This is a genomic window from Palleronia sp. THAF1 (assembly GCF_009363795.1).
Taxonomy (GTDB): Bacteria; Pseudomonadota; Alphaproteobacteria; order Rhodobacterales; family Rhodobacteraceae; genus Palleronia.
In genome coordinates, this window is record NZ_CP045420.1 from 666,046 (window position 1) to 722,642 (window position 56,597).

At 64.1% G+C, this 56,597-nt stretch carries 50 protein-coding genes, 1 tRNA gene and 3 pseudogenes (2 of these 54 only partly in view); 31 read left to right on the plus strand and 23 right to left on the minus strand.

The window, feature by feature from the left end; genetic code table 11:
* A protein-coding gene (locus tag FIU81_RS17060; protein WP_216644275.1) for a calcium-binding protein crosses the window boundary here: on the plus strand, positions 1-198 show its final stretch. Its footprint begins 1,944 nt before the window's first position; only the last 198 of its 2,142 coding nucleotides appear in the window; its start codon lies beyond the left edge, outside the window; its stop codon occupies positions 196-198.
* A gap of 12 nt (positions 199-210) precedes the next feature.
* Here the strand turns inward: FIU81_RS17060 and FIU81_RS03305 are convergent, their stop codons facing one another.
* Genes FIU81_RS03305 through FIU81_RS03320 form a run of 4 tightly spaced genes read right to left on the minus strand, consistent with a single transcriptional unit; the run spans position 211 to position 5,667 of the window.
* Entirely contained in the window at positions 211-1,182 is a 972-nt protein-coding gene (locus FIU81_RS03305; RefSeq protein WP_124111518.1) for an aldose epimerase family protein, read from the minus strand.
* 7 nt (positions 1,183-1,189) lie between these two features.
* Positions 1,190-2,041, minus strand: coding sequence for a dimethyl sulfoxide reductase anchor subunit family protein (locus FIU81_RS03310; protein ID WP_124111519.1), 852 nt, complete (start codon positions 2,039-2,041; stop codon positions 1,190-1,192).
* 4 nt (positions 2,042-2,045) lie between these two features.
* Positions 2,046-2,789, minus strand: a complete 744-nt coding sequence (locus FIU81_RS03315) for a 4Fe-4S dicluster domain-containing protein (RefSeq protein ID WP_124111520.1) — start codon at positions 2,787-2,789, stop codon at positions 2,046-2,048.
* A gap of 49 nt (positions 2,790-2,838) precedes the next feature.
* Complete coding sequence (locus FIU81_RS03320; protein ID WP_124111521.1) at positions 2,839-5,667, minus strand: molybdopterin-dependent oxidoreductase; 2,829 nt, start codon at positions 5,665-5,667, stop codon at positions 2,839-2,841.
* A gap of 174 nt (positions 5,668-5,841) precedes the next feature.
* Here FIU81_RS03320 and FIU81_RS03325 point away from each other — a divergent pair, with 174 nt between their 5' ends.
* Entirely contained in the window at positions 5,842-8,373 is a 2,532-nt protein-coding gene (locus FIU81_RS03325) for a GcvT family protein (RefSeq protein WP_124111522.1), read from the plus strand.
* 108 nt (positions 8,374-8,481) lie between these two features.
* Positions 8,482-9,300, plus strand: a complete 819-nt coding sequence (locus FIU81_RS03330; RefSeq protein ID WP_124111523.1) for a hypothetical protein — start codon at positions 8,482-8,484, stop codon at positions 9,298-9,300.
* Here the strand turns inward: FIU81_RS03330 and FIU81_RS03335 are convergent.
* The 3 genes from FIU81_RS03335 to FIU81_RS03345 all read right to left on the minus strand — a co-directional run bounded on the left by FIU81_RS03335 (position 9,245) and on the right by FIU81_RS03345 (position 12,132).
* Entirely contained in the window at positions 9,245-10,033 is a 789-nt protein-coding gene (locus FIU81_RS03335) for a GH25 family lysozyme (protein ID WP_124111524.1), read from the minus strand. The genes FIU81_RS03330 and FIU81_RS03335 overlap by 56 nt on opposite strands.
* Positions 10,034-10,108: 75 nt before the next feature.
* Positions 10,109-11,200, minus strand: coding sequence for an NAD(P)/FAD-dependent oxidoreductase (locus FIU81_RS03340; protein WP_124111525.1), 1,092 nt, complete (start codon positions 11,198-11,200; stop codon positions 10,109-10,111).
* The gene (locus FIU81_RS03345) at positions 11,197-12,132 is read right to left on the minus strand and encodes an aldo/keto reductase (protein WP_124111526.1); all 936 of its coding nucleotides are present in this window, start codon (positions 12,130-12,132) and stop codon (positions 11,197-11,199) included. The genes FIU81_RS03340 and FIU81_RS03345 overlap by 4 nt, the downstream gene beginning before the upstream one ends.
* A gap of 89 nt (positions 12,133-12,221) precedes the next feature.
* On the opposite strand from FIU81_RS03345, the gene FIU81_RS03350 reads away from it, so the two are divergent.
* Positions 12,222-12,896, plus strand: coding sequence for a vWA domain-containing protein (locus FIU81_RS03350; protein WP_254695981.1), 675 nt, complete (start codon positions 12,222-12,224; stop codon positions 12,894-12,896).
* Positions 12,893-13,591 (plus strand): vWA domain-containing protein, encoded by a 699-nt coding sequence (locus tag FIU81_RS03355; protein WP_172971385.1) that lies wholly within the window; start codon positions 12,893-12,895, stop codon positions 13,589-13,591. The genes FIU81_RS03350 and FIU81_RS03355 overlap by 4 nt, the downstream gene beginning before the upstream one ends.
* A gap of 12 nt (positions 13,592-13,603) precedes the next feature.
* Here FIU81_RS03355 and FIU81_RS03360 read toward each other — a convergent pair whose 3' ends face one another.
* From FIU81_RS03360 to xdhA, 10 genes are all read right to left on the minus strand, one after another.
* Positions 13,604-14,083, minus strand: coding sequence for a DUF411 domain-containing protein (locus tag FIU81_RS03360; protein WP_124111528.1), 480 nt, complete (start codon positions 14,081-14,083; stop codon positions 13,604-13,606).
* Positions 14,084-14,244: 161 nt separating this feature from the next.
* Positions 14,245-15,348: a BMP family ABC transporter substrate-binding protein gene (locus FIU81_RS03365; RefSeq protein ID WP_124111529.1), complete on the minus strand. Its 1,104-nt coding sequence runs from the start codon at positions 15,346-15,348 to the stop codon at positions 14,245-14,247.
* Positions 15,349-15,467: 119 nt separating this feature from the next.
* Positions 15,468-16,397: an ABC transporter permease gene (locus tag FIU81_RS03370; protein ID WP_124111530.1), complete on the minus strand. Its 930-nt coding sequence runs from the start codon at positions 16,395-16,397 to the stop codon at positions 15,468-15,470.
* Positions 16,398-16,400: 3 nt separating this feature from the next.
* On the minus strand, positions 16,401-16,676 hold the full coding sequence (locus tag FIU81_RS03375; RefSeq protein ID WP_124111531.1) for a hypothetical protein: 276 nt from the start codon (positions 16,674-16,676) through the stop codon (positions 16,401-16,403).
* Complete coding sequence (locus tag FIU81_RS03380; RefSeq protein ID WP_124111532.1) at positions 16,673-16,963, minus strand: hypothetical protein; 291 nt, start codon at positions 16,961-16,963, stop codon at positions 16,673-16,675. The genes FIU81_RS03375 and FIU81_RS03380 overlap by 4 nt, the downstream gene beginning before the upstream one ends.
* Positions 16,960-18,045: an ABC transporter permease gene (locus FIU81_RS03385; protein ID WP_124111533.1), complete on the minus strand. Its 1,086-nt coding sequence runs from the start codon at positions 18,043-18,045 to the stop codon at positions 16,960-16,962. The genes FIU81_RS03380 and FIU81_RS03385 overlap by 4 nt, the downstream gene beginning before the upstream one ends.
* 6 nt (positions 18,046-18,051) lie before the next feature.
* Positions 18,052-19,566, minus strand: coding sequence for an ABC transporter ATP-binding protein (locus FIU81_RS03390; RefSeq protein ID WP_124111534.1), 1,515 nt, complete (start codon positions 19,564-19,566; stop codon positions 18,052-18,054).
* Positions 19,563-20,432, minus strand: a complete 870-nt coding sequence (xdhC, locus tag FIU81_RS03395) for a xanthine dehydrogenase accessory protein XdhC (RefSeq protein WP_124111535.1) — start codon at positions 20,430-20,432, stop codon at positions 19,563-19,565. Before xdhC ends, FIU81_RS03390 begins: the two co-directional genes overlap by 4 nt.
* The gene (xdhB, locus tag FIU81_RS03400) at positions 20,429-22,843 is read right to left on the minus strand and encodes a xanthine dehydrogenase molybdopterin binding subunit (RefSeq protein ID WP_152460902.1); all 2,415 of its coding nucleotides are present in this window, start codon (positions 22,841-22,843) and stop codon (positions 20,429-20,431) included. Before xdhB ends, xdhC begins: the two co-directional genes overlap by 4 nt.
* Positions 22,840-24,306, minus strand: a complete 1,467-nt coding sequence (gene xdhA / locus FIU81_RS03405) for a xanthine dehydrogenase small subunit (RefSeq protein WP_124111884.1) — start codon at positions 24,304-24,306, stop codon at positions 22,840-22,842. Before xdhA ends, xdhB begins: the two co-directional genes overlap by 4 nt.
* 193 nt (positions 24,307-24,499) lie before the next feature.
* On the opposite strand from xdhA, the gene dnaE reads away from it, so the two are divergent.
* From dnaE to FIU81_RS16635, 3 genes are all read left to right on the plus strand, one after another.
* Positions 24,500-28,021 (plus strand): DNA polymerase III subunit alpha, encoded by a 3,522-nt coding sequence (dnaE, locus tag FIU81_RS03410; RefSeq protein ID WP_124111885.1) that lies wholly within the window; start codon positions 24,500-24,502, stop codon positions 28,019-28,021.
* A 21-nt stretch (positions 28,022-28,042) separates the two neighbouring features.
* On the plus strand, positions 28,043-28,495 hold the full coding sequence (locus FIU81_RS03415; protein ID WP_413816232.1) for an acyl-CoA thioesterase: 453 nt from the start codon (positions 28,043-28,045) through the stop codon (positions 28,493-28,495).
* A gap of 266 nt (positions 28,496-28,761) precedes the next feature.
* Entirely contained in the window at positions 28,762-28,920 is a 159-nt protein-coding gene (locus FIU81_RS16635) for a hypothetical protein (protein ID WP_172971386.1), read from the plus strand.
* 3 nt (positions 28,921-28,923) lie between these two features.
* Here FIU81_RS16635 and FIU81_RS03425 read toward each other — a convergent pair whose 3' ends face one another.
* On the minus strand, positions 28,924-29,115 hold the full coding sequence (locus FIU81_RS03425; protein ID WP_124111887.1) for a SlyX family protein: 192 nt from the start codon (positions 29,113-29,115) through the stop codon (positions 28,924-28,926).
* A 63-nt stretch (positions 29,116-29,178) separates the two neighbouring features.
* Between FIU81_RS03425 and hisS the strand changes: the two genes are divergently transcribed.
* The 3 genes from hisS to hisG are packed head-to-tail and all read left to right on the plus strand — an operon-like array spanning position 29,179 to position 32,398.
* Positions 29,179-30,645 (plus strand): histidine--tRNA ligase, encoded by a 1,467-nt coding sequence (gene hisS, locus FIU81_RS03430; protein ID WP_124111888.1) that lies wholly within the window; start codon positions 29,179-29,181, stop codon positions 30,643-30,645.
* Positions 30,642-31,715 (plus strand): ATP phosphoribosyltransferase regulatory subunit, encoded by a 1,074-nt coding sequence (locus FIU81_RS03435; RefSeq protein ID WP_124111889.1) that lies wholly within the window; start codon positions 30,642-30,644, stop codon positions 31,713-31,715. The genes hisS and FIU81_RS03435 overlap by 4 nt, the downstream gene beginning before the upstream one ends.
* A complete protein-coding gene (hisG, locus tag FIU81_RS03440; protein WP_124111890.1) occupies positions 31,709-32,398 on the plus strand; it encodes an ATP phosphoribosyltransferase in 690 nt (229 codons plus the stop codon). Before FIU81_RS03435 ends, hisG begins: the two co-directional genes overlap by 7 nt.
* Here the strand turns inward: hisG and FIU81_RS03445 are convergent.
* Entirely contained in the window at positions 32,395-32,826 is a 432-nt protein-coding gene (locus tag FIU81_RS03445) for a DUF1489 family protein (RefSeq protein WP_124111891.1), read from the minus strand. The two genes, hisG and FIU81_RS03445, sit on opposite strands and share 4 nt — an antisense overlap.
* A 124-nt stretch (positions 32,827-32,950) precedes the next feature.
* Between FIU81_RS03445 and FIU81_RS03450 the strand changes: the two genes are divergently transcribed.
* A complete protein-coding gene (locus tag FIU81_RS03450) occupies positions 32,951-35,233 on the plus strand; it encodes an adenosylcobalamin-dependent ribonucleoside-diphosphate reductase (RefSeq protein WP_124111892.1) in 2,283 nt (760 codons plus the stop codon).
* Between the two features lie 315 nt (positions 35,234-35,548).
* Here FIU81_RS03450 and FIU81_RS03455 read toward each other — a convergent pair.
* The 3 genes and pseudogenes from FIU81_RS03455 to FIU81_RS17130 form a co-directional block, all read right to left on the minus strand.
* Positions 35,549-36,382, minus strand: a pseudogene (locus FIU81_RS03455) (IS5 family transposase).
* Positions 36,383-36,721: 339 nt separating this feature from the next.
* On the minus strand, positions 36,722-37,516 hold the full coding sequence (locus FIU81_RS03460; RefSeq protein WP_413816233.1) for a substrate-binding domain-containing protein: 795 nt from the start codon (positions 37,514-37,516) through the stop codon (positions 36,722-36,724).
* 120 nt (positions 37,517-37,636) lie between these two features.
* A pseudogene (locus FIU81_RS17130) lies at positions 37,637-37,792 on the minus strand (LacI family DNA-binding transcriptional regulator); the annotation flags it as partial.
* Positions 37,793-37,903: 111 nt separating this feature from the next.
* On the opposite strand from FIU81_RS17130, the gene FIU81_RS03465 reads away from it, so the two are divergent.
* From FIU81_RS03465 to FIU81_RS17135, 12 genes and pseudogenes are all read left to right on the plus strand, one after another.
* Entirely contained in the window at positions 37,904-38,110 is a 207-nt protein-coding gene (locus FIU81_RS03465) for a hypothetical protein (RefSeq protein ID WP_124111893.1), read from the plus strand.
* Positions 38,107-39,252: a TRAP transporter substrate-binding protein gene (locus FIU81_RS03470; protein ID WP_124111894.1), complete on the plus strand. Its 1,146-nt coding sequence runs from the start codon at positions 38,107-38,109 to the stop codon at positions 39,250-39,252. The genes FIU81_RS03465 and FIU81_RS03470 overlap by 4 nt, the downstream gene beginning before the upstream one ends.
* A gap of 116 nt (positions 39,253-39,368) precedes the next feature.
* Positions 39,369-39,881: a TRAP transporter small permease gene (locus FIU81_RS03475; RefSeq protein WP_254695983.1), complete on the plus strand. Its 513-nt coding sequence runs from the start codon at positions 39,369-39,371 to the stop codon at positions 39,879-39,881.
* Positions 39,882-39,891: 10 nt separating this feature from the next.
* On the plus strand, positions 39,892-41,220 hold the full coding sequence (locus tag FIU81_RS03480) for a TRAP transporter large permease (RefSeq protein WP_124111895.1): 1,329 nt from the start codon (positions 39,892-39,894) through the stop codon (positions 41,218-41,220).
* A gap of 12 nt (positions 41,221-41,232) precedes the next feature.
* Positions 41,233-42,540, plus strand: coding sequence for a histidinol dehydrogenase (gene hisD, locus FIU81_RS03485; RefSeq protein WP_124111896.1), 1,308 nt, complete (start codon positions 41,233-41,235; stop codon positions 42,538-42,540).
* Entirely contained in the window at positions 42,533-43,294 is a 762-nt protein-coding gene (locus FIU81_RS03490) for an SDR family NAD(P)-dependent oxidoreductase (protein ID WP_124111897.1), read from the plus strand. Before hisD ends, FIU81_RS03490 begins: the two co-directional genes overlap by 8 nt.
* Positions 43,291-44,253 (plus strand): alcohol dehydrogenase catalytic domain-containing protein, encoded by a 963-nt coding sequence (locus tag FIU81_RS03495; protein WP_124111898.1) that lies wholly within the window; start codon positions 43,291-43,293, stop codon positions 44,251-44,253. The genes FIU81_RS03490 and FIU81_RS03495 overlap by 4 nt, the downstream gene beginning before the upstream one ends.
* Positions 44,254-44,271: 18 nt before the next feature.
* Positions 44,272-44,562 (plus strand): UxaA family hydrolase, encoded by a 291-nt coding sequence (locus tag FIU81_RS03500; RefSeq protein WP_124111899.1) that lies wholly within the window; start codon positions 44,272-44,274, stop codon positions 44,560-44,562.
* A gap of 12 nt (positions 44,563-44,574) precedes the next feature.
* On the plus strand, positions 44,575-45,756 hold the full coding sequence (locus FIU81_RS03505) for a UxaA family hydrolase (RefSeq protein WP_124111900.1): 1,182 nt from the start codon (positions 44,575-44,577) through the stop codon (positions 45,754-45,756).
* A gap of 50 nt (positions 45,757-45,806) precedes the next feature.
* Positions 45,807-46,814 (plus strand): Ldh family oxidoreductase, encoded by a 1,008-nt coding sequence (locus FIU81_RS03510; RefSeq protein ID WP_124111901.1) that lies wholly within the window; start codon positions 45,807-45,809, stop codon positions 46,812-46,814.
* Positions 46,807-47,835 carry a YeiH family protein gene (locus FIU81_RS03515; protein WP_124111902.1) on the plus strand — a complete coding sequence of 343 codons (1,029 nt, stop codon included), beginning with the start codon at positions 46,807-46,809 and terminating at the stop codon, positions 47,833-47,835. The genes FIU81_RS03510 and FIU81_RS03515 overlap by 8 nt, the downstream gene beginning before the upstream one ends.
* Positions 47,836-47,999: 164 nt before the next feature.
* A pseudogene (locus FIU81_RS17135) lies at positions 48,000-49,009 on the plus strand (hypothetical protein).
* 178 nt (positions 49,010-49,187) lie between these two features.
* Here FIU81_RS17135 and FIU81_RS03525 read toward each other — a convergent pair.
* Positions 49,188-49,742: a superoxide dismutase family protein gene (locus FIU81_RS03525; protein WP_124111904.1), complete on the minus strand. Its 555-nt coding sequence runs from the start codon at positions 49,740-49,742 to the stop codon at positions 49,188-49,190.
* A gap of 114 nt (positions 49,743-49,856) precedes the next feature.
* Here FIU81_RS03525 and FIU81_RS03530 point away from each other — a divergent pair.
* From FIU81_RS03530 to FIU81_RS03560, 7 genes are all read left to right on the plus strand, one after another.
* Positions 49,857-49,933 (plus strand) — tRNA-Arg (locus FIU81_RS03530).
* Positions 49,934-50,028: 95 nt separating this feature from the next.
* Positions 50,029-51,051 carry a LacI family DNA-binding transcriptional regulator gene (locus tag FIU81_RS03535; protein ID WP_124111905.1) on the plus strand — a complete coding sequence of 341 codons (1,023 nt, stop codon included), beginning with the start codon at positions 50,029-50,031 and terminating at the stop codon, positions 51,049-51,051.
* Positions 51,052-51,189: 138 nt separating this feature from the next.
* Positions 51,190-52,449, plus strand: a complete 1,260-nt coding sequence (locus FIU81_RS03540; protein WP_124111906.1) for an ABC transporter substrate-binding protein — start codon at positions 51,190-51,192, stop codon at positions 52,447-52,449.
* A gap of 62 nt (positions 52,450-52,511) precedes the next feature.
* A complete protein-coding gene (locus tag FIU81_RS03545) occupies positions 52,512-53,444 on the plus strand; it encodes a carbohydrate ABC transporter permease (RefSeq protein WP_124111907.1) in 933 nt (310 codons plus the stop codon).
* The gene (locus tag FIU81_RS03550) at positions 53,441-54,271 is read left to right on the plus strand and encodes a carbohydrate ABC transporter permease (protein ID WP_124111908.1); all 831 of its coding nucleotides are present in this window, start codon (positions 53,441-53,443) and stop codon (positions 54,269-54,271) included. Before FIU81_RS03545 ends, FIU81_RS03550 begins: the two co-directional genes overlap by 4 nt.
* 3 nt (positions 54,272-54,274) lie before the next feature.
* The gene (locus FIU81_RS03555) at positions 54,275-55,915 is read left to right on the plus strand and encodes a glycoside hydrolase family 43 protein (RefSeq protein ID WP_124111909.1); all 1,641 of its coding nucleotides are present in this window, start codon (positions 54,275-54,277) and stop codon (positions 55,913-55,915) included.
* A protein-coding gene (locus tag FIU81_RS03560) for an ABC transporter ATP-binding protein (protein ID WP_124111910.1) crosses the window boundary here: on the plus strand, positions 55,908-56,597 show its 5' portion. The gene runs 327 nt beyond the window's last position; the window shows 690 of its 1,017 coding nt (coding positions 1-690); it begins with the start codon at positions 55,908-55,910; its stop codon lies beyond the right edge, outside the window. The genes FIU81_RS03555 and FIU81_RS03560 overlap by 8 nt, the downstream gene beginning before the upstream one ends.

The following is a 56,597-nucleotide window of genomic DNA, read 5'->3' on the forward strand; positions in this document are numbered from 1 at the left end:
CTGGATGGCGGCGACGGAGGTGACCTGATCATCGCGGCCGGCGTCGATCCACTGGAGTTGCTGGAGTCGTATGAATTGCTCGGAGGCGATCCGCCAACGTTCGCGCAAGCGTCATCCGTACCGCCGTTGGACTGCACGGATCAGAGTGATGCTTTCGTGTTCGAGCCGAGCACTGCGGAGTCAGATAGCTTCTTTTAGTCTTTGATCGGCCTAGCGCGCCATGCGGCTGAAACGGTACTCCGTGATCTGACGATAGGGGATGTTCGGGCGCGTCACGATGGACGGCCACTCCGCGCGACCGGGCGCGTCGGGCCACATCTGCGGCTCGAACGCCAGAGCAGCCCCTTTCGGATAGGGCGCGCCGTGGACAGTCGGGCCGTCGATCCCGAACTTGTGCATCCCGAAGACCTGTAGGCCCGGCGCGGTGGTGTGCATCTCCATCGCGCGGTCAGCGCCTTCCATCCGCAGGGCGAACCTCAAGGGGCCGGGGGCGTTCGTCAGACAGAAATTGTGGTCCAGCAGGGGAAGCACATCTGCGTCGAGCAGGATGCCACCGCGGAAGTCGAACGGCGTATCCGCGACCGGCGCGATCTGGCCGGTCGGGATCGTGTCGGCGTCGACGGGTAGATAGTGATCCGCCGCGATCGTCAGTCGCTGGCCACTCCAGCCGGTCGGCGCTTGCATCGTCCAGTAACCGTGATGCGCAAGGTTGACCCACGTCGGCGCATCGGTTTCGGCGGTGAGTTCTTGCACCAGAGTGCCGTCATTCAACGCATACCGCGCGCGGAACACTCGGTTGCCGGGCAATCCGCCCTCGCCATCCGGACAGTCCACGCGCAGCGTGACGTGGTCCGTGCCATGGTCCTCAACGCTCCAGTCCTTCAGGTTCAGCCCTGCTGCACCCGAATGCAGGGCGTTACAGCCGTTCTCATTAGCTTCCATCTGCATCGTGCGCCCGTCGATCTGACCGGACGCCCCTGCGATGCGGTTCGCCACCGGCCCCATGACCGCGCCGAAATGGGACATCGGTGGATCGGTATAGTCTTCCAGCGATGGCGCGCCGAGGGTGACCGAAAAATCATCCCCCACCATGCGCACGACCTGCACCACTGCCCCGCGGCGCAGGATATGCACGTGCAGGTCATCGTTGCGCAGTTCGATCATGGTGTTTTCATCGGTCATGGCGGGCCTATCGATAGTAGTGAGAAAGGACGTGCTCGGCCTGTGCGAAGAACAGCCAGCGGATCAGTAGCGTTCCGACGATATGCGTGATCGCGGCCAGCGCGACCGTTACGCCTTCGCCCGGCAGCACAAGACACGCAAGTGGTGCGGCGTAGGCCAAGGCCAGCCCGATTGATCGCAGCCGCAACGCATGTTTGCGGCCCACGAGGAACACCATCTCTCGGGTCAGGTAGCTGTCGCCTGTGTGGGGTGGCTCGAACGGGCGAGTGTCCGGCCCAAGCCCTGTTGCGCTGCCGGTTGTCGTTGGGCTGGCTCTTCGGTCGCCCAACCGCCACGTCGCGAATTGCGCGGCACCCGTTGCGATCAGCAGGACCGCGCCGGGCAAAGCGAGCCCGGCCAGAAGCGTGCCAGCAGTCGCGGCATGCGCCAGGAAGATAGCGGGCGTCGACCAGTGATGCCATCGCGGTACGGTGGCCAGTTGCGCGTAAATCATCGCGGTGGCGGTGACCGTCGCGATGCACAACAGCGCCGCGAGTATCCCAAGGGGTAGCGCCCAGACGCCCGCCAACGCTAGCGCGGCGAAAAGGCCGAAGGTCGCCAAGGTGGCAACGGCCAGCCAAGCCTCGCGGCTCAGCCAAGAGGTGCGCCATTCGCGAAACGCCTTCAGCGCCCGCTCGGGACGGCCCAGATGCAGTGTCGAGGCAGACAGGCCGAGGCCGGCCAGAACAATGGCCAGCGCGATACGCATGAAGCCTGCCCAGCCTTCGACCGGTCCCGCACCAAGACCCAACAACGCCATAAGGCCGAAGCCTGCACCCGACAGGGTGGTGAACGCGATCAGCGATGCGGCGGGATGCATTCGGTCAGCCCATTTTCGTCAAAGCACGGTCCAGCCAGCCCAGAAAGCCGCCGGGCTCTTCGGTGATCGGCTCCAGCAGGGGTGCCAACACGTCGATCTCTTCGTTCGGCACGCGGGCGGGCAGGTACTTGTTCACGGGCCGCGTTCCCGCCTCTGGCATCAGGTCATAGCCGCCGCGCTCGGCCACCATCAACGACACATCGCTGTCGGGATCTCCCAGATCGCCGAAATGGCGCGCTTTGGTGGGGCAGGTGCGGACGCAGGCGGGGATGCGGTCTTCCTCTGGCAGGTTGTGGTTGTCGATCCGGTCCACGCAGAGGGTGCACTTCTTCATCACCTTCTCGGACGGGTCCTGCTCGCGCGCGCCGTATGGGCAGGCCCAAGCGCAAAGACCGCAGCCGATGCACTCGGATTCGTTGACCAGCACGATCCCGTCTTCGCTGCGTTTGTAACTCGCACCGGTAGGGCAGACGGTAACGCAGGGCGCGTCGTCGCAATGCAGGCAGGACTTCGGGAAGTGGACAAGGCGTGGGGGCAGGTCGGGAGCCGTAACCTCATACGAGTGGACGCGGTTCAGGAATGCGCCGGAGGGATTGGCGCCGTGCGCATCCGCGTCGGCCAGCGGGCTGCCGTAGTTCTCGGTGTTCCACGCTTTGCAGGCGATCACGCAGGCATGGCAGCCGACGCAGACGTCCAGGTCGATCACGAGGCCCAACTTGCGCTCGGTGCGTTCCGGAAGGGCCGTCATGCGTCTGCCTTTGCGCGGCGGCCATGAGTATTTATGAAAACAAAGAAGATCATTCGCGGCCACCGGTTGCGCGCGCGACCAAAGCAGGGCCTTTACCCACGGGGCTGTCCTGCCGCGCCAGCGCCGGGTGAGAGACCTTTGAGGGCTTTACCTTTTCCACCTTCACGCGGCAGTCGAACCAGGCGGCCTGACCGGTGATAGGATCGGAGTTCGACCAGCGCAGACCGTCACCCTTTTCGGGGTGCAACTCGTGGATCAGGTGGTTCAGCAGAAAGCCCTTTCGCGCCTCTGGCGCTTTCGGGTCCAGCGCCCACGCCCCGCGCCGTTTGCCGATGGCATTCCAGGTCCAGACGGTGTTGGGGTTCAGCGCCTCCATCAACGCGACCGGCACGGTGATCTCTGCGTGGATCGAGGACACGCGCGCCCAGTCACCATCGCAAAATTTGCACTTTTCCCACAAATTCGGCGGAACATAGAGCGGATTGATCCCGTGAATTTGACGTAACCAGACATTCGGCCCGCCCCATGAGTGGTACATCGCCGCCGGGCGTTGGGTCAGGGCGTAGAAGGGGTATTCCTCTGGATCGGCATGGCCATCTTCCAGCGGCGCGTACCAGATCGGCAGCGGATCGTGGGTCAGGGCCATCCGGGCGCGCAGGTGATCTGGGGGCTGGCGTGTGCCTATCCCCTCGGCCGCCGCCTGGAAACGGCGCAGGGGTTCGGACCACAGTTCGAACAGGTAGGGCTGGGGCGCGTCGGTGAAGCCCATGGTCTGCGACCAGTCCCACCACGCTGTGTTGAACGGCTTGAGGAAGCGCGCCGCTTCTGGAACGGTGAAGGTCTTGAAGCCGCTGTTCGCGATGTAGGCGTCGATCTGGCTGCCGTTCGGTGCGCCGCGACCGTCCGTCAGTCCGGTGTCGCCCACACGCCATCCCGCCAGCGGCCCAACGCCGGGACGGCGTTCGTGGTTGGCCATGTAGTCGGCGTAGTCGGTGTAGAGCGGTTCGCCGTCCTGCACGAACCCGGGCAATTCCAGACGATTGGCAAGGTCCACCAGGACCGATTGGAAGGGCCGCACGTCCCGGTCGGGTTCCACCACGGGCCAGCGAATGGCGTCGGCGGCGTGATCGGGTTCGGATATGGGGCGGTCGAGCAGCGAGATGCAGTCGTGCCGCTCCAGATATGTCGTATCAGGCAGAACGAGGTCGGCGTAGGCAACCATCTCTGACGAATAGGCGTCGGAATAGATGATGAAGGGGATGCGGTAGTTGTCGTCTTCGTCGCGGTCCTCCAGCATCCCCATGACCTGCGCGGTGTTCATGGAAGAGTTCCACGCCATGTTGGCCATATAGAGGAACAGGGTGTCGATCTGGTACGGCTCTCCCGCGTAGGCGTTCGAGATGACCATATGCATAAGGCCGTGGAGCGACAGCGGATTTTCCCAACTGAACGCCTTGTCCAGTCTCAGGGGTTGGCCGTCGTCATCCACCAGTAGGTCGTCGGGCCCCTGCGGCAGGCCCAGATGCGGGCCATCCAACGCGCGCCGATCCGTACCCTTGGCGCAGGGTCTGGGATGGGCGCTGGCGGGCTTGGGGTAGGGCGGCTTGAAGCGCGAGCCGCCCGGCACGTCGACCGAGCCGAGCAGCACCTGAAGCAAGTGGATCGCGCGCGCCGTCTGGAAGCCGTTGGAATGGGCAGAGATCCCGCGCATGGCGTGCATCGCGACGGGGCGGGCGGTGACCGAGGCGTGCGTTTCGCCGCGAAAGTCCGTCCACTCCTGCGGATGCTCCCACGATTTGTCGAACGCCGCGTGGGCGAGGTCTGCGGCGATGCGGTGGATTTGCGCGGGGTCGATCCCACACTTCGGGCCGACGCGCTCGGGCGCGTGGTCGTCTGACAGGTAGCGTTCGGACAGTTCCAAGAAGACGGATCGGTGCGTGGTCCCCGCCTTTCGCATCTTGCCAGCAAGGTCGGGTTTCACTCCCGGCGCGTCCCAAGCGGCCAGCTTGCGGGTGGCGCGGTCCATGACAAGCGGTTTGCCATCGTCGTCGCGCAGGATGAGGCCGTAGGTGTCGGACTTGGGATCGCCATCCAGCAGGCAAGGCGCGTTGGTCCAGCGCGACAGGTAGTCCAGATCGATGCGGCCCGCCTTTAGCAGGCAATGGATCAGCGACAGCACGAACAACCCGTCGGTGCCGGGTGTGATGCCCACCCATTCATCCGCGATGGCGTTGTAGCCCGTGCGGATCGGGTTCACGCCGATGATCTTGGCGCCGCGCTCTTTCAGCTTGGACAGGCCCAGCTTGATCGGGTTGCTGTCGTGGTCTTCCGCTGTGCCGAACAGCAGGAAGACCTCGGCCCGCTCCCAGTCGGGCGACATGAACTCCCAGAACGCACCGCCCAAGGTATACAGGCCGGCGGCGGCCATGTTGACCGAGCAAAAGCCGCCGTGGGCCGCGTAGTTCGGCGTTCCGAACATCTGCGCCCAGTAGCCGGTGAACGACTGCGACTGATCACGCCCGGTGAAGAAGGCCAGCTTCTTCGGGTCGTCCGCGCGGATGCGGCCCAAGCGTTCGGCCACGATGCCAAGCGCCTCGTCCCAGGAAATCTCTTCGAACTTGCCGTCCCCTCGCGCCCCAACACGGCGCAACGGGGCCCGCAACCGTGCCGCCGACTCGTGCTGCATGATGCCCGCAGCGCCCTTGGCGCACAGCACACCCTTGTTGATGGGGTGGTCGCGGTTGCCTTCGATATAGGCGATCTTCTCACCCTTCATATGCACGTCAATCCCGCAACGGCAGGCGCACATGTAGCAGGTGGTCTTGCGGACCTCGTCCCCCGGTGAGGGGTGCGGATCGAAATGCGGTTCACCGTCCATGCCCTATCTCTGGCAGAGCATCGGACCGGCGAAAAGGGGGCGCGCACGGTGCGGCATCGCGCCGCCGGTTGCGCTCATGTCGCAAATCGCAGGCGGACGGTCGGGCGGACGCCTGTGGACGGGCGCGGTGCCGCGTTAAAGGGGCAGCGAAACGTAAGTCGAAGGACGCATGCTATGCAGGATCAGGTCAAGGCGCTGGTGGTCGGCGGCGGCGCGGTGGGAACCTCCATCGCCTATCATCTGGCGCGCGCCGGGTGGGACGACGTCATGCTGCTGGAGCGGGACGAGCTGACCTCCGGCTCGACCTGGCACGCCGCGGGTCTTCTGCCCTACTTCAACATGTCCTACGCGACGACGTGGATCCACGATTACTCGATCAAGTTCTACAAGTCGCTGGAAGAGGAAACCGGCCTGAACGCTGGCTTTTACGTGGTCGGCAACCTGCGCATGGCCCAGTCGAAAGAGCGCATGGACGAGTACATGCTCTACGCCTCCACCGCCGAGTCGGTTGGCGTGCCGTTCGAGTGGATGACGCCGGGCCAGATTGCCGAGCGGTTCCCGCTTGTGCGGACCGAGGATCTGGAAGGCGCGATCTATCACCCGACCGATGGCTACATTAACCCCGCCGATGTGACGATGGCGATGGCCAAGGGCGCGCGTCAGCGCGGCGTCACGATCGAGCGGCGCTGGCAGGTCGATGGCTATGAATGGGCAGGCGATCACTGGAAGGTCACCGTGACCAAGATGGTGGAAAAGGGCGGAAACCTCATCCCCTCTGAGGAGCAGAAGGTCATCCGCGCAGAGCATGTGGTGACCGCAACCGGCAACCACGTTCAGCGCACCGCCCGGATGCTGGGGATCAAGAGCGTCGCGATTCCGGTCGAGCACCAATATATCGTGACCGAACCCGATCCCGCACTTGTGGAGTGGCGCAAGGAGAACGGCGAACACCCCGTTCTGCGCGACGCCGATGCCAAGTGGTATGTGCGTGAAGAGCGTGGCGGCTGGATCTTGGGCCCTTACGAGCGCAACGCGCCCTCGCGCTTCCATTACGGCGTGCCCGACAGCTTCCGCGCCGACCTGTTCCCGCTCGATCTGGACCGGATCGAAGAGGAATACATGTCGATGATCCACCGGATTCCGACCTCGGAAACCGTGGGTCTCAAGGATGATTTCAACGGTCCCATCGTCTATACGCCCGATGGCAATCCGCTGATCGGCCCTGCGCCGGGTCTGCGCAACATGTGGCTGGCCGAAGGCTTCAGCTTTGGCATCACCGCCGCCGGTGGCGCGGGCAAATACCTTGCCGATATGATGGTAGAGGGCGAGGCAGAGATCGACATGGCGTCGCTTGATCCCCGTCGCTTCGGGCAGTGGACCACCACCGAATGGTCCTCGAAGAAAGACGAGGAAGCCTACGAGCACGTCTACATCCTGCACCACCCCGACGAAGAACGCCCTGCCGCGCGCCCCCTGCGCACCGCGCCCTGCTACGACCGCATGAAGGCGCTGGGCGCGCAGTTCGGCTGCGTTAACGGGTTCGAGCGGCCCAACTACTTCGCCATCGACCCCGACACCGGCGACGTGGACCGCAAGGGCCGTTCGGTCGTCGATTTCTCGGACCACGACTCTCGCAGCTTCCGCCGTGGCAAGTGGTGGGAGTATGCGCGCAACGAGGCGCAAGCGATCCGCGAGACCGCGGGCCTGATCGACGCGTCGGCTTTCGCCAAGCACGTCATCAAGGGGCCTGGCGCTGCGGCGTTCTTGGACTGGTACACGACCAACCGCTTGCCGAAAGTGGGTCGCATCAACCTGACCTACGCGCTGACCGACGCCGGAACGATCCGCAGCGAATACACCATCGTGCGGCAGGCAGAAGATCAATTCTACCTCGTCTCTGCCGGTGGCGTGGCCGACTACGACCGCGACAATCTGGCGAAGGCGATCGAGGACAAGTTCGCCGAGTTCGGCCCCATGGTCCTGCAGGACGTCACCACGCAATACGGCTGTTTTGCGCTGGCCGGGCCAAACTCTCGCGCCATTTTGAATGAGCTGGTGCGCGACGCCGATCCCGCGACCGTCCTGTCCAACAAGCGGTTTCCGTGGCTGTCGGCCCGCGAGATCGAGCTGGGCATGGTGCCGCTGACCGCGATCCGCGTGGCTTACACCGGGGAACTGGGCTGGGAGCTGCACCACCCTGTCGAGATGCAGAACCACCTGTTCGACCGGCTGATGGAGGTGGGCGAAAAGCACGGCCTGCAACCGGTTGGCGTGCGCGCCCAGAACTGGCTTCGGCAGGAAAAGAGCTATCGCGCCTTTGGCACTGAATTGGGACGCGATGCGACGCCGTTGGAGGCCGGTCTGGACCGCTTCGTGGATATGTCAAAGGACTTCCGCGGCAAGGCGGCGATGGAGAAAACCGGCATTCGGTCGAAATGCGTCACGCTGCTGGTCGATGGTCCATCGGACGCCGATCCGTGGGGCCGTGAGGCGCTATTGCTCGACGGCGAAAAGGTTGGGCGCATGACGTCGGGCGGGTATTCGGTGGCCTTCGGCAAGTCCATCGGCATGGGCTACGTCCGCCCCGATCTGGCGGAACCCGGCACCAAGCTGAAGGTCCGCATGTTCCGCGAGTTGTGGGACGCCGAAGTGACCGAAGACAGCCCTTACGACCCGAAGAACGAGACAATCCGCGTTGATGGCTGAGGCTGCGGGGGCTCTGCCCCCGCGCCCTTACGGGCGCTCCCCCGAGATATTTCCGGAACGGTGAAGGGCAGGGTTGCGCGCAGGGCGCGTTCGGAAGCAAGTGAGTGTATGCGCCGTGTCCTGACCACCCTTGCCCTTTTGCTTGTTGCCGCCGCGGCTCTGCTTGCGGCACGGCAGAATGATCTGCTGACCGACCGCGCGCAGGGCTACGCGCAATCCATCGCGGTGAATGCGTCGGCCACCTACATCACCCTTCGCACGCTCAACGCATTTCTGTCGGCGGCGCAGGAGATCGAGGTGGGGGTGTCTCTTGTCGGGCAGGGTTCTGCCCAACCCTTGAAGACGCTGGAACCGATCGACGACACCATCGAGCGGATCGCGGATGTGGTGTTCTGGGTCATGCTGGCCTCTGGCACACTGGCCGTGGCACTGGGGCCGGTGTCAACGATCGGGCTTGTGATGCTGTCCGCCGCCGCCGGGCTCTGGGCGGGCGTCGCGGCCTCTGGGCGGGCGAATCCCTTGGGTGGGGTGCCCCGGCAGCTGGCGGTGTACGGCGGGTTCTTGGGCTTGGCTTTGCCGCTTGCCTTCGCGGTCGCCGATCCCCTGTCGGACCGGCTGACCGATGCAACATGGGAGGCACAAACCCGCATCGTGCAGGAGATTACCGCGACGGTGGACACGCTGCCGGTGGACGAGGGACTGCGCGACAAGATCGCCCGTTACACGACGCTTGCCGAAAACCTGTGGAACCGTGCGGACGACTTGATCGCCAGCCTGCTGACACTTTTGGCGGTTTTTATCTTCAAGGTGGTGGTCCTGCCGATCCTGCTGATGGGCGGTCTGCTCGTGATCGCGCGGGGGCTTGCGCGACCTACGCGATCCGTCGTTGCGCCAGCCACGATTGCCACTGACCCGCCGACCCGTTGAAGCAGTTCAGGTCGATATTGCCGCGAATGCCGTCGATCCGACCCGTCCCCGAATACTGCCAGAACCGCCATGGCGTGCCGGGATAGACCTGCTGCACCGGCTCCGCCGTGGCGCGCAGCCACAACTCGGTTCCGACACGGTCGATCTGGGTTTCGCGGAAGAACTCCGGCGTGGCGTAGATGATCGGCTGTTGGCCGTAGTGCCGCCCAACGATGGACAGGAACCGCCGCGCGCGGTCCTGTACCTCTGCCGCCGGTGGGCGGACCGTGCAGGTGGGAGAGAAGGGGGTCCATTCCAGATCCAGCACATGCGGCAGGTCGCCTGACCGACGCGGCACGTTCTGGATGAACCAGCGTGCCTGCTGTTCAATGTCAGAGCACCAGTAGATGAAGTGATAGGCCCCAACCGCCACGCCCGCGCGCGCCGCGTCGTCATGGTGGCGGGAGAACATGTGGTCGACCACATCGATGCCCTCGGTCGCCTTGATCCAGGCGAAGTTCACGCCGGCGGCGCGGATGCGGGGCCAGTCGATCTCTCCCTGCCATTTCGACAGGTCGATGCCGTGGATCGGATAGGCGTCCGGACCGCGCGCGCCCCAATCCACCGGGTCGGCATCACCGAAATCACGCCGGGTCACAGGCGCTCCGATGGCGGCGGGGGCAGAGCGCATAGAGGTCGGCCCGCCGCAGGCGGACAGGGCAAAGGCGGACGACAGAAAGGCACGACGGTACATATGGCAAACCTGCTCGGGGTGTTTTTTCCGCGCAGCCTAGCCATGCGTCGACCTGCGTCCATCAACATCTTCGTGTCAGCCGGAAACCGCCGTCTGCACCAAGCGCTCCGGATCGAGCGCAGTGCTTGCCTGCGCGCCCAAGGCCGGTGCGCGGCCATCGACGCGTTCTGCCAGATGACGGGCGGCGGCAGGGGCGGTCTGGAAGCCGTAACCGCCCTGACCGGCAAGCCACCAGAAGCCGGGTGCACGCGGGTCTGGGCCGATTACCAGCGTCTTGTCGTGGGCAAACGTGCGCAGGCCTGCCCAACTGTGCAGGGGGCGCGTGACCTCTTCGGTGACGGCGTCCTGATACCGGGCCAGCCCCTCGGCCAGCACCATGTCGTCGGCCCATGCGTCGCCGGGGTCGACCGGGTCGGCATCGGCGGGAGAGACCAGCCAGCGGCCCGCATCGGGCTTGGCGTACCACGCCTCGCCAACCTCTTCGACAAAGGGCCAGTCGCTCACATCGTGCCCACCGGGCGCTGCCAATTGCGCAACCGAGCGGCGATGTGGGATCAGTCTCAACGCCTCCAGACCCGCCATCGTGGCGACCGTGTCGGCCCAAGCTCCGGCGGCGTTCACGACGTTTGCCGCACGCGCCGCGCCACTGTTCCACGTGATCTGCCAGCCGCCATCGCCGTGCGCGATGCCAGTCACCCGCGCACCTGTTTCGATCCGTGCCCCCTGAGCCAAGGCGCGGCGTCGGTAGGTCTGGATCAGAAGATCGGTGTCCAGATCCCACGCGGGCAAGGTTGCTGCGTCGGCAAGCCAGTCGGGGTTCAGAATTGGCAGGATGTCCACCGCGTCGTCCGGACCGATCCGCGTCAGCCCAAGCTCCGCAACATCCGCATCGAACGCATCGCGTTTGCTGTCCGGTGCAACCACAAGAAACCGACGCGGCGACAGAACACCCGCCGCCTCATGCGCATCGGCGCTCGCTTCGTTCATCGCCCGCACGACAGCGTTACCATAGCACGGAAGAAACATCGCCGCCGACCGGCCAGAGGCGTGGTAGCCCAGCTGTTGCTCTGCCTCAAACAGCAGCACCGATCCCAAGGCAGACAGTTCCGCCGCCGCTGAGACGCCCGCCACTCCGCCGCCGATGATGGCGAAATCGACGGAACTCACGCTTCTTCCAGACGATCCGTGGCGGGTGCGGGCTGGCGAGACAGGGCAGTCACGCGTGCCTCCAGATCGTCGTCCCAATCCACCTGCAAGGCGTCCAGTGACGGAAGCAGTTGCTCGACCGACCGGGCAGAGGCGATGGGCGCCGTCACGCCGGGCCGGTGCATCGCCCAAGCGACGGCCAGCGTCGCCGGATCGGTACGCATTTGGCGCGCAACGGTAGCCAGATCGGCGGCAGTGTGGTGCATCCAGTCGGGGCCATAGCGCTTGGCGTATATCTCGCTTTCGAGCAGACGGCCCTCTTGCCCGCCCGCGCGGTACTTGCCGGTCAGCAGGCCGCCACCCAGCGGCGAGTAGGGGTAGCAGTCGATTTCCTGATCCACGCACATCGGTAGCAATTCCACCTCGACCTGCCGTTTCACAATGTTCAGCATCGGCTGGATGGCGTCGATGCGAATGTCGAATTTTGTGGCGACCGACTGTGCCTTCATCACCTGCCAGGCGGCGAAGTTGGATACGCCGATATGGCGGATCAGCCCGTCGGACTTCAGAGCGGCCAGCGCTTCGAAGCTTTCTTCCAGCGGGGTCTCGTCGTCGAAACGGTGTAAGTAGAACAGGTCAATCACATCGATCCCTAATCGCGTGCGACTTTCCTCACAGCTTTCGGTAATCGAGGCGGCAGAATTGCCGCGCTTTGAGTCGGCCTTCGTCGCGATGATCAGCCTGTCGCGTTCGGACTGAATCAATTTGCCCAGAATTTCTTCTGATCTGCCCTCGTTGTAGACGTAGGCAGTGTCGAACATGTTCAAACCGCGCTCTCGAGAGGCGCGGAACAAATCGCGGGATGCGGCTTCGTCGGCTTTCCCGCCGAATTGCATGGCGCCGAAAGACAAGGCGGAGGGGGCGGAGCCGTCGGGGGCGGTAATTTTGCTCATGTCGCAGTTTGGGGCGATCCGGGCCTGTCCCGCAAGGTGACGACGCAACGCAGTGGACGCGCAGGCGGTCCGGTGGCAGGGTTCCGCCCATGCGTACTGCCATAGCCATGTTATTGTGCCTGACCCAACCGCTTTCGGCGGCGGAAAACTGCACGGAAGACGCGATGATCGTGTTCGATGGGTCCGGGTCCATGGGTGAGATGGGATTCAACATGCTCTCGACCCCCCGCATATTCGAGGCGCGAGAGGCCATGGCCCGCGCCGTTCCTCCCATCGCCGCGCAACGAAAGCTGGGTTTGATCGTCTACGGCCCCGGCCCGGTCCCCTGCGGCGGTGTCGATTTGCGGTTCGCGCCGATCCCGAATGCCGCGCCGCATGTGCTGGGCGCAATCGAAAGCCTGCAACCGCGTGGCGAGACGCCTCTGACCGAAGCGGTCGTCGCCGCCGCGCGCGTTCTGGGTCATCCTGAAAAACCGGGCACCGTCGTGCTCGTGACCGATGGCAAAGAGACCTGCGGCGGCGCGACCTGTCAGGTCGCCGCCGATCTGGCCGCTGAGGGCGATGGGCTGACCATCCACGTGATCGGCTTCCGCGTGCAGGGCGAGCACTTCCAATATGACGAAGGCTACGGCACCGGCACCAGCGTTGCCGACTGCATGGCCGAAGCGACCGGTGGCCAGTATATCGCCGCCGCCAATGCTGACGATCTGGCGGCTGCCATGGCGATCACGTTGGGATGTCCCATCTACGGTGCGCTGGAATGAGGGCGCTGGCCGGGGCGCTTGCCTTGGCCACTTTGCCCGGCCTTGCGCTGGGCAGGTGCATCGACGACGCGATGATCGTGCTGGACGGCTCGGGCTCTATGGCGCGGTCGGGCTACGCGCTGAATGCCGCTCCCCGCATCGATCAGGCCCGCGATGCGTTGGAGCGCGCGCTGCCGCTTGTGCTGCCCTCGCGCCCACTTGGCCTGCTGACCTACGGAGCCGGGCAGGGCGGTCCGTGCGACAGCATACGCGTGCGCGTTCCGCCCGCGCCGGGCACCGCCGAGACAATCTTGTCCGAGACGCGTAGCATTGCGCCCCAAGGGGACACGCCGCTTGCGGATGCCGTGGCAACGGCGGCGGCGGTTCTGGAACACACCAAGCAGCCCGCGACCATCGTTGTCGTCACCGATGGTCTGGACACCTGCAGCGGATCGGTCTGCACCACCGCGCGCATCTTGGCGAACGAGGGGCAGGACACAGCGATCCATGTCGTCTATTTCCGCACGCCCGGAGACATCTTGGCCAGCGACGAACAACTGTGGCGCACGCCGCCGGGCTGCTTGGCCTACTACACCGGCGCAGAGTTCATCCGCGTGACGGACGTGGACGAGCTGACCCGCGCGCTGTCGCTGACGCTGGCGTGTCCTCTGTTCAGCAAGACCCAACCGGCGATATCATCCCGCCGGAAGGGCTGACGTCTAGCAGCCTCAGGCCGCGGCATAGCTGTTGAAGACCTCTGTCGTGCCATCGGGCAGGATCAGGTGAACGTCATAGGCGTCGCGCTGGCTCTCGGGGCCCATTCCAGGCGACCCGTAGGGCATTCCGGGCACGGTCAGTCCGATCGCATCTGGACGGTCTACCAGTAGCGTCCGAATGTCGGCCACCGGCACGTGACCTTCGACGACGTATCTGTCCACCGTGGCGGTGTGGCACGATGTCATGCCCGCAGGTAGGCCACTGTCGATCTTGTGCTGGCGCAGGGTGGCGTGATCGGCGTTCGTGACCTCGACGGTAAAACCTTCTGCGCGGAGTATCTCTATCCAGTCAGCGCAACAGCCGCAGCTAGGATCCTTCATCACGTGGACGGTAGTGGTTTGGGCCATGGCGCGGACCGGCAACCACGCTGTCATCACGGCAGCGCCACCAAGGGCCAAGACATTGCGGCGGGTCATCGTGGAGCGGCTCATGGGACGTTTCCTTGGGTGCGGTTCATTCATCGACCATATAGTCGGTGACCGCGCCACCGGAACCCCGCGCGCGGAACCCCGCCTGCACCTATCGCCGCATGGTCTGGAACGGCAAGGGGCCACCCGCATGGATGGCCCCTCGATAATCAGACAGCGGTCGATCAGTTCGGGATATCGCCCGTCAGACCCTCGACATAAAAGTCCATGCCCAGAAGCGTGCCGTCGTCGGCGGTCTCACCCTCGGCCAACCAGACAGAGCCGTCCTGCTTGTTGATCGGGCCGGTGAAGGGGTGCAGTTCTCCGGCGGCGATGGCGTCACGCATTTCCAGCGCTTCGGCCTTCACGTCCTCTGGCACCGCGTCAGAGATCTCGCCGATGCCGACCATGCCTTCGTCGATCCCGTGCCAGATCGACTGGCTTTCCCACGTTCCGTCCATCACGGCCTGCACGCGGTCGATGTAGTAGGGCGACCAGTTGTCGATGATCGAGCTGACGCGCGGCAGTGGGGCGTATTCGCCCATGTCGGACGCCTGACCGAAGGTGATGATGTTCGCGCCGTTCTCGTTTGCGGCCTGCGCGGCGGCTTGCGGAGCGGTGGAATCGGTGTGCTGCAGGATCACGTCGGCACCCTGCTCAATGAGCGCGGTGGCGGCGTCGGCTTCCTTGGCGGGATCGAACCAGGTGAAGGCCCAGACCACGTTGAACTCGACGTCGGGGTTCACGGCCTTGGCGGCAAGGTAGGCGGCGTTGATGCCGCGAATGACCTCGGGGATCGGGAAGGAGGCGATGTAGCCGATCTTGTTCGACTCCGTCATCTTGCCCGCGATGTGCCCTTGGATCATGCGGCCTTCGTAGAAGCGGGCAGAGTAGTTCGACACGTTGTCAGAGGTCTTGTAGCCCGTCGCGTGCTCGAACTTCACGTCCGGGAACTTGGCGGCGACGTTCATCGTCGGGTCCATATAGCCGAAGGAGGTCGTGAAGATCAGATCGGCACCGGACAGCGCCATCTGGGTCATCACACGCTCTGCGTCGGCGCCTTCGGGCACGTTTTCCTGGAAGACGGTCTCGACCGCATCGCCGAACTCTTCCTCGACGGCCAGACGGCCTTCGTTGTGCTCATAGGTCCAGCCGCCGTCGCCCACGGGGCCCACGTAGACGAAGCCGACCTTCAGCGGCTCGCCATCGGCAGAGTGGCTTTCGGCGAAGGCGGTGGTCGCGGTCAGCAGTGCGATTGCGGCGCTGCCCAGAAGTGTTCTTCGGTTCATATCGGTGTCTCCCCATGGTGATTGCGCGCGATCATCGCGACCTTGGGGACGGGGTGCAAGAGGATGTGCCGCACTGTTCGGCATCTGCCCGAATTTTGGGCGGCCGTGTAACCGCGCGCCTACTGCGTGGCGTGGAACGGCTTGCCAAGGCTGGCGGGCGCAGCAGAACCGCGCTTGTGGGACGCAGAGATGACGACCAGCACCACGATGGTGATGATGTAGGGCGACATCGACAGATACTCGACCGGCAGTGCCGATCCGGCGGCCTGCAGGTTCAACTGCAACACCGTCACGCCTCCGAAGAGATACGCGCCCACCAGCACACGCCCGGCGCGCCACGAGGCGAAGACCACGATGGCCAAGGCGATCCAGCCCGCGCCCGCCGTCATTCCTTCGGTCCATTGCGGCACACGGACAAGGCTTAGATACGCGCCGCCAAGGCCCGCCAATGCCCCACCGAAGGCAATGGCGGCGAAGCGCATGGCGACGACCGGCAGACCCAGCGCGTGGGCGGCGTCGTGGTTCTCGCCCACAGCGCGCAGACGCAGGCCCGCGCGGGTGCGCGTCAGGAACAGCCAGACCGAAACGACGACGCCAAGCGACAGGTAGACGATGGCGTCGTGGCTGAAGATCGCGCGGCCAAGGAACGGCAGGTCCGATAGCGGCCCCAGGTCCAGTCGCGGGGTAGAGGGCGGCTTGATGCCCACGTAGCCTTGCCCCAGCAGTGAAGACAGGCCCAGCCCGAACAACGTCAGTGCCAGCCCCGTAGCCACCTGATTGGCCAGGAAGACCAGCACCAGCACGGCGAAGATCAACGATAGCAGCGCACCGCCGACGGCCCCGATGGCAAAGCCCAACGCGGGCGAGCCGGACTCCACCGCCGCCGCGAAACCGCAGATCGCGCCGACGATCATCATCCCCTCGACGCCAAGGTTCAGCACACCCGAGCGCTCGACGACCAGTTCGCCAAGGGCCGCCAACAGGATCGGCGTTGCGGCGGCCATCAAAGATGCAACCAAAAGGGCAGGAGAGATGGCGCTTAGATCCATATGTCAGCTCCAGTGCTGGCCGCTGACAGCCAGACAATAAAGGCAGGTCAAGCCCCATGCCGCAGCGGCCGCTGGTAGCATCAGTGTGATATGTCGCAGGTTCGGGCGGTGCAATTTTCGGCGCAAGCCCGGCAACAATAGAGCAAGCCCTCCCAGAGTGACGATCAGGAGGATATGCACCAGGACAAAGGCTGCGCCTCCACCGTCTACATGCATCATCCAGGGCATCGCCAGCCCCATCACAAGGCCCATTAAAATGGGTGTCCGGTGTCGGATCATGCCGCACCTCCTGTCATGGGCGGCGCGAGAGAGCCGAGGACCAGACCGACGGCGATGGCCAGCACGATCCGCGCCCAGCTGGTGCGAAACCGTAGGAGCGCGATGCCAACGACCGCGATCAAAAGGCCAAGCAGCGCGATGGCATTCGGGGTGCCGGACAGCGCGCCCGCCCAAATGCCGCGCAGGCCGGTCAGCACGGCAGGCGCGGTCAGCGCGCCAAGGAACATGGAAACCACGAAGGCGACGCCCGCGAGGATGCTCATCAGGGTGCGGGTGTTGTCGCTCATGCCGCGACCCTACGGCCCAGCCGGATGCGGTAGTTCGTCAGCACATCCACCGCGAGCAGGAAGAACAGCAGCATGCCTTGGAACGCCTGGATCGCGGCGGCGGGGATACCCAACATGAAGGACGCCAGTTCGCCGCCGATGTAGGTCAGCGCCATCAGCAGCCCCGCCAACAGGATGCCCACCGGGTGCAGGCGGCCAAGGAAGGCCACGATGATCGCGGTGAATCCGTAGCCCACGTTGAAATCGATACTGATCTGGCCCGCCGGGCCCGTCACCTCGAACAGTCCGGCCAGTCCCGCCAGAGCGCCGGAGATGCCGAAGCAGAAGATCACCAGCCGCGCGGGGTTCACACCCGCAAAGCGCGCGGCACGGGGGGCTTGGCCTGCTAGGCGGATATGCACGCCCGTCAGATGTCTGTGCAGCAGGATGTAGGCGAAGATCACCGCGATGATCGCGGCCACCACGCCCCAATGCAGCCCAGTGTTCGGGATCAGCTCGGGGTTCATGGACGACGCCCATTGCGCAAGATTGCGGCTGCCCGGAAAACCACCGCCTTCGGGATTGCGCAGCAGGCCTACGGACATCGAGGCCAGAATGTTCTCGGCCACATAGACCAGCAGCAGCGACACAAGGATCTCGTTGGTGTTGAACTTCACGCGCAGGATTGCGGGGATCATGGCCCAAGCCCAGCCGCCCAGCGCGCCCGCTATCACCATCAGCGGAAAGATCAGCCGCGTGTCGGCGGGATACAGCGCCAGCCCCACGCCTGCACCGCACAGCGCGCCGATGATATACTGCCCCTCTGCCCCGATGTTCCAGACGCCCGCCTTGAACCCCAGCGCAAGCCCGGTGGCGATCAGGATCAGCGGCGCGGCCTTCACCAGAAGCTGCGGCCGTGAGTAGCCCGCGAATTGCGGATCGAAGAGAGGGTCGTAAAAGATCGTGCGAATGGCCGCGACCGGGTCCTTCCCAAGCGCGGCGAACATCGCGCCGCCGACGAGCACGGTCAGCGCCACAGCCAGAAGTGGGGTGGCCCAGGCCCAGACGGTGCTGGGTTGGCGGCGTTTCTCCAGCGCGATCATCGGGCGTCACGCATGTGCAGGCTCCATATCGTGCGCACCGCCCAGCATCAGGCCGATCTCTTCCACCGTCAGGCCCGCGGCGGGGCGGAAGGCGGACAACCGGCCTTCTGTCAGCGCGGCGAACCGGTCCGACACCTCCATCAACTCATCAAGGTCCTGGCTGATGACGATTACGCCCGATCCTTCGCGGGCAAGGTCCATCAAGGCCTGCCGGATGGCCGCTGCCGCTGCCGCGTCAACGCCCCACGTGGGCTGGTTGACCACCAGGACGGCGGGGCTCTGCGCGATCTCCCGACCGATCACATATTTCTGCAGGTTGCCGCCCGACAGCGCCCGCGCCGCCGTGCTTGGCCCCGGCGTGCGCACGTCGAACCGTTCGATCACGCGTTCCGCATAGGCGCGCGTCTTGCGCCAGTTCACGAAACCGCGCGACGCCAACCCCTGCCGCGTCGCCGCAGACAGCAGCGCGTTCTCGGTCAGGCTCAGGTCCGGCGCGGCGGCGTGGCCCAGCCGTTCCTCTGGCGCGGTCAGCAATCCAGCCCGGCGCCGCGCCTCTGGGCCCGCGTGCGACAGGTCCGTGCCGCCCATGGTGATCGCGCCCTTGGCGGCCAAAGTCTCACCTGCCAAGGCGGCCAGCAACTCGTCCTGCCCATTGCCCGCCACACCGCCGATGCCCAGAACCTCTCCGGCGTGCAGCGTCAGCGACACCTCTTTCAACGCGGTGCCGAAGGCGTGGGCAGGGGGCAACGACAGGGCGTTGATCCGCAACGCCACGTCTTCGCTGGCATGCCCAACGCGCGCCGGAGCATCCAACCGGCGGCCCACCATCAGCTCGGCCAGCCGCCCCGCCGTCTCATCGCGCGGGGTGCAACGCTCGACCACCTTGCCGCCCCGCAGGATCGTCGCGGTGTCGCACAGCGCCCGGATCTCTTCGAGCTTGTGACTGATATACAGGATCGACGTGCCCTCTGCCCGCAATTGCCGCAGCGTGGCGAACAGCAGGTCGACCTCTTGCGGGGTCAGCACGCTGGTCGGCTCGTCCATGATCAGAAGGCGGGGCGCGCCCAGAAGGCAGCGCACGATCTCGACCCGCTGGCGTTCGCCTGCCGACAGATCGCCCACAATGTGCGACGGGTTCAGCGGCAGCCCGTAGTCGCGGCTGACCTGCGCGATGCGCGGCGCCAACTCGCGGCGCGGTGGCGGGTCGGACATACCAAGCGCCACGTTTTCCGCCACGTCCAACGCGTCGAACAGCGAGAAGTGCTGGAACACCATTCCGACGCCCGCCGCACGCGCCGCATCCGGGCTGGAGGGCGCATAGGGCACGCCGTTCATGTGCATCGTGCCCTTGTCCGGCGACACAAGGCCGAAGATCATCTTGACCAACGTCGACTTGCCAGCGCCGTTCTCGCCCAGCAACGCATGAACCTCGCCCGTGCCGATCTGCATCGAGACGTCGTCGTTCGCCACGACGCCGGGGTAGGCCTTGGTCAGACCGTCGATCTGCAAAAGGGCGGTCATGCGGCAGGGTGTCCCATACCGCGCAGTATGTCCGCCGCCACGCCGATCGCAATGGCCTGCGGATGTTTCCCAAGGGTTGGATCGCCGATGGGGCAGCGGATGGTGTCGATTTCAGCGTCGGCGTGGCCCATCTGCCGCAGACGGTTGCGAAAGCGGGCCCATTTCGTGGCCGACCCGATCAGGCCGATCCGCGCAACACGGCGGATCAGCAGGCCGTGGCACAGCGCAAGGTCGGTGTCGTGGGAATGGGTCAGGATCAGGTGGTGGCTGTCTTGCCGGACGTGCGGTGTCAGCGTCTCCGGCTGTGCGGCGGGGATTTTCGTTGTCGTGGTCGGGATCTCCGCCGGAAACTTCTCGGGCAGGTCCACCCAATGCAACGCGATGCCGGGGAAGGGGGCCAGAACGCCGACCAACGCGCGCCCCACATGGCCCGCACCCCAGATGTAGACCGGCATTCCATTCGCGGACAGTGCTTCGATCACCGTATCCCCAATGCGATGGGGTAGCTTCGTGGGCCGCTCGATGTGTTCGGCGTCAGGGCCGTAGGCGCAAACGCCATCGCGGATCGTCGGCGCAACGTCCTGTCTCCACTCCGAGATGAACAACGTCACTGCCCCACCGCAGCATTGCCCGAGACCGGGGCCGAGCGACAGGCGGTGTACCCCAATGTGGCCGGCGCGCGCCAACGCCGCGGCCTCCCACTCCAGCCGCCCACCGCCGATCGTGCCCTCTTGCCCACCGTCCCAGACCCACATCGCGGTGCCCGCCCCGCGGGGGACCGATCCGGCGGCGTCAAGAATCAACACGCGCCACACCGTCCCAAACGTTGCAGTCAGCGCTTTCAGCCGTTCGGGATCGAAACTCATCCGGCGGCGCGACGCGTTGCGAACAGGCACCGCTCTGCCGTCGCAGGGGCGTCGAGCGCGGGGTAAACCGTGCCGCAGGCCGCCGCCGCGTCCGACAGGGCCATCAGCGCGGATATCCCCAGCATCAACGGTGGCTCGCCCACGGCTTTCGAGCGGTAGATCGTTTCAGACGCGTTCTCCTGATCCCACAGGCTCACGTTGAACACCGGCGGCCGATCCGAGCAGGCGGGGATCTTGTAGGTCGACGGCGCATGCGTGCGCAGCCGCCCCTTGTCGTCCCAGACCAGTTCTTCAGTGGTCAGCCAGCCCGCCCCCTGCACGAAGCCGCCCTCGATCTGGCCGATATCCAGCGCCGGGTTCAGCGACGCGCCGCAATCGTGCAGGATGTCCACGCGCAGCATCCGGTTCTCTCCGGTGCGGGTGTCCAGAGCGACCTCGGTCACGGCAGCCCCGTGGGCGAAGTAGTAGAACGGCGTGCCCTTGCCGCGAATGCGATCCCACTCGATGCCGGGCGTGCGGTAGTGGCCGGTGGACGACAGGCTGACGCGACCCTCGTAGGCCAGTTGCGCGGCTTCGGCGAACGTGTAGGTCGTGCCGCCGACTTGCACATTTCCTGCATCGAAAAGCACTTCTGCAGGGTCTGCTTGGTGCAGTTCTGCTACAAATCGTGCAATCCTGTCGCGGATCGTATCGCACGCGACCTTCACCGCCATACCGTTCAGATCAGCGCCAGAGGATGCGGCAGTCGCACTGGTGTTCGGCACCTTCCCGGTGTCGGTAGCGGTGATCTTCACCTGATCCAAAGCGATCCCGAACCGGCTGGCCGCCACCTGCGCGACCTTCTGGTGCAGGCCTTGCCCCATCTCTGTGCCGCCGTGGTTCATATGCACGGATCCATCCTGATACACATGCACCAAAGCGCCGGCCTGATTAAGGTGGGTCAAGGTGAACGAGATTCCGAACTTCACCGGCGTCAGCGCGATGCCGCGCTTGATTCCCGCGTGACGCGCGTTCCAGTCGGCCACCGCCGCGCGGCGGGCATGGTAGTCAGAGGTTTCGACCAGCCGGTCCACCATCTCGTTGAGAAGGAAGCCGCGCACCGCCATGCCGTAGGGTGTGGTCTGCGCATCAGCGGGCGCCTCTGCGACAGGCCCCGTCGGTTCCGCTGCCTCATGCAACGCGCCGCGGCTTGCCACGTCTTCGTCCGCTCCAAGTTTCACCGTTTCGGAAATACCTCGGGGGGCCGCAGGCGGGGGCAGAGCCCCCTCGGCATCCGCCGCGTAGAAATTCGCCCGGCGCACCGCGAGAGGGTCCAACCCAAGCCGGTGTGCGATCTCGTCCATCACGCGTTCGATCCCGACCATACCCTGCGGCCCACCGAAGCCGCGAAACGCTGTGGCAGACGCGGTATTGGTGCGCAGCCGGTGCGAGTTGATGCGCGCGGCGGGCAGGTGGTAGGCATTGTCTGCGTGCAGCATCGCGCGGTCGGCGACGGGGATCGACAGGTCCTGGCTCCAGCCGCAGCGGGCGAATTGTTCGAAGGCGATGCCCTGCACCCGGCCAGCGTCATCGAATCCCACATCGTAAGTGATGCGGAAGTCGTGGCGTTTGCCGGTGATGACCATGTCGTCGTCGCGGTCGTAACGCATTTTTGCGGGGCGACCGGTCTTCGCGGCGACCAGTGCGCAGGCGACGGCCAAGGCGTTGCCCTGGCTTTCCTTGCCACCGAACCCGCCGCCCATGCGCCGCACCTCGACCCGCACGGCGTGCATCGGTACGCCCAGCGCATGCGCGACCTTGTGCTGGATCTCGGTCGGGTGCTGGGACGATGAATGCACGACCATCTCGCCACCTTCACCGGGCACGGCGAGCGCGGATTGACCTTCCAGATAGAAATGCTCTTGCCCACCGATCTCGATGCTGCCTTGCAACCGGTGTTCCGCACCCGAAAGTGCCGCGTCCGTGTCGCCCTTTTCCCAGATGCGGGGGCCGTCTTCGAACCGCGCGTCCTGCGCGAGCGCATCGTCGATGGTCAGGATCGGGGTTTCTTCCGTGATTTCCGGGGCCGCGGCGCGGGCGGCTTTGCGCGCGGACAGATGGCTGTCAGCGGCGACAAGAAACACAGCTTGCCCTTGATAATGAACAGTGCCGGTGGCCAGCAACGGTTCATCATGCGCGGCGGGGGCGACGTCGATGTCGCCGATGTCATCCGCCGACCACGCCAGTGTCACGCCGGGGACTGCGCGCACCGGCGCAAGGTCCAGCGCAGTGATCGTCCCGCGCGCCACGGGCGACAGGCCGAAGGCGAGATGCAGGCAGTTCGCCGGCGTCGGCAGATCGTCTACGTAGCGCGCCTGCCCGGTGACATGGAGTGCGGCACTGTCATGCGGGTGGGGCTTATGAACGGTCATGGCTGAACCTCCAGAATGCCCGGCCCGGTCGCCGCAAGCCGTGCCAGCATCCCCTGCGCCGCCGCCATGCGATAGGCGCTGGAGGCGCGCATGTCCGACAGGGGCTGGAAATCTTGCTCCAAGGCCGCCTGCGCCGCCGGAATGGCATCCGCAAGCGGTTGGCCGACCAGCGCGGCCTCGGCCTGTGTGGCACGTTTGGGCGTGCCTGCCATGCCACCGAAGGCGATGCGGGCCTCTGTGACGATGCCGTCTTCCCGGGTGATATTGAAACACCCGCAGACGGCTGAGATGTCCTGATCGAAACGCTTGGACAGCTTTTGGCAGATCAGCCGGTCGGGTTGGTGGGGAATACTGACGGCGGCGACAATCTCGCCCTTGCGCCGGTCCTGCTCGCCGTAGTCGATGAAGAAGTCTTCCAGCGGCATCTCCCGCGCGCCGTCCCGGTGCGCCAAGTGAAGCGTCGCGCCCAGCGCGATCAACGCGGGCGGACCGTCCCCGATGGGAGAGCCGTTGGCGATGTTGCCGCCGATGGTCGCGGCGTTGCGCACCTGGGTGGATCCGTAGCGACGGATCAGCTCGGCAAAGCTGGGGTGATGCGGCGCGATGGCCTTGCGCAGGGCGGATAGCGTGACGCCCGCGCCGATGCGGAACTGGGTGTCGCTCTCTTCGATCCGCTGAAGCTCCTCTACGCCGTTCAGGAAGCAGGCAGTGCCAAGGTCGCGCATCCCCTTGGTCACCCACAGCCCCACATCGGTTGCCCCCGCGATCAGCGTGGCGTCCGGGTGGTCGGCGTAGAAGGCGAGCAGGTCGTCCAGCGATGCAGGGCGGTAGGCGTCGCGCGTGCGGGTGGTGTTGCCGCGCATATCGGCGCCGGTGGCGGACAGCGGCGCGGTCTCGCCCCAGTCAGCAGCAATTGGGGGCTCTGCCCCCGGCGCTGCCACGCCTCCCCCGCGGTATTTATCGAACGATGAAGGAAGGGGCGTGTCGCGCAGATGATCGGGGACCGGCGCGGTTTCGGCGACCCTGGCGGCACGGATGATGGGGGCATAGCCGGTACAGCGGCAGAGGTTGCCGGCAAGCTGGTCATCGTGATCCGTGGCCCCGTTCAGATGCGCGGCGGCCATTGTGGTGATAAACCCCGGCGTGCAGAAGCCGCACTGGCTGCCGTGATGTTCGACCATCGCGGCCTGAACCGGGTGCAGCGTCCCATCGGGGGCGGCGATGCCTTCCACCGTGCGGATCGCCTGACCATTGAGCTGGCCCATAAACAGGATGCAGGCATTCAGCGCGTGGGTGCCGCGCGCGTCGGTCACCATGACAGAGCAGGCGCCGCAGTCGCCTTCGTTGCAGCCTTCCTTGGTGCCGGTCAGGCCTCGCACCTCGCGCAGCCAGTCGAGCAGCGTCGTGGTGGGAGCGACGTTGGCCTCTACCGGGTCTCCGTTCAGTCGGAACGTGACATGCATTTCGTGTATCCGCCGCGTTACTCTGGTCTCGGGCGGGCGGCACGGTCGATGCGGCGTAGAGCATGCGGCCCACCGCGATGAAAGCGGGATGAGCGGCGGTTTGCAAGAGCAGGCCGCCGCGACGTTGCGCACCAACGGTTATGCACAACATCCGGCCTTTCGTCGCTGGGCGTGACGCCATATCGTGCGGTCCATGTCTGATCCCCGATTCATCCACCTGCGTCTGCATTCAGAGTATTCCTTGCTGGAAGGGGCCATGCGGCTGAAGAAGCTGCCCGCCTTGGTGGCCGGTATGGGCATGCCCGCTGTCGCCCTGACCGATACCGACAACATGTTCGCCGCGCTGGAGTTTTCCGTCGGCGCGGCAGAGGCTGGCGTGCAGCCCATCGTCGGGTGTCAGGTGTCCGTCGGCTATGGTGCCGTGCCCGGTCGTGGGGGCGTGTCGATGCCTGCGCCGCTGGTTCTGCTGGCGCAGTCGGAAGCGGGCTACGAGAACCTGATGAAGCTGAACTCCCAGCTTTATCTGGAGGGGGATCGCTCGGTCCCGCAGGTGTCGCTGGAGGATCTGGCAGCACATGGTGACGGGCTGATCTGTTTGTCTGGCGGCCCCGAAGGGCCCGTTGGCAAGCTGTTGCAGGCGGGTCAGCGCGACAAGGCAGAGGCACTGTTGACGCGGCTGGCTGCGATCTATCCCCAGCGCTTGTATGTCGAGTTGCAGCGCCATCCGGGCGACGGGGGCGCATTGCCAGAGGCCGAGCGCGCGACCGAGCGTGGCCATGTAGAGATGGCTTACGCCATGGACCTACCGCTGGTCGCCACCAACGATGTCTACTTCCCCAAGCCCGATATGTACGAGGCGCACGACGCGCTGATCTGTATCGCGGACGGCGCGTATGTGGACCAGAACGAGCCACGCCGCCGTCTGACGCCCCAGCACTACCTCAAGTCCCCGTCAGAGATGTGCGCGTTGTTCGCCGATCTGCCGGAAGCGACCGCGAACACCGTCGAAATCGCGCGCCGATGTGCCTTCGCCACCTACCGCCGCGACCCGATCCTGCCGAAGTTCGCCGACGACGAGGTGGACGAACTGCGCCGCCAGGCCATTGAGGGCCTGAAGGAGCGGCTGGCGGTCATCCCCCATGCCGCCCCGGTTGAGGAGTACGAGAAGCGGCTGGAATTCGAGCTTGGCATTATCGAGGGCATGGGCTTTCCCGGCTACTTCCTGATCGTGGCCGACTTCATCAAGTGGGCCAAGGAGCAGGACATTCCGGTCGGTCCGGGCCGTGGGTCGGGGGCGGGGTCGCTCGTGGCCTACGCACTGACAATCACCGACCTTGACCCCTTGCGCTATTCACTGCTGTTCGAGCGGTTCCTGAACCCCGAGCGTGTGTCGATGCCCGACTTCGACATCGACTTCTGCATGGATCGCCGGGAAGAGGTGATCCGCTACGTCCAAGAGAAGTACGGTCGCGACAAGGTCGGCCAGATCATCACCTTCGGCGCGCTGCTGTCCAAGGCCGCCGTGCGCGACGTGGGCCGCGTTTTGCAGATGCCGTATGGGCAGGTGGACCGCCTGTCGAAGATGATTCCGGTCGAGGGCGTGAAGCCCGTGTCCATCGCGCAGGCCCTGCGGGACGAGCCGCGGTTGCGGGAAGAAGCGCGCAACGAAGAGGTCGTAAAGCGATTGCTGGACTACGGCCAACAGGTCGAAGGGCTGCTGCGCAACGCCTCGACCCACGCGGCCGGTGTAGTGATCGGGGATCGTCCGCTGGACGCGCTGGTGCCGCTCTACCGCGATCCGAAATCCGACATGCCCGCCACCCAGTTCAACATGAAATGGGTCGAACAGGCGGGCTTGGTGAAGTTCGACTTTCTGGGTCTGAAGACGCTGACGGTGATTCAGAACGCGGTCGACCTGATCAACCAGTCGCGCCCCATTCACATCGGCCCGAACGGCGAGGAACTCTACGCCCCCGCAGACGGTGCCGAGAACCAGATGAACCTGATTCCTCTGGACGACGAGAAATCCTATCAGCTTTACGCCCGCGCCAAGACGGTCGCCGTGTTCCAGGTGGAATCCACCGGCATGATGGACGCCCTGCGCCGCATGAAACCAACCTGCATCGAGGATATCGTGGCTCTGGTGGCGCTCTACCGCCCCGGCCCGATGGAGAATATTCCGAAGTATTGCGAGGTGAAGAACGGCCTGTCGGAACGCGACAAGCTGCACCCCACGGTCGATCACATCCTGGACGAGACGCAGGGCATCATCGTCTACCAGGAGCAGGTGATGCAGATCGCGCAGGAGATGGCCGGGTATAGCCTTGGCGGCGCCGACCTGCTGCGCCGCGCCATGGGCAAGAAAATCCAGGCCGCGATGGATGCCGAAAAGCCGAAGTTTCTTGCCGGTGCCAAGGAAAACGGGGTGGATGAGACCACCGCGATGGACACCTGGGCGCTGCTCGACAAGTTCGCCAACTATGGTTTCAACAAGTCCCACGCCGCAGCCTATGCAGTCGTCAGCTACCAGACCGCATGGCTCAAGGCGAACCACCCGGTCGAGTTCATGGCCGGCGTTTGCAACTGCGATATCCACCTGACCGACAAGCTGGCCGTCTACATCGAAGAGGCCCGGCGCGGCCTGTCGATAGAGATCGTGCCCCCCTGCGTGAACCGCTCGATCGAGACCTTCAGCGTGGATCAGGGCCGGATCGTCTACGGTTTGGGTGCGCTCAAGAACGTCGGTCTGGACGCGATGCGGCTGGTCGTCGAAGGTCGCACCGAAGGGGCGCAGGATGGACGCGACGGGAAACCGTTCGCCACACTCTACGACATGGCCCGCCGCGTCGATCTCAAGCGGATCGGCAAGCGCCCGCTAGAGATGCTCGCGCGGTCCGGCGCATTCGACCAGCTCGATCCGAACCGCCGCCGCGTGTTCGACAGCCTTGATGCGCTGGTCGGCTATTCCGCTGCGATCCATGAGCAGAAATCGTCCAATCAGGTCTCGCTGTTCGGAGAGGCGGGCGACGACTTGCCGGAACCGCGTCTATCACCGGTAGACGACTGGCTGCCCACCGAACGGTTGGCCGAAGAGCACACCGCCATCGGCTTCTACCTGTCGGGCCATCCGCTGGACGACTATATGGGCGCGCTGAAACGCCAGAAGGTGATGACGCTGGAGCAGGTCCACGAACGTGCGCTAGCCGGTCCGCACGTGGCCAAGATGGCTGGCGTCGTGGCCAGCCGACAAGAACGCAAGTCCGCGCGCGGCAACCGCTTTGCCTTTATCGGCCTATCCGATCCGTCGGGCCTCTACGAGGTCACGATCTTCTCGGACACGCTGGAAGCGTCGCGTGAGTATCTGGAGCCGGGCACCAATGTCGTTGTTCAGGTCGAAGCGACGATGGAAAGCGAACAGCTCAAACTGCTGGGCCGCTCCATCGCGCCCATCGACAGCGCCGTTGCGGATGCGGGAACCTCTGGTCTGATGGTCTATCTGGACGCGCCCGAAGCCGTGGGCTCCATCGCGAGCGTGCTGGACCGCGCCCGCGAGGATCGCCAGATCCGCACCCGCGGTCCGGTCAAGCTGTGCCTGATGGAAAGCGGCTTGCCCGGAGAGGTCGAAGTCGAACTGGGCGACGACTTCCCCCTGACGCCGAAAATCAAAAGCGCGCTGAAATCACTGGGCGGCGTGATGACCGTAGAGGATCTGTAGGTGGACAGCCGCAAGCTGGAAATGACCGTTCTGATGACGCCCGACATGGCCAATTTCTCGGGCAAGGTGCACGGCGGCGCGTTGCTGAACCTACTGGACCGCGTGGCGTTCTCCTGCGCGTCGCGGTTCTCTGGCAGCTACGCGGTCACGCTGTCGGTCGATCAGGTCGTCTTCCGCCAGCCAATCAACGTGGGAGAGCTTGTGACCTTCCGCGCCAGCGTCAACCAAGCGGGCCGCACCTCGATGGAGATCGGCATAAGGGTAGAGTCCGAGGCGATCCGCGAAGGCACCCGCCGTCACACCAACTCTTGCTACTTCACCATGGTCGCAGTGGACGAGGACGGTCGCCCGAAGGAAGTGCCCCCCTTGCGTGTCCTGACCGAAGAAGAGGGGCGTCGCCAGCGTGCCGCCGAGACACGCAAAAAGCTGCGCAAGGCGTTTGAAAAAGAGATGGAGAAGGCTGCAGAGGGGTAGCGTCGGATTTGCGTCCGACGTGAGGCCTACCCCTTCCGTTCAGTGCCTGTCGCCTCATGGGTGAGATGCGCGGCCTGCATCGAATGCTATTCTGCCGTCGTTGGAAGGAGGGTGCGTCGATGAAATGTTTCCGTCTCTGCCTTGCTCTGTTGCTTTTTGTACCGCAGGTCCACGCGTATTCGGGCGATGGATACAGGGTCTGTCGCCTCGATCCCAACGGTGACAATTTCCTGGCCCTGCGCGCAGGACCGGGGACGGGATACCAGATGATCATGCAACTGCCGCCCGAAACAGTGGTCGAGAGCCGCGGATCCGCCACGAACGGCAAATGGCTGCCGGTCGTCGTCGAATACACTCCCCAACAAACGTATCTCAGGAACTTGCCGAACGGATACGTCTGGGGCGACTACCTCTGCCGTTTGTAATTTCTACCAATGCGGCGGACGTTCGTCCCCGATGAACACGCCGCCGTCGCTTTCGCCGTTCTCTCTTGCGCGCTTCATCAGTAACGCCACCTGCGCTTCCAGCCGCTCTATGGCCTTCGCCTGTGCGGTCACCACATCCGACAGGTCGTCGTTGGCGCGGATCAGATGCGCCAGCTTTTCCTCGATCGCGTCCATCGTGTTCCCCATTCTTGAAGCGCCGATGTATGTGGCCTAGACGGGCGGCGAAAGGGACATCCCATGGCCAAAGTCAAGAAACAGCCTCGCCCCAAGGCGCAGACGCCCAAAGGCTTCCGCGATTATTTCGGAGCAGAGGTGACCCGTCGGCAGGAAATGCTGGCGACCATCGCGCGCATCTATCACCTGTACGGTTTCGACGCGCTGGAAACGAGCGCGGTCGAGACGGTTGAGGCGCTGGGCAAGTTCCTGCCCGACGTGGACCGCCCGAACGAGGGCGTGTTCGCCTGGGAAGAAGACGGCGACTGGCTGGCGCTACGCTACGACCAGACGGCGCCGCTGGCCCGCGTCGCGGCGCAGTATCGCAACGACCTGCCGTCGCCCTACCGCCGCTACACGATGGGGCCGGTCTGGCGGAACGAAAAGCCCGGTCCGGGGCGATTCCGGCAGTTCTATCAATGCGATGCCGATACGGTGGGATCGGCGTCCATGGCTGCCGACGCGGAAATCTGCGCGATGCTGTCCGACGTGTTCGAGGCGCTGGGCCTTGGCGGCGACTACGTGATCCGCGTGAACAATCGCAAGGTTCTGAACGGCGTGATGGAAGTTGCAGGTATTGGCGGACCGGAACACGAGGCTGAACGCGGTATCGTCCTGCGCGCCATCGACAAGCTGGACCGCCTCGGCGAAGACGGCGTGAGGGCGCTGCTGGGCGAGGGCCGTAAGGATGAGAGCGGGGACTTCACGAAGGGGGCGGGGCTGTCGTCAGGGCAAGCCGATGTCATCGTCGGCTTCACCGGCGCGCGTCGTGATACAGGGGCCGCGACCTTGGAACGCCTGCGCGAGTTGGTGGGCGAAAGTCAGATCGGCACCGAAGGCATCGACGAACTGTCTCAGATCGCCGGCCTCCTTTCCGCCCAAGGCTACGGCCCCGACCGCATCGTCATCGACCCCTCCGTCGTGCGCGGACTCGGCTACTATACCGGCCCGGTCTATGAAGCGGAGCTGACCTTTGAAATCCAAGACGAAAAGGGCCGCCCACGTCAGTTCGGTTCTGTCGCCGGGGGTGGGCGCTACGATGATCTTGTGAAGCGCTTTACCGGGCAGGAAGTCCCGGCCACTGGCGTATCCATCGGGGTGGACCGGCTGCTCGCGGCGCTCGATGCGAAGGGGCGATTTGTGCAAGGCGCCGCAGGCCCCGTCGTCGTCACCGTCATGGATAAGACGCGCCTCGCCGACTATCAGGCGATGGTCGCGGATTTGAGGAAATCGAACATTCGCGCCGAACTTTACCTTGGGAATCCCAAGAATTTCGGCAATCAGTTGAAGTATTGTGACAAACGCAACGCGCCCTTTGCGGTCATCCAAGGCGAGGATGAGGCCGCGCGCGGTGTCGTTCAGGTCAAGGATCTGAAACTTGGCGCGAAATTGGCCCAAGAGCTGACGCATGAGGAATGGCGCGATCAGCCCGCACAGTTCGAGGTTGCCGTCGAAAACCTCGCCTCCGAGCTGGCGAAGCGCCTGACATGACCCGCGCCGCCGAGCGGGCAGAGGCCGCGCGATTCCTGCAGGACTTCGTGAACGCGGGCGCGCAGCCCGTCGAGACGGCGATCCTGCAACCCGCCGAAACCCTGCTGGACCTGTATGGCGAGGACATCCGCGCCCGCGCCTTCACCACCACAGGCCCAGAGGGCGAAGCCATGCTGCGCCCTGATTTCACCGTTCCGGTCGTGCAGATGCACATGGCGGAAGGCGGCGATCCTGCGCGGTATTGCTATTCGGGCGAGGTTTTCCGCCGCCAGCCCGCCGACGCTGAGCGGGCCGCGGAATATGTGCAGGTCGGGTTCGAGCTGTTCGGAGCCGATCCCGCGGGCGCGGACGCCGAGTGCTTCGCCCTGTTCCACCGCCTGCTCGCGCCTCTCAACCTGCGCGTCCACACCGGCGACATCGGTATCCTGACGGCGGCGGTGCGCGGCTTGAATACGACCGACGCGCGCAAGACCGCGTTGCTACGCCACGTCTGGCGGCCCCGTCGCTTCCGCGCGCTGCTCGACCGGTTCGCCGGGCGCGGCGTAGCCTCATCCAGTCGAAAGGCGCTGCTTGGAACAGCCGATCCCTTCGCCGACGCAGGCCCAGAGATCGGCCTGCGCACCCGCGCCGACGTCGAGGCGCGTATCGAAACCCTGCGCGCCGACGCCGACACGCCGCCGATTTCGACCGGCGAGCTGGAGCTAATCGACGACCTGCTCGCCATGCGCGAACCCAGCGACGCGGCACTGGCACACCTGCGCGACCTCTCTGTCGATCTGCCCGCCATCGCCCCTGCGGTAGACGGTCTTGCCCGCCGTCTCGACGCCCTGAATGCATCGGGTATCGCCCCGGCTTCGTTGCCGTTCGAGGCGTCGCATGGCCGGGCGACGATGGAATATTACGACGGCTTCGTCTTCTCCTTCTGCGCACCGTCGCGGCCCGACCTGCCGCCCGTCGCCACCGGCGGCCGCTACGACGCGCTGACCCGCGTGTTGGGGCAGGGGCGCGCGACACCGGCCGTCGGCGGCGTCATCCGCCCGGCCCTGACGCTGGAGGTCGCGCAATGCTGAAGATCGGCGTGCCGTCCAAGGGGCGGCTGATGGAAAAGACCTTCGATTGGTTCGGCGCACGCGGTCTGACCATGCAGAAAGGCGCGAACGACCGTGAATACGCGGGCCATGTGGAAGGGGCAGAGGATGTCTCTCTGGTGCTGCTCTCCGCCGGTGAAATCCCGCGCGAACTGGCGGCGGGGCGCATCCACTTGGGCGTCACCGGCTCTGACCTCGTGCGCGAAAAGCTGGCCTCATGGGATGCGCGCGTCGAGGAACTGGCGCATATGGGCTTCGGGCACGCGGATCTGGTCATCGCCGTGCCGCGCTTCTGGGTCGATGTGGACACGCTTGACGATCTGGACGCGGCGGCGGCGGCGTTCCGGCGGCGGCACGGGTTCCGTCTGCGGATCGCCACCAAGTACCACCGCCTGATCCGCGAATACCTGACCTACCACGGCGTTGCCGATTACCAGTTGATCGACAGTCAGGGCGCGACCGAGGGCACCGTGCGCAATGAAACGGCAGAGGCCATCGCCGACATAACCTCGACCGGCGACACGTTGCGCGCGAACCATTTGAAGATGCTGTCCGACGGTCCGGTCCATTCCAGCCAAGCGATCCTGTTCCGGTCGCGCGGTGCCGATTGGTCGAACGGCGCACGCGAACGGCTGGCTGCGCTGACGGCGCAACTGGGTATTTAGCGGACGCCCAGTTCCGACAAGGCGGCGCGCAGCTCTTCCGGCAGATCGCTTTCGCCGGATTTGCCCGCACGGATGTCGGCGGGGGCATCTTCTGGGTTCAAGTAGCGCCAGCCTTGGAACGGGCGGCGCTGCGCGTTCTCCACACGGATGATCTCTGGTTCCAGAAAGATCGCGCAGCGACGGATGCCGTCGGTGCCGATCATCTCTTCGAACGCGGTAATCTGTTGGCGCGCCTGGATCGCTCCGGCGATGACCCAATAGATCGACCCTCCTGTTTTCAAGATCTCATCGGCACGTTTCGGCCACATCCGGGTCAGATGATAATAACGCCCGTCGCGCCGCTGGTCGGACCGATGGGTCTGCCAGCCCTGCATCTGCTCGACCGATGCGCTGCCGACCGAAAGCTTGATAAGGTGGACCCCAGCCATTGTATTCTCCACAGTGTTATCCACAATCGGTACGAGTCGCCACGCCACACCCCATATATATGTTTCGACCCGAACCTGCCATGCGGCGTAGGCACAGCCTGCGCCCCCGAACCAAAGAGACGCCATGACCCGTTTCGCCGCCCCCATCGCCGAACAGATCTGGGATATGAAGTACCGTCTGAAAGATGCGGACGGCGTGGCGATCGATCAGACCGTGGAAGACACGTGGCGCCGCATCGCCCGCGCCATCGCGGCGGTAGAGAACGACCCAAGCGATTGGGAAGACACGTTCTATGCCGCCTTGCAGGATTTCAAGTTCCTGCCAGCGGGCCGCATCACGGCGGGCGCGGGCACCGACCGCAGCGTGACCCTGTTCAACTGCTTCGTGATGGGAACGGTGCCGGATTCCATGTCCGGCATCTTCGAGCATCTGCGCGAAGCGGCGCTGACCATGCAGCAGGGCGGGGGGATCGGTTATGATTTCTCGACAATCCGCCCAAAGGGCGCGCCCGTGTCTGGCGTCGCCTCGGATGCCAGCGGGCCGGTCAGCTTCATGGATGTGTGGGATGCCATGTGCCGCACCATCATATCGGCTGGCGCGCGGCGTGGTGCGATGATGGGCACGATGCGCTGCGATCACCCGGACATCGAGGATTTCATCGCCGCCAAGGCCGACCCCGCCCGCCTGCGGAATTTCAACATGAGCGTTCTGGTCACCGACCCGTTCATGGAGGCGGTGAAAGCCGATGGCCCATGGGATCTGCGCTTTGGCGGCCGCGTCCACCGCACGATCCGCGCGCGCGACTTGTGGGACGCGATCATGCGCGCCACCTACGACTACGCCGAGCCGGGCGTGATCTTCATCGACCGCATCAATCAGATGAACAACCTTGCCTATGCCGAGGAAATCGCGGCCACCAACCCCTGCGGTGAGCAACCCCTGCCGCCCTACGGCGCCTGCCTTCTGGGCTCGATCAACCTCGCGCGACTGGTGCAGGACGCGTTCGAGCCCGGCGCCGCGCTGGACCTTGATGCGCTTGACGATCTGGTCGGCACAGCGATCCGGATGATGGACAACGTGGTCGACGCCTCTCGCTTTCCGCTAGAGGCGCAGGCGCAGGAAGCCGCCGCCAAGCGTCGCATCGGTCTGGGCGTCACCGGTCTGGCCGATGCACTGGCGATGGTGGGCCTGCGCTACGGATCCGACGACGCGGCGCGTCTGACGCGCGATTGGCTGAAGCGCATCGCCCGCGCCGCCTACCTGACGTCGGCGCATCTGGCGGCAGAGAAGGGCGCCTTCCCGCTTTACGACGAAGATGCCTTCCTCGCGTCCGACATGATGGAGGCGATGGACGACGACGTGCGCGACGCCGTTGCGCGCCACGGCATCCGCAATGCGCTGCTGACCTCCATCGCGCCCACCGGCACGATCAGCCTCTATGCGGGCAATGTCTCGTCGGGGATCGAGCCTGTCTTCGCCCACAGCTACACCCGCAAGGTGCTGCAGAAAGACGGCACGCGGACCGAGGAAGAAGTCATCGACTACGCCGTGCAGGTCTGGCGCGACAAGCATGGAGACGTGGATCTGCCGGATCACTTCGTCTCGGCCCAGACGCTTGACCCGCTAGAGCATGTGGCCATGCAGGCCGCGGCGCAGGAATGGGTGGACTCCTCGATCTCGAAGACGATCAACGTGCCAGAGGATATCGACTTCGAGGCGTTCAAGGACGTGTATCTGGAGGCCTACGAATCAGGCTGCAAGGGCTGCACGACCTATCGCCCGAACCCGGTGACGGGCAGCGTTCTGGAAGTGGCTGCCAATCAGCCCGATACAACAGGAGAAGCTCCCGATGAACGCCATTGGCGGGAAGACGCGGACATCATTCACCTGTCCGAGCCCCTAGACCGTCCCCACACACTGGAAGGCCGAACCTACAAGCTGAAATGGCCCGGCTCGGCCCATGCCATCTACATCACCATCAACGATCTGGTGCAGGCCGGTCACCGCCGCCCGTTCGAGATTTTCGTGAACTCCAAGAACATGGAGCATTTCGCCTGGACCGTCGCGCTGACCCGCATGATCTCGGCTGTCTTCCGGCGCGGGGGAGACGTGTCCTTCGTGGTTGAAGAGCTGAAAGCCGTCTTCGACCCCCGCGGCGGCGCGTGGATCGAAGGCAAATACATCCCCTCGATCCTCGCCGCCATCGGAGGCGTCATCGAACGCCACCTGATCGACACCGGCTTCATCGCCGGGGAAGGCATGGGTCTGAAATCCGACCCCAGCGCGCAAGTCGCGGTAGTGGGTAACAGCGCCAAGGCCTGTCCGAACTGTGGCTCCTTCGAGGTGCGGATGGTCGAAGGCTGCATGACGTGTTTGTCATGTGGTCATTCGAAGTGTTCCGGGTAACAGCGTTAGTCCAGATGTCGGTGAAACGACCATCAAAACTTGTCCACTGGACCCGTTTTTTTGACCATTTGACCACCAAATCGTGTCCATTCTCTCTGTTGGCCAATGAGATCGCGGTCTAATAAGTCATGCTCTCGATCACAGCACGTGTTTGGTCTCCTTCAGGTAGTGCAACTGCTTCCATTGCGGCCTGTAAAATAAGGCGGGTCTTCGACCAGCCGAGACTTGGGTGCGCAATTGCAGCACGCAAAGGCGGGAGCGATGTCCGCGGTGAGGCGAAATTCGCCGGAATTTTCAGGTCAGGACTCATAGCCATTAGATGACGAGTGCTGCGAGGGCGATGGCTGACAGGAAGACCTTCGGGCACCTGTCGTAGCGGGTTGCGACGCGCCGCCAATCCTTCAACCTGCCGAACATGATCTCGATCCGGTTGCGCCGTTTGTAGCGACGCTTGTCGTACTTGACAGCTTTCTTGCGTTGCTTTCGGCCAGGGATGCAGGGCCGTATCCCTTTGTCTTTCAACGCTTCCCGGAACCAATCGGCGTCGTAGTCGCGATCCCCGAGCAGCCAATCGACATCTGGCAGGCTGCTCAGCAATGCCCGCGCCCCGATATAATCGCTGACTTGCCCGGCTGTGACGAACAGATTGAGCGGACGTCCCCGGCTGTCGCAGATGGCATGTAGTTTGGTGTTCCGTCCTCGGGCGAAACTGTCCCCCGGACAGTTTCTTCACCCCTCGAACCCCTTCGTCCGACCAATCAGACGTCCACGCCCCCCTTTTTGACGCCCAAACTGGTCGCGGTACGGTGAGCCTTCAGGTAGGTGGCGTCGATCATCACGGTCTTCTCTTCACCATGTTCGGCAGCCAGACCTGCCATCATCTGGGCGAAGATGCCTTTGTCGCTGCACCGCTTCCAGCGGTTGTAGAGCGTTTCAGGGGCTTACGCGGCCCCACAGGGGCCACGGTCCCCTTCAACCGTGTGGACCGTAGGCCGAAGGGGCGTCGCGCCATCTCGACCCATCACGATTAATGAAGATAATCCCACTCAATACACGTCTGTCATCAACGCGTGGCTTGTCGTGAGACTTGGGGGAGAAGGGCTCAAGACGCGCCATGTGCGCATCCGTCAGCCAGAAAAGATCAGACATGTTCACCGCTCGTTTTTCGAACCGTGAATCATGCTCCTAAGCGGATATCAATGGGTCCTGACCCTAGACCTTCACTGCTCATGAGGAAGCCGGCAGCCCGGGCGGATTGCAGGCATTCCCGCAGCTTCGCCTTGAAGCCCATCATGCGGACGGAATTGCCGTTAGCCGCAATTGATCGGTTCATGCCACACCTGCGAAGTCAGGCGGACGGACGGGCGAAAAGCGGAAATTCGTTGCATGCGTGAAATACTCGACAATTTGGGATGAGAGCAGACTTTTGCCGTTGTCTGAAAAAGAAAGTGGCATATCGCTGCGAAGTGCTTGATGTGGCGAATGTTATCAGACGACGCGTAGCGTTTCGCGCAATCTGATGTCGGTAAAGAGTTGCATGTGCGCCTCAGGTTTCTCATGCTGAAGGCGCTCAATCAAAGCTGTCGCGGACAATCGTCCCATCTCACGATGAGGGACATGCACTGTGGTGAGCTTGGGAGTGACGACCCGCGCGACCTCGATGTCGTCGAACCCTGTGATCGAAACGTCATCCGGAACGCTCAGTCCCATTTCGGTCGCCTTGGACATCGCGCCTATTGCCAGGATGTCGTTCCCGCAGATCACCGCGGTCGGGCGTGGCGAATGGTTCATCAGAATGCCGAAGGCCTCTGCGCCATTTTCGAATGAATAGGGCGTTTCCAATATCTGAATTGCAGCGGGGTCGAGTCCACGCCCGGCTGCGGCGTCGCGCACGCCTGACACACGGTCGCGCGCGCGGTCATTTCCATCTGTCGGGGCGCTGATCATCGCGATGCGTGTATGGCCGTACTCTATCACCGTGCGGGCCAAGTCGGCCATGGCGGTTCGGTTGTCGAAACCGACAGAGGGCGTCTGCGATGACGGGTCATGCGCCCACGCCACCAGATGAGGCACGCCGCGTTCCCGCAGCATTTCAGTTACCTCGGGGCGGCGATCGAAGCCGATGAGTAGAAGCGCGTCTGCACCTCGGGCCAGCAAAGTTCTGATCTGCTTTTCTTCCAGATCTGGTCGGTAAGAAGAAGAGGCGACCAGAAGGGTGTATCCGTTGAGTCCCAGCTCTTCCTGGAAAGCCTGCAGGCCGCGTGCAAAGATCGCGTTTTCCATGGTGGGTATGATCGCACCGATGGTGTTAGTGCGCTTGGCGACAAGCGCGCGCGCCCCGAAATTAGGGGCGTATCCGATGTCTGCGATGACCTGCAGCACACGTTTGCGGGTCGCTTCGCCTACCTTGTCGGGGAAATTCAGGCAGCGCGACACGGTCGCCGTCGAGACATTGGCCTCTCGTGCAACGTCCTGCACAGTGGGGGCGGGACGGGTCTGCTTGATGCTGTGTTCCACGGGCGTAGGCCTCTGCCGAAAGGAATATGTGCCGGCCGGCACATATGACTTTCCCTCTCATTAAGAATGCTCAACCGGAAGTAAACGCTTGCCTCATAAAATGTAAGCGCTTACATTCATCTCGACTCGGCAAGGCAGGGGAGGGCCTAGACGATGTTTCTACTCATCACGGTCGTCCTGTTCGGAGTCTATCTGTCCAACGTCGTTCTCGGCGCGCTGTCCGGATCCGCTTTCATGGGAGACGTGGGCGAGTTGCTGTTTCTGGCTGCATCCGCGCTGAGCTTCACCGCCGCGATCCTGAAAGCCGAAGCGACAAAACATCAAAAAGACCAACAGGACGTCCAAGGGAGGAACCTATGACAACCGACAAGCGCGAACTCGCGTCGGCGGAACGCCGCAATTTCCTTAAGCTCGCCGGAAGCGGCGGCTTTACTGCAGCTCTCGTTGCCGGATCCGCAGGCCTTTTGTGGTCTGACGCGGCCGTCGCCCAGACAAGGCAGGAAGAGCAAGAGCGCCAAGAGGCCGCCGAGCATACCATGACGCTGGCCACGGCCTACGTTCTGGGCGCGTCGCGCAGCTACCCGATCATGCAGCTCGACCTGAAGGAAAACATCCAGAACGCCACCAACGGCAAGGTCTATGTCAAGCTCGCCCCCGGTGGTCAGCTTGGTGCGGGCGGTGCGCTGGTTCAGGCAGTGCAGGCCAACACGATCCAGGCCGCGCAGCACTCCTTGTCGAATTTCGCGCCCTTTGCCAGTGCGGTCGACCTGATCAACCTGCCGTACTTCTGCGGCTCGAACCAGCGCTTCACGAACCTGACGCAATCCGACGCGTGGAAGAACGAAGTGCATCCGAAGGTCGAAGCCTCGGGCTTCAAGCCGCTGTTCTACGTGGTCATCGACCCGCGCGTCGTGGCCGTGCGTCAGGGTGGTGAGGCCATCTTGACCCCCGAAGACATGCAGGGCGTCAAGTTTCGCGTGCCGGGCAGCCAGATGCTGCAGCAGTACTACCGCATGGTCGGCGCGAACCCGACGCCAGTTGCCTGGGGAGAGACGCCCTCTGCCATCAAACAGGGCGTGGCCGATGCACTCGACCCGTCTGTCGGTGCGCTGCACGTCTTTGGCTTCGGAGAGATACTGTCCCACGTCACCTTCACGCAGGCCGTGCCGGACAGTCAGGTCTATTCGATGAACCTGGAGTGGTTCAACGAACTGCCGTCCGACGTGCAGGAAGGCCTGATGTTCGCGGGTGAGATCACCACCCAGCAGAACCTGGCCAAGGTGCCCGCCGCGCGCGCCTATGCCATGTCAGAGCTGCGCAAGAATGGTGTCGAGTTCCACACGCTGGACGACGGTCAGATGGGCCAGTGGAAAGAGGCCGGCGGCTACCAGCGTCCCGAGTGGGATCAGTTCAAGACCGATCTGGCCGGCTCGATGGACACCTTCGCCATGCTTGAAGAAGGCGCCGACACGCAGTCGCGCTACTACGTCCACGACGAGTAACAGAACGCCGGGTCGGCGTGTTTGAGTGCGCCGGCCCGACCCCGTTTCTGCCCCCTGACGATTCACCGCCGACCGGCTGAGGCAACCCGCTTTCCAGCCCATGGGAGGACTCTGTCTTGCGCATCCTTCACGCCCTGAACCAGAACGCAGAACGATGGCTGCTGCTCGTCTTCTACATCATGCTGGTGGCGACGATGTTCATCGAAGTGATGCGCCGGGAGGTGCTGTCTTACTCGTCCATCTGGGGCGAAGAGGTGGTGCGTTACTCCTTCATCTATCTTGCCTGGATCGGCGCGGCTGCGGCGGTCAAGGAACGCGGTCACATCCGCATCGACGTCATTCTTCATTATGTCGGCCCGCGGGCGAAGGCGCTGTTCTACATCTTTGGCGATCTGGTGATGTTCGCCGTGGCCATCGTGGCGGTCGTCTACTCGCTGGAGACGGTCCACTTGGCCTGGAAGTTCGGATCGGTCACCGATGGCCTTCGGGTCAGCCGCGTTTGGGCGCTGATGGCCGTGCCGGTGGGTTTTGGCCTCGTGATCCTGCGCCTCGTTCAATCCTTCCTCCGCGATGTCGCGGACCTTCGTGCGGGTCGCCCCGTCTACGAAGGCGACAAGCTCTTCGACTGAGGGACGCGCCATGCTCTGGAACCAACTCGATCAGACCGTCATCCTTGGCTGGGACTTCTACAGCTCCATCATCATCTTCGTCATCCTGGTGGCCCTTGCGGTGCCGATCTGGGCCGCAATCGGTGCCACGGCGATCACGCTGCTTTTGTGGTCCGGCGCGCTGCCGCTCAGCCTTGTGGGTGAAAAGCTGTTCACCGGCATCGACTTCTTCGCGCTGACGGCGGTGCCGCTGTTCATCCTGACGGGCGACGTATTGGTGCGAACGGGCCTATCACGCAAATTTCTGGATGTGGCAGAGGCGTTGACCCAGTTCGCTAAAGGCGGGTTCGGATCGGCCACCGTCCTGGTCTGCGGCATGTTCGCGGCGATCTCGGGCTCTGATGCAGCGGGGGCCGCGGCCGTTGGCCGAATGACGATCGACCGGCTGGTCGAAAGCGGCTACCCGCGCCCCTACGCCTGCGCTTTGGTTGCGGCCGGCGCATGTACCGGCATCCTGATACCGCCGTCCATCGCCTACATCATCATCGGTCTTGTGCTGGGCATATCCGCCTCGACCCTGTTCCTTGCCGCCGTGGTGCCGGGCATAGCGATCCTGCTGTCGATCCTGGCGACAAACATCATCATGAACCGCCTGAACGGCTGGGAGGGCGGTGGCAACATCGGGATGGGCGAATACTTCAGCCGCCTGGGCACGTCGCTGAAGTCCGGCTGGTACGCCTTCCTCGTGCCCGGCATCATCTTCTACGGCATCTTTTCCGGCAAGCTGACCCCCACCGAGGCCGGTGCCACCGCCGTTGTCGTGACCATCATCATGGGCTTCATCCTTGGCACCCTGAAGCTGTCGGATTTCCCGGCGATGCTGGTCAGTTCCGCCAAGGTGAACGGTGTGATCCTGCCAATCATTGCGTTCTCTGCCCCGCTGGCAGAGGCGCTTGCGATCATGGGCGTGCCGCAGGGGTTCGTGGCCGCCGCGACAGGTGTCAGCGAAGAGCCTTGGGTTCTGATTCTGATGATGATCGGCATCCTGATCGCGGCGGGCTGCGTGATGGAAACCACGCCCAACATCGTCATCCTTGCGCCGATCCTGAAGCCTTTGGCCGACAACATCGGCATGAACGAGATCCAGTTCTGCATCATGATGATCACGGCGTTGGGCGTGGGCTTCATCACGCCACCACTCGGTCTGAACCTGTTCGTGGTGGCGGGCATCACCGGCGAGTCGATCCTCAAGATCGCCTACCGCGCCATCCCCTTCGTTTTCTTCATGCTGCTGGTCACGGTCCTGATCGCCTACGTCCCCGCGATTTCGACCACCCTGCTGCCCGACATCTACAAATAGGAGCGCCGTCCCATGGCACGCGAATATCTTAAAAATGCGACGCTGACCTCTGGCAGCGATGCAGGCGAAACCCAGGCCATCGTGCGCGGTATCCTCGATGATATCGAAGCGGGTGGCGACAAGGCGGCGATGGAATACGCCGCGAAGTTCGACAAGTACGACGGCAACTTCCTGCTGACGGCCGAGGAAATCGAAGCGGCCGCCGCCAGGGTGCCCGAAAAGGTCAAGCGCGACATCGAGTTCAGCCACCAGAACGTAAAGCGCTTCGCCGAGGCGCAGAAAGCCACCGTCACCGATTTCGAGACAGAGATCCTGCCGGGTCTGACCGCAGGTCAGAAGTCGATCCCGGTCACGGCGGCCGGCTGCTACGTGCCCGGCGGGCGCTACAGCCACATTGCCAGCGCGATCATGACCGTGACGACCGCCAAGGTGGCGGGCTGCAAGCACATCGTCGCCTGCTCGCCCCCGCGTCCGGGCGTTGGAGTAGCGCCTGCGATCATCTACGCAGCCCACGTCTGCGGTGCGGACAAGATCTTGGCGATGGGCGGTGTGCAGGGCGTCGCGGCAATGACCTTTGGCCTGTTCGGTCTGCCCAAGGCCAACATCCTAGTCGGACCGGGCAACCAGTTCGTTGCCGAAGCCAAGCGCATCCTCTTCGGCCGCGTTGGCATCGACATGTTCGCAGGCCCCACCGACAGCCTGATCCTGGCCGACAAGACCTCTGACCCCGAGATCGTGGCCGTGGATCTGGTGGGACAGGCCGAGCACGGCTACAACTCGCCCGTCTGGCTGGTGACGGACGATCGCGACGTGGCCGAAACGGTGATGGCCCGCGTGCCCGAACTGATCGAGGAACTGCCAGAACTGAACCGCGACAACGCTCGCGCGGCATGGCGCGACTACGCCGAAGTCATCCTGTGCGCCGACCGAGAGGAAATGGCCGCAACCTCCGACGACTACGCACCAGAGCACCTGACGGTGCAGGCTGACGATCTGGATTGGTGGCTGAACCGGCTGGATTGCTACGGCTCGCTGTTCCTGGGCGAAGAGACGACCGTCGCCTTCGGCGACAAGGCGTCGGGCACGAACCACGTGCTTCCCACCAGCGGGGCCGCGACCTATACAGGCGGTCTGTCTGTCCACAAGTACATGAAGATTGTCACTTGGCAGCGCGCCACCCGCGACGGCGCAAAGCCCGTGGCCGAAGCGACCGCCCGCATCAGCCGCCTTGAAGGGATGGAGGGGCACGCCCGCACCGCCGATATCCGGCTGGCCAAGTACTTCCCCGACGAGACTTTCGATCTGAGCGCGAATGAGTGATCCCCGCGATCTCTTTGACCTGACGGGTCGCGTGGTGTGCGTCACCGGGGCCAGTTCCGGCCTTGGGCGGCGTGCGGGCACCGTATTGGCGCGCGCGGGAGCGCGCGTCGTTGGTGTCGCGCGACGCAGCGACGCGCTGGACGCGTGGCAGGCAGAAGCGGTTGGCGAGACAGCAGCCGTCACCGCCGACCTGTCCGATCTGGATGCGATCCCCAAACTTGCGCGGCAGGTCGCGCAGCCCTTCGGCGCCCCCGACATCGTGATCCACGCGGCGGGGCTGAACACGCGCGAAACCGCCTCTGACGTGACGCGCGAAGGCTGGGAAGCCACGCTCGCCCTGAACCTCTCGGCCCCGTTTTTCCTGTCTCAAGCGCTGGTTCCGGCGATGCAGGGCAAGAGCTGGGGGCGGATCGTCAACTTCGCCTCTCTGCAGTCCTACCGCGCGTTTGCGGGCGGTATTGCCTATGGCGCCAGCAAGGGCGGTGTCGCGCAGATGACCCGCGCGATGGCAGAGGCTTGGTCCGGTCACGGCATCACAGCTAACGCCATCGGACCCGGCTTCTTCCGCACCGAACTTACCGCCGCTGTCTTCGCCGATCCAGATCGCGCCGCCCGTAATGCAGCGCAGACCTGCGCTGGCCGTAACGGCGAGCCCGAGGACATCGATGGCCCGCTGATGTTCCTGTGCGCGCCTGCGTCCGACTACGTGACCGGGCAGGTGCTGATGGTCGACGGGGGGTTCACAGCGAAATGAAAGCGCTTGTCTATACCGGCGTGGAAACGCTTGAGCTGCGTGAGGTTCCCGACCCCGTGGCGGGGCCGGACTTGGCCGTGGTGCGGATCGAAAGTTCTGGCATCTGCGGGTCTGATATGCACGCTTACCTGGGCCACGATGATCGTCGCCCCGCGCCGCTGGTTCTTGGACACGAGGCGTCCGGCACCACCGAAGACGGGCGGCGCGTTACGATCAACCCGCTGGTCACCTGCGGCAGCTGCCCGGCTTGCCAATCGGGCCGCGACAACCTGTGCGCCACCCGGCAGATCATCTCCATGCCACCCCGAGAGGGCGCGTTCGCCAAAGCCGTCGCAATCCCGCAGCGCAACCTTTTCGAAATCCCCGACGCCATGTCGTTCGATCAGGCGGCACTGGCAGAGCCTATCGCCTGCGGCTGGCACGCCGTCCGGCTGGCGATCGCGGCGGGCGGTTGCGGTCCAGCGCTGGTCATCGGTGGTGGCCCTATCGGCGTCGGCGCGGCGCTGTCGCTGATCGCGCAGGGCATCACCGATGTGACGGTGATAGAGCCGAACGCCACCCGCCGCGCCTATCTTGTGGATCGGTGCGATCTGAACAGCGTCGCCCCCGACACCACTCTGTCCGCGACCTTCGGCATCGTCGTCGAAGGCGTCGGATACGCCGCCACGCGCGCGCAGGCCTCTGCCCTGTGTGCGCCCGGCGGTGTTATCGCGCATATCGGGCTGGGGCAGGCGGAAGGCGGGCTCAATATCCGGCGGATGACGCTGCAGGAAATCCGCTTCATCGGCACCTACACCTACACCGCCACCGACTTCCGCGACACTGTCGAGGCGATGTCGACCGGCCGGCTTGGCGCGCTTGACTGGATCGAAGCGCGCCCCCTGTCCGAAGGCGCACGCGCCTTTGCAGACATTCGCGCGGGCCATGTGCCCGCTCCGAAGATCATCCTTAAACCCTGAGACGATAGGAGACCCCAAATGGCTGAAATCCCGCAACTTCTTGTTCACGATCACGACGACAACGTCGGCGTCGTGGTGGTAGAGGGCCTGACCGCCGGCACCGACATGCTGTGCTGCGTTACTCACGACAATTCCACCTTCCGCCTGACCTCGAAGCACGATGTTCCCATCGGTCACAAGGTCGCGTTGAAGGATCTCAAGTCCGGCGACACCGCCACCAAGTACGGCGAGGATATCGGCAAGATCATCGCCGACATCGGCGAAGGCGAGCACGTCCACACCCACAATTGCAAAACCAAGCGCTGGTAAGGAGTCCTTCCAATGGCATCGAAATACTCGAATACGACCGTCATGGCCTACCGCCGCGAGAACGGCCGCGTCGGCGTCCGCAATCACGTCATCATCCTGCCCGTGGACGATATCTCGAACGCGGCGTGCGAGGCCGTGGCGAACAACGTCAAGGGAACCATGGCGATCCCCCACGCCTACGGTCGCCTGCAATTCGGCGAAGACCTGGACGTTCACTTCCGCACCATCATCGGCACAGGCGCCAACGCCAACGTCCACTCGGTCGTCGTGATTGGGATCGAGCCGGGCTGGACCAAGCGCATCGCCGACGGTATCCGCGAGACCGGCAAGGAAGTGGCCGAGTTCAGCATCGAGCAGAAGGGCGACTTCGAAACCATTCGCGCCGCCAGCTGGGCCGCCAAGGACTTCGTTCACAAGGCGACCGAGGTGCAGCGCGAAGAATGCTCGATCTCCGAGCTGTGGGTGTCCACCAAATGCGGCGAGAGCGACACGACCACCGGTCTGGGCAGCTGCCCCACCGTCGGCAACATGTACGACAAGTTGCTGCCCGAAGGCATCACGGGCTTCTTCGGCGAAACCTCTGAGATCACGGGCGCAGAGCACATCTGCCAGAAGCGCGCGATCAACGAAGAGGTCGGCGAGCGGTGGTACAAGATGTGGAAGGCCTATCAGGACGACGTGATCTTCGCCCACCAGACCGATGACCTGTCCGACAGCCAGCCCACCAAGGGCAACATCGAAGGTGGCCTGACCACCATCGAGGAAAAGGCGCTTGGCAACCTGGAAAAGATCGGACGCACGTCGCAGTTCATCGACATTCTGGAGCCTGCCGAAGCCCCGAAATCCGGCAACGGCCTGTACTTCATGGACTCGTCTTCGGCGGCAGCGGAATGCGTCACGCTGATGGCGGCTGGCGGGGCAGTGATCCACACTTTCCCGACGGGTCAGGGCAACGTGGTGGGCAATCCCATCGTGCCGGTCATCAAGATCACCGCGAACCCGCGCACCGTGCGCACCATGTCCGAGCATGTGGACGTGGACGTGTCCGGCATCCTGCGGCGCGAGATGACCATCGACGAAGCTGGCGACGCGCTGATCGACATGATCCGCCGCACCGCCAACGGGCGTAACACCGCGGCAGAGGCACTGGGCCACCGGGAATTCTCGATGACCAAGCTGTACCGCAGCGCCTGATACCAACGGGCCGCCCCTATCTCGGGGGCGGCCTTCCAACGGAGCGCAGCATGCCCCCCGCCACAGCAACCCTGACCCTCAGCGCCGCGACAGACCTGATCCTGCGCGCACTGACCGCCAATGGCGTGCGACAACAGACTGCCGCTTCGGTGGCCAAGGCGCTGGTCGCCGCAGAGGCGGAAGGCCAGCAGGGTCACGGATTTTCCCGACTGGCCGATTACGTGGCGCAGGCCCGCAGCGGCAAGGTCGTAGCAGACGCCGAACCGCAGCTGATAGTTGCGGAGGGCACAGCGTTGATGGTCGACGCGAAGTACGGCTTTGCCTACCCGGCGCTTGATCTGGCCATCGACGTCCTGTGCGATGCCGCCCACCGCATGGGCACCGCCAGCGTCGGTATAACCCGATCCCATCACTGTGGCGCGCTGTCGGTACAGGTCGAACGGATCGCCCGGCAGGGTCTGATCGCGATCATGGTCGCAAACGCGCCTGCCGCGATCGCACCGTGGGGCGGCAACCGACCGGTATATGGCACAAACCCCATCGCCTTCGCCGCGCCGCGTACCGGCACCGCCCCGCTGGTCATCGACCTGTCACTGTCGGTCGTCGCGCGTGGCAAGGTGATGAACGCACAGAAGACTGGCCAGCCGATCCCGGAAGGCTGGGCATTCGATTCCGACGGCGCACCGACCACGGACGCCCAAGCTGCACTGGATGGCACCATGGCGCCCATCGGCGGCGCGAAAGGCACCGCGCTGGCGTTGATGGTGGAAATCCTTGCGGCCAGCCTGACCGGCGCGAACGCAAGTCGGGACGCGGGCAGCTTCTTCACCGCCGAGGGCGACGCTCCAGGTACGGGCCAGTTTCTGATAGCCCTACGCCCCGGCGCCGGCTTCGCCGACCGGCTGGAACCCCTTCTGACCGCTATCGCGGACACCGAAGGTGCGCGTCTGCCGGGCGCGCGCCGTGCGCAGGCCATCGCAGCGGCAACGGCTCACGGCATCGCGGTTCCCGAACTCTATCTACGTCAGGCGCAGGAAATGGCAGGCGATCATGGCTGAAACCACCGCTTCCCCCGAACGCGGAAAGCTGCTGTCTCGCTTCAAGCCATTGGTGCCGGGGCTGTTGATCATCATCGTGATCGCCTTCGCCAGCCAGTTCGTTGCCGAACACTATGGCGCGCCCTCAATGCTTCTGGCCTTGCTGTTCGGCATTGCGCTGAACTTCCTGTCCGCCGATGAGACCGCCCGGCCCGGCATCGAATTCGGGGCGAAGACGCTGTTGCGGATCGGAGTTGCCCTTCTGGGTGTGCGGATCAGCGCGGATGTCATAGGCTCGCTGGGATGGAGCGTCGTGGCACTGGTCGTCTGCGCGGTGCTGGCCACCATCGGTTTTGGTTTCGCGGTGTCGCGCATTTTCGGCTTTCGGTATCGCTTTGCCTTTCTGTCGGCGGGGGCAGTGGCGATCTGCGGCGCATCGGCGGCCATGGCCATCGCCGCGATCCTGCCAAAAGACGACCGCTCAGACGAGCGGCTGATCTTCACTGTCGTCGGCGTCACCGTGCTGTCGACACTGGCGATGGTCCTTTATCCGGTGATTATTGGCGTCGCGGGCTGGGACGATCGCCAGTCGGGCCTTTTCATCGGCGCCACCATCCACGACGTGGCACAGGTCGTGGGTGCGGGTTACTCGATCTCGGACGAAGCAGGCGTGACCGCGACGTTGGTAAAACTGCTGCGCGTGCTGATGCTGGCCCCGATGGTCGTCGTAGCCGGGCTGGCGATCCGCATGCGCATGACCGAAGCGGACGACACCGGCAAGCGCCCGCCACTGGTGCCGGTCTTCGTGGCCGGCTTTCTGGGGCTGGCCGTGCTGAATGTGCTGGGTCTGCTGCCGGCCTTCATCACCGCGCCAGCTTCAGCCGCATCGGGCTGGGCCCTGCTTGCCGCCATCGCCGCCGTTGGTCTGCGGACCGTACCGCAACGAATCCTGAACGTGGGCCTGCCTGCCGTCGGGCTTCTGGTGGCGGAAACGCTCTTCCTGGCGCTATTCGCGGGCGTTGGGCTAAGTCTGTTGAACTGACCGTCTTGAGTGCTTGGGTTGAGGGAGATCGCATCGCTAGGCCAAGCGCCGAAAGCAATTTCGGGACAAGGCAACGCTATTTCTCGGAAGCGCATGTAGACGGCCATTTTGCACGAAGCGCGCCCGGGATTCGCATCTGGAGTCCAGCGGCATAACAGGACGGCATGTCCAAGCCCGCGCCCACCCGCTACCGCACCCTGAACTGGTCCAGTTTCAACGTCGCGCTGCGTAGGCGTGGGGCTCTGACGGTCTGGTTCGACCCGTCGACGCCATGGCATGCGGCGCCCTCGGGCAAGCGTGGCGCGCAGCCGGTCTACAGCGGTAAGGAGGATCAGCAAACGGTCCAGCGGACCGTTTGCCCGGCGAACGCGATCCAAGCCTGCCCGACGGTGAAGGGTGAAGGGCGCCCCGGAAACGATCCGGGGGATCGTTTCAGCCCTGAAGGGGCGGATCCCCGGTCCTCTTCGGGCTGCCGCTTCGCCAGAGTGAGACAATGGAACGCCAATGGTCCGAGAGACATTTGCGAACGGCTTCGTCGCGAGCCTGCTGAAGCGCGCGGGGCTGGTCCGGCCGGTGCCCGACCGCTCGACGCCGTGTCGTCGTCAGAATGAGATGGAACCGTGGCCCCGGTGGGGCCGCGTAAGTCCATCGAACACTGGCCGTGCAACTGCCCGACCGCGGCAGCGGCGAGCCGCTGCACCCGCTCGTCACCTCTCGGGATCATGCTGCGCATGACCCTGCCGGGCAGTGGATGGCGCCCATGACGGGTGGGCCTGCCGCGACGCCGTCGCCAACCGTGGCGCTGATGCGTTCGGATGCTCTCTCGAACCGATGGCATTCGCATCCTCACTCCCGCCGCGTCGGACCGCCAGACCGTGGAAGAAGGACAGTCCCGGTGCGGGGGCAAGGAACGAGGCCCTGCGGGCCATAAAGCCCTTTGGACGGACGCTCTGGCGGAAATGGAGTGGCGACCATCGACGCAGCCACGTTGAGACCAAGATGAATGGCATGAAGCTCCTCGGTCAGACGCTCATGTCCGTTCGGCATCGGCCGCGGACCGATGGCGGCTCGATGCCTTACCTTCGACCGCCAGACCGCCGAACTCCAAGTCCGCATCGCCATCCTCAACCGCTTCACCGCACTTAGCATCGCCGTCACGCAGACTGTCGGCTAACGTCAGGCGGGGAAAGGGGAGATCCGTTCGTCAGGCGTTTCGTGCGACAAGGCCTAGCGTCGGCTGGCGCAATAACATCAGCGGATAGTTCCTGGGCAGGCAGAAAGGGGGCGGCTCAATCCCAAACCAAAACGGCCACCCGCTTGGGATGGCCGCAGAGTCGCTAGGGTCGAAGTGATCAGGCGGGTTCGAACACGCCGCAGGCGATCCGCTCGCCTGCATCACCGGCGGACTGCGTGATGTAATCGTCGGGGCCTGCGTGCACGATGAACGCGGCACCATCATCGTCGAAGACCATGCTTTCGATATCCAAACGCGCGTTGAAAGCCTCGACGGTCATGGCTCCGTCAGAGCCAACGGTCGCGTTCGGCAGGTCACCCGGATGCGGGCCGTTCTCGGCAAACACACCATGCTCAGCCTCGCCAGCGATATGACCGCCCGCAGAGGTGAAATCATCGGCCGAGCAGTCGCCCGTTTCGTGCAGGTGGATGCCATGCGCACCCTCTGGCACGCCATTCAGCGCCACGATTACCAGCGACGTGCCCGACAAGGTGCGGTTGATCGTGACGGTCCCGATGGAATTGCCCTCCCGGTCCGACACTTCAGCACGCGCCGCGGTCACGAAGCCGCTGTCGCCGATTTCGGCCATGTCGCCGTTCGAATGTTGTTCTGCCATGACGGGCAGGGCGGTCAGCGCGCCGATACTGGCGGCAGTCAGGATGGATCGAAACATGGGGCACTCCTTGCAAAATTACTCATTGCCCCATCAACAAGGCCACCGCCCCCTTGTTCCGCCGCATGGCCCCTTGCGACCACCGGGCGCACGGCGATAGACCACGTGGCGAGCGGTCCCTTAGCTCAACTGGATAGAGCAGCCGACTTCTAATCGGCAGGTTGAGGGTTCGAGTCCTTCAGGGATCGCCAGAAATTGCATGTTGCTGCAAAGATGGGTCTTTTGCGCGCATACACCGACGTTGCAACGCATGGATTTGAAACGACGGGTACTTGGAAGGCTGCGGATGACGAGATCGACCATTCACGATGTGGCGCGCGTGGCGAATGTCAGCCTCTCTACCGTCGACCGTGTTCTGAATGGGCGCAACTCCGTCCGGCAATCGACGCGAGAGAAAGTCGAAGAGGCTGTCCGGTCGCTGGGATATGTCCGCAACACGGCTGCCGCGAACCTGTCCCGCCAGCGGCGCACGCGCTTCGTCTTCCTTCTGCCCGGCGGCGCGAACAGTTTCATGCGCAATCTGGAAGACGCAGTCGTGTCCTATGCGAAACCGCTGATTGCCGAGGGCGTCGACGTCGTGGTGCGCACGGTGCCGGCCTTCGACGGAGCGGCGTTGTCGCGCGAGTTGAACGCATTGGATACCGATGCGCTGGACGGCGTCGCCTTCGTGGCGGTGGACGCGCCAGAGGTCAGGGACGCGGTGCAGATGCTGCGGCGCAAAGACCTTCCCGTGGTAACGCTGGTATCTGATCTGCCGCCTGACCTGCGCGCGCATTTCATCGGGATCGACAATATCTGGGCGGGTCGGACGGCAGGGCGCCTTCTGGGCCGGTTCTGCGGGGCGACGCCCGGCAAGATCGCCGTCGTCGCCGGGGCGTTGATGATGCAGGACCACGCCGCGCGCTACGCAGGGTTCCGCCAGGTGCTGACAGAGGATTTCCCCCATCTGGAACCGCTCCCGCCGATCGAGGCACGCGACGATGCACAACTGGCCGAGGGCCGGTTGACCGATCTGCTGGCTTCCACCGATGGCATCGTTGGGATCTACAGTCTGGGCGCGGGCAATCGCGGTGTGGTTGCAGCGCTCAAGACGATTCGTTCCGTGCCTCCGGTCGTCGTGCATGAACTGACAGAACACTCCCGTGACTGGTTGCTGAAGGGTGAAATTGACGCGGTCATCCGTCAGGACCCGGCGCGCGAAGCGCGGTCAGCCGTGCGCACACTTCTGGCATTGTCGCTAGGCAAACATCTGAACAAAGACGAAAATCGTGTGGGGATAGAGATCTTCTTGCGCGATAATCTACCCTGAGTCTCACTCTCCGTTCATTCGTCACGCCGAATTAACTAGCTGTTGGCAGCAGCTTCCCCCTTTCGTTCGTCAAAAAATGACGTACGTTAGTCAGAATTGAAGGTGGCGCGAAGCCGCCAGAGTTTGGGAGGACTGACCATGAAATTCTACACAACCACGGCGCTTGCCATCGCCCTGACCAGCGGGGCCGCTTTCGCGCAGCAGACAGAGGTCAACATCCTTCGCGTGCAGCCCAGCGACGAAGAGCAGGCCTTTTACGCCGAGGTCGAGGCCGCCTACGAGGCAGAAAATCCAGACGTGGACGTGGTCTTCGAATATATCGCGAACGAGGCCTACAAATCCAAGCTGCCCACGCTGCTTCAGTCGGATGCGCGTCCGGATATCTTCTACTCTTGGGGCGGTGAAACCCTGCGTGAGCAGTTCGAGGCCGGTTTCCTGCGCCCCATCGGCGATGTCGTGTCGGACGAGGCGATGTCTGCAATTCCAGAAGCCGCGACGAATGCCTATACCGTCGATGGCTCGCTCGTCGGCTTGCCGATGTACGCGACCGAGGTCGTGTTCTGGGTCAACACCGATCTGACCGAACAGGCGGGAGTCGATCACACCAGCATCGAGACCTGGGATGATTTCCTCGCAGCCGTGCAAACGCTCAAGGATGCAGACATCACGCCGATCATCGCAGGCGGGCAGGACAAGTGGCCGGTCCACTTCTACTGGAGCTACCTCGCCCTGCGCGAAGGCGGTCCCGATGTCGTGACGACCGCCATGTCCGGTGAAAACGACGGCTTCGAGAACGAAGCCTTCGTCGCCGCGGGCGAGGCCATGGAAGAGCTTGTCGCGCTGGAGCCATTCCAGCCGGGCGTCATCGGCACGACCTATGAAACGGCGTCGGGCATGTTCGCCGACGGGATGGGTGCGTTCCACCTCATGGGCGACTGGGACTATCTGCCCATGCGGGGCCGCGCGACTGACGGGGTTGGCCTGTCGGACGACCAGCTTGCGATCATGTCCTTCCCGGTGATCTCTGATCCTGTGAGTGAAGGCGGCGACGGTGCCACGTTGGGCGGGATCAACGGCTGGGCCGTCACGGCGGATGCCTCCGATCAGGCGGTCGATTTCCTGACCTACCTGCTGAACACCGACAATCAGACGACCATCGCGGAACGTGGCATCTTCATTCCGATCGTCGAAGGCTCGGATGAGGCGCTTCCCAACGCGTTCTTCCAGCAGGTGGCACAGGACATCCAGCAGTCCGACTATCACCAGATATTTCTTGACCAATTCCTGGGGGCGTCCGTCGGCGCGACCGTGAACGATGTGTCTGCCGATCTGATCGCCGGGGCCACGACCCCCGAAGACGCGGCGGCACAAGTCCAGGAAGCCTGGGACTTCCGCTGATCCGACCTGACGGCGCGCCCTGACAGGGGCGCGCCACCACGCGACACCGGGGAGGAGTTCCGATGTCAGACGCTACTTCGCCACCGGATCGCCGGCTGGCATTCAAGGATCGTGTGCGCCGCGCCGCCACGAACGGCCGTTTGACGGCGGGTCTGATCCTGCTGCCGCCCGCACTGATCCTGTTCACGCTGTTCGTCATGCTCCCCCTTGGGGAATCCGGCATGTATGCCTTCTACGACTGGAATGGCTACGGCACGCCCGAGGATTTCGTCGGCCTGCGCAACTTCGAGCAGATGCTCGGCCACTCTGTCTTTTCCGTCGCGGTTTGGAACACGGTTAAGATCGTCCTGATCTCACTGCTGATCCAGATGCCGTTGGCGCTGCTGCTGGCGCTGATGATCTACAAGAAGACGCCGACCAACGCGTTCTTCCGCCTTATCTTCTTCGTTCCCTACATCATGGCAGAGGTCGCCGCCGGTCTGATCTGGAGCTTCGTGTTCGACGGGAACTACGGCGTCACCGCCTCTATCGCTGCGACGTTGGGGATTGATCGCTTCTTCGTGCTCGCAGACCGCGATCTGGCCTTCTACGCCGTCATGGTCGTGATCGTCTGGAAATACTTCGGCTTTCACATGATGATCTACATCGCCGCCCTGCAGGGCGTGCCAGACGACCAGATAGAGGCCGCGCAGATCGAAGGTGCCACCCGCACCCAGGTCGTGCGTCACGTGCAAATCCCGCACATCAAGCCCGCTATCGCCGTCAGCGCCTTCTTCGCCATCATCGGCGCGTTGCAGGTCTTCGACGTCATCATCCCGCTGACCAATGGCGGCCCGTCCAACCAGACGCACACCATCGTCACCTACCTGTATGAGTTCGGCCTGACGCGCCTGCGCATCGGCTATGGCAGTGCGGTCGGCGTGGTCCTGTTCGTCGTCGCCGTGCTGGTGGCGGTCTTCTACCAGCGCATCTTCATGAAGAAAGGAACGGCATGACCGGTCCGCATGTCTGGCGCAATGTCGCGCGGCTGTCCCTTTTGCTGATCGTGGCCAGCTTCGTGCTCGCCCCGCTCTGGGCGACCGTAATGGGCGGCTTCAAGACGAACGCCGAAATCCGCACCGCCGCCTTTGCCGTGCCGGATGCTTTCAACACAGAGTTCTACGGCGCGATCCTAAGCGATCCGGCGTTCTGGCGGTATCTTGGCAACTCCATGCTGATCTCATCGGCGGCGGTGATCCTGACGCTGATCGTCGGCTCGGCTGCGGCTTACGTCTTCGCGCAGATCAAGTTCTTCGGCTCGAACTTCCTGTTCTCCTACCTGCTGCTGGGACTGATGTTCCCCTTCGCTACGGCGATCCTGCCCCTGTTCATCAAGATCCGAGACATCGGCCTGCTTGATACCTATTGGGCCGTGATCCTGCCGCAGACGGCCTTCGGCCTCAGCCTTGCCATCCTGCTGTTCCGCACCTTCTTCGCGCAACTCCCGAAAGAGCTGTTCGAGGCCGCCTACATCGACGGCTGCGGATACGTTCGCTTCTTCCTGAAATTTACGCTGCCACTGTCGACCCCGATCCTGGCAACGGTGGGCGTGTTCGTCTTCGTGCAAAGCTGGAACAATTTCCTGCTGCCGCTGGTCGTTCTGAACTCGCGCGAGGTGTTCACCTGGCCGCTTGGCATGATGCAGTACCGCGGCGAGTTCGTGACCCAGTGGAACCAGACGCTCGCATTCGTCACGCTGTCGCTGGTTCCGGCGGTCGTCTTCTTCCTTGCTGCCCAGAAATACATCGTCGCCGGTCTGACCGGGGGCGCGGTGAAAGGCTGATCCATGAAAATCACCAACCCCATCCTGCCCGGCTTCAACCCCGATCCTTCTATCGTGCGGGTCGGCGATGATTACTACATCGCGACCTCCACCTTCGAATGGTATCCTGGCGTCCAGATCCATCACTCGCGCGACCTGAAGAACTGGCGGTTGGTGACCCGCCCGCTGGACCGAGCGACACAGCTCGACATGCGCGGCGACCCGGACTCCGGTGGTGTCTGGGCTCCGTGCCTTAGCTATGCGGACGGGCAGTTCTGGCTGATCTACTCGGACGTGAAGCGCCGCGATGGGGCGTGGAAGGACAGCCACAACTATCTTGTCACCGCGCCCTCCATCGATGGGCCGTGGTCCGACCGGGTCCATCTGAATTCGTCGGGCTTCGATCCGTCATTGTTCCACGACGCGGACGGGCGGAAGTGGCTTTTGAACATGATCTGGAACCACAACAAGCAGGGCGGCGACCGCTTCGGCGGGATCGTCATGCAGGAATATTCCGTCGCCGAGCAGAAGCTGACCGGCGAGATCCACAACATCTATCGCGGCACCGATCACAAGCTGGTCGAGGGGCCGCATCTCTATCGCCGTGACGGCTGGTATTATCTGCTGACTGCCGAAGGGGGCACCGGCTACGACCATGCGGCCACGATGGCCCGCTCGCGCGACCTGTTCGGCCCCTACGAGACCGATCCGGCCAAACACGTGCTTACTTCGAAGGACACCGACCCCGATCACCTGCTGCAGCGCGCCGGGCACGCCGACATCGTCGAGACGCAATCCGGTGAGCACTTCATGGTCCACCTGTGCTCGCGCCCCTTGGAGGAAACGCGAACCATCGTCACCAACACGAGCATCCACGCCGATGACGTGCGCCGCTCTCCATTGGGGCGTGAGACTTCGATCCAACGGTTGATCTGGGAGGAGGGTGCGTTCCCGCGCCTTGCCCACGGCGGTCCGGCCCCCGCAACCGAGATCGACGGCCCCGATTTGCCCGAAGCCCCCGTGGACGCGATCCCCACGCGACGCACCTTCGAAGACGGTTTACCGCCAGAGTTCCAGTGGCTGCGCACGCCCGACGCCGACCGCTTGTTCTCGACCACCGAACGCGCCGGCGCGCTGCGCATATTCGGTCGCGAAAGCCCCGGCTCCCAATTTGAACACGCCCTTGTCGCCCGGCGCCAAGACGCGATCCATTACACTGCGGAAACAGAGCTGGAGATGACGCCCGGCGACTACCAGCATTTCGCGGGTCTGATCGCGTGGTACGGGCGCAACAAGTTCCACTACCTCGCCGTCACCGCCGACGAGGCGGGCGGGCGCGTCCTGACGATTTACAGCTGCGCTGCCGATTGGCCCGACGCTGCGATCAGCTATCCCGTAGAGCCGATTCCGCTGCCCGCCGACGGCCCGATCCGCCTTGGCTGCGACGTGGACTCTTCTGAGTTGCGCTTTCGCTACGCAACCGAAGGTGGCGATTGGATCGACACCGGCGTCGTGCTCGACCAGTCCGCCATCTCGGACGAGGCGGGCAACGGTCCGGGCAACAATTTCACCGGAGCCTTCGTCGGCATGTGCGCCCACGACACCTCTGGCCGCGGGCGTTTCGCCGATTTCCTGTCGTTTACCTACGAGGCCCGCAATGGCTGAAGTCCGCCTGGAGAATGTCACCAAGTCCTTCGGAAACCTGACGGTCATCCCTGACCTGTCGCTGTCCGTGCCCGACAAGTCCTTCACCGTGCTGGTCGGCCCATCGGGCTGCGGCAAGTCTACCTTGTTGCGCCTGATTGCGGGATTGGAGCGTCCCACCAGCGGCACCATCCGCATCGGCGGTGACGACGTGACCGATGACGAGCCATCCAAGCGCGGCATCTCGATGGTGTTCCAGTCCTACGCGCTGTATCCGCACATGACCGTGGCGCGGAACATCGACTTCGGCCTCCGCATCTCGAACATGCCCGCCGAGGAGCGTGAAAAGCGGCTGGCAGAGGCGGCACGCATCCTTGCGCTGGAAGACTACCTGGATCGCAAGCCCTCGGAACTGTCGGGCGGTCAGCGTCAGCGCGTCGCCATCGGACGGTCCATCGTGCGCAACCCCAAGGTGTTCCTGTTCGACGAGCCTCTGTCGAACCTAGATGCCGCCCTGCGCACGCAGATGCGCGTCGAACTGGCCGAGCTGCACCAATCCATCGACTCCACGATGATCTATGTCACCCACGATCAGGTCGAGGCGATGACGCTCGCAGACCAGATCGTCGTGATGAACAAGGGCCATATCGAACAGATCGGCACGCCGATGGACCTGTATGACACGCCCGCTTCGGTCTTCGTC

What these genes read in the sequence shown, in the direction of transcription:
- FIU81_RS03425 (WP_124111887.1), bottom strand. Translation starts at nt 29,115, where the DNA reads ATGGACGCGATCGAGGAAAAGCTGGCGCATCTGATCCGCGCCAACGAC.
- FIU81_RS03435 (WP_124111889.1), top strand. Translation starts at nt 30,642, where the DNA reads ATGACCCGCGCCGCCGAGCGGGCAGAGGCCGCGCGATTCCTGCAGGAC.
- FIU81_RS03360 (WP_124111528.1), bottom strand. Translation starts at nt 14,083, where the DNA reads ATGAGCCGCTCCACGATGACCCGCCGCAATGTCTTGGCCCTTGGTGGC.
- FIU81_RS03510 (WP_124111901.1), top strand. Translation starts at nt 45,807, where the DNA reads ATGCCCCCCGCCACAGCAACCCTGACCCTCAGCGCCGCGACAGACCTG.
- FIU81_RS03345 (WP_124111526.1), bottom strand. Translation starts at nt 12,132, where the DNA reads ATGAGCAAAATTACCGCCCCCGACGGCTCCGCCCCCTCCGCCTTGTCT.
- FIU81_RS03495 (WP_124111898.1), top strand. Translation starts at nt 43,291, where the DNA reads ATGAAAGCGCTTGTCTATACCGGCGTGGAAACGCTTGAGCTGCGTGAG.
- FIU81_RS03480 (WP_124111895.1), top strand. Translation starts at nt 39,892, where the DNA reads ATGCTCTGGAACCAACTCGATCAGACCGTCATCCTTGGCTGGGACTTC.
- FIU81_RS03325 (WP_124111522.1), top strand. Translation starts at nt 5,842, where the DNA reads ATGCAGGATCAGGTCAAGGCGCTGGTGGTCGGCGGCGGCGCGGTGGGA.
- dnaE (WP_124111885.1), top strand. Translation starts at nt 24,500, where the DNA reads ATGTCTGATCCCCGATTCATCCACCTGCGTCTGCATTCAGAGTATTCC.
- FIU81_RS03550 (WP_124111908.1), top strand. Translation starts at nt 53,441, where the DNA reads ATGACCGGTCCGCATGTCTGGCGCAATGTCGCGCGGCTGTCCCTTTTG.
- FIU81_RS03365 (WP_124111529.1), bottom strand. Translation starts at nt 15,348, where the DNA reads ATGAACCGAAGAACACTTCTGGGCAGCGCCGCAATCGCACTGCTGACC.
- FIU81_RS03375 (WP_124111531.1), bottom strand. Translation starts at nt 16,676, where the DNA reads ATGATCCGACACCGGACACCCATTTTAATGGGCCTTGTGATGGGGCTG.
- FIU81_RS03490 (WP_124111897.1), top strand. Translation starts at nt 42,533, where the DNA reads ATGAGTGATCCCCGCGATCTCTTTGACCTGACGGGTCGCGTGGTGTGC.
- FIU81_RS03540 (WP_124111906.1), top strand. Translation starts at nt 51,190, where the DNA reads ATGAAATTCTACACAACCACGGCGCTTGCCATCGCCCTGACCAGCGGG.
- FIU81_RS03380 (WP_124111532.1), bottom strand. Translation starts at nt 16,963, where the DNA reads ATGAGCGACAACACCCGCACCCTGATGAGCATCCTCGCGGGCGTCGCC.
- FIU81_RS03350 (WP_254695981.1), top strand. Translation starts at nt 12,222, where the DNA reads ATGCGTACTGCCATAGCCATGTTATTGTGCCTGACCCAACCGCTTTCG.
- FIU81_RS03450 (WP_124111892.1), top strand. Translation starts at nt 32,951, where the DNA reads ATGACCCGTTTCGCCGCCCCCATCGCCGAACAGATCTGGGATATGAAG.
- FIU81_RS16635 (WP_172971386.1), top strand. Translation starts at nt 28,762, where the DNA reads ATGATCATGCAACTGCCGCCCGAAACAGTGGTCGAGAGCCGCGGATCC.
- FIU81_RS03370 (WP_124111530.1), bottom strand. Translation starts at nt 16,397, where the DNA reads ATGGATCTAAGCGCCATCTCTCCTGCCCTTTTGGTTGCATCTTTGATG.
- hisS (WP_124111888.1), top strand. Translation starts at nt 29,179, where the DNA reads ATGGCCAAAGTCAAGAAACAGCCTCGCCCCAAGGCGCAGACGCCCAAA.
- FIU81_RS03305 (WP_124111518.1), bottom strand. Translation starts at nt 1,182, where the DNA reads ATGACCGATGAAAACACCATGATCGAACTGCGCAACGATGACCTGCAC.
- FIU81_RS03415 (WP_413816232.1), top strand. Translation starts at nt 28,043, where the DNA reads ATGACCGTTCTGATGACGCCCGACATGGCCAATTTCTCGGGCAAGGTG.
- hisG (WP_124111890.1), top strand. Translation starts at nt 31,709, where the DNA reads ATGCTGAAGATCGGCGTGCCGTCCAAGGGGCGGCTGATGGAAAAGACC.
- FIU81_RS03535 (WP_124111905.1), top strand. Translation starts at nt 50,029, where the DNA reads ATGACGAGATCGACCATTCACGATGTGGCGCGCGTGGCGAATGTCAGC.
- FIU81_RS03460 (WP_413816233.1), bottom strand. Translation starts at nt 37,516, where the DNA reads ATGGAAAACGCGATCTTTGCACGCGGCCTGCAGGCTTTCCAGGAAGAG.
- FIU81_RS03505 (WP_124111900.1), top strand. Translation starts at nt 44,575, where the DNA reads ATGGCATCGAAATACTCGAATACGACCGTCATGGCCTACCGCCGCGAG.
- FIU81_RS03555 (WP_124111909.1), top strand. Translation starts at nt 54,275, where the DNA reads ATGAAAATCACCAACCCCATCCTGCCCGGCTTCAACCCCGATCCTTCT.
- FIU81_RS03335 (WP_124111524.1), bottom strand. Translation starts at nt 10,033, where the DNA reads ATGTACCGTCGTGCCTTTCTGTCGTCCGCCTTTGCCCTGTCCGCCTGC.
- FIU81_RS03470 (WP_124111894.1), top strand. Translation starts at nt 38,107, where the DNA reads ATGACAACCGACAAGCGCGAACTCGCGTCGGCGGAACGCCGCAATTTC.
- xdhB (WP_152460902.1), bottom strand. Translation starts at nt 22,843, where the DNA reads ATGACCGTTCATAAGCCCCACCCGCATGACAGTGCCGCACTCCATGTC.
- xdhA (WP_124111884.1), bottom strand. Translation starts at nt 24,306, where the DNA reads ATGCATGTCACGTTCCGACTGAACGGAGACCCGGTAGAGGCCAACGTC.
- xdhC (WP_124111535.1), bottom strand. Translation starts at nt 20,432, where the DNA reads ATGAGTTTCGATCCCGAACGGCTGAAAGCGCTGACTGCAACGTTTGGG.
- FIU81_RS03355 (WP_172971385.1), top strand. Translation starts at nt 12,893, where the DNA reads ATGAGGGCGCTGGCCGGGGCGCTTGCCTTGGCCACTTTGCCCGGCCTT.
- FIU81_RS03445 (WP_124111891.1), bottom strand. Translation starts at nt 32,826, where the DNA reads ATGGCTGGGGTCCACCTTATCAAGCTTTCGGTCGGCAGCGCATCGGTC.
- FIU81_RS03320 (WP_124111521.1), bottom strand. Translation starts at nt 5,667, where the DNA reads ATGGACGGTGAACCGCATTTCGATCCGCACCCCTCACCGGGGGACGAG.
- FIU81_RS03465 (WP_124111893.1), top strand. Translation starts at nt 37,904, where the DNA reads ATGTTTCTACTCATCACGGTCGTCCTGTTCGGAGTCTATCTGTCCAAC.
- FIU81_RS03500 (WP_124111899.1), top strand. Translation starts at nt 44,272, where the DNA reads ATGGCTGAAATCCCGCAACTTCTTGTTCACGATCACGACGACAACGTC.
- FIU81_RS03515 (WP_124111902.1), top strand. Translation starts at nt 46,807, where the DNA reads ATGGCTGAAACCACCGCTTCCCCCGAACGCGGAAAGCTGCTGTCTCGC.
- FIU81_RS03315 (WP_124111520.1), bottom strand. Translation starts at nt 2,789, where the DNA reads ATGACGGCCCTTCCGGAACGCACCGAGCGCAAGTTGGGCCTCGTGATC.
- FIU81_RS03310 (WP_124111519.1), bottom strand. Translation starts at nt 2,041, where the DNA reads ATGCATCCCGCCGCATCGCTGATCGCGTTCACCACCCTGTCGGGTGCA.
- FIU81_RS03545 (WP_124111907.1), top strand. Translation starts at nt 52,512, where the DNA reads ATGTCAGACGCTACTTCGCCACCGGATCGCCGGCTGGCATTCAAGGAT.
- hisD (WP_124111896.1), top strand. Translation starts at nt 41,233, where the DNA reads ATGGCACGCGAATATCTTAAAAATGCGACGCTGACCTCTGGCAGCGAT.
- FIU81_RS03525 (WP_124111904.1), bottom strand. Translation starts at nt 49,742, where the DNA reads ATGTTTCGATCCATCCTGACTGCCGCCAGTATCGGCGCGCTGACCGCC.
- FIU81_RS03385 (WP_124111533.1), bottom strand. Translation starts at nt 18,045, where the DNA reads ATGATCGCGCTGGAGAAACGCCGCCAACCCAGCACCGTCTGGGCCTGG.
- FIU81_RS03330 (WP_124111523.1), top strand. Translation starts at nt 8,482, where the DNA reads ATGCGCCGTGTCCTGACCACCCTTGCCCTTTTGCTTGTTGCCGCCGCG.
- FIU81_RS03390 (WP_124111534.1), bottom strand. Translation starts at nt 19,566, where the DNA reads ATGACCGCCCTTTTGCAGATCGACGGTCTGACCAAGGCCTACCCCGGC.